This window comes from Enterobacter cloacae complex sp. 677-3DZ2D5B, assembly GCF_004136695.1.
Lineage (GTDB): Bacteria > Pseudomonadota > Gammaproteobacteria > Enterobacterales > Enterobacteriaceae > Enterobacter > Enterobacter hormaechei_C.
Map to the genome: position 1 here is coordinate 461,373 of NZ_QFLS01000005.1, position 57,671 is coordinate 519,043.

General features: G+C 54.9%; 56 protein-coding genes (2 of these 56 cut by a window edge). 12 read left to right on the plus strand and 44 right to left on the minus strand.

The window, feature by feature from the left end:
- On the minus strand, positions 1-48 hold the 5' end (the start) of the coding sequence (locus DD597_RS09440; protein ID WP_129256120.1) for an alpha-2-macroglobulin. It extends 4,905 nt beyond the left edge of the window; the window shows 48 of its 4,953 coding nt (coding positions 1-48); the start codon lies at positions 46-48; its stop codon lies beyond the left edge, outside the window.
- 286 nt (positions 49-334) lie between these two features.
- On the opposite strand from DD597_RS09440, the gene DD597_RS09445 reads away from it, so the two are divergent.
- The 4 genes from DD597_RS09445 (at position 335) to DD597_RS09460 (ending at position 4,964) form a co-directional block, all read left to right on the plus strand.
- On the plus strand, positions 335-1,879 hold the full coding sequence (locus tag DD597_RS09445; protein ID WP_110108607.1) for a PTS transporter subunit EIIC: 1,545 nt from the start codon (positions 335-337) through the stop codon (positions 1,877-1,879).
- A 12-nt stretch (positions 1,880-1,891) separates the two neighbouring features.
- Positions 1,892-3,259 carry a 6-phospho-alpha-glucosidase gene (locus DD597_RS09450; RefSeq protein WP_129256121.1) on the plus strand — a complete coding sequence of 456 codons (1,368 nt, stop codon included), beginning with the start codon at positions 1,892-1,894 and terminating at the stop codon, positions 3,257-3,259.
- Between the two features lie 89 nt (positions 3,260-3,348).
- On the plus strand, positions 3,349-4,194 hold the full coding sequence (gene sseA / locus DD597_RS09455) for a 3-mercaptopyruvate sulfurtransferase (RefSeq protein WP_022651593.1): 846 nt from the start codon (positions 3,349-3,351) through the stop codon (positions 4,192-4,194).
- On the plus strand, positions 4,194-4,964 hold the full coding sequence (locus DD597_RS09460; RefSeq protein ID WP_015572161.1) for a MurR/RpiR family transcriptional regulator: 771 nt from the start codon (positions 4,194-4,196) through the stop codon (positions 4,962-4,964). The genes sseA and DD597_RS09460 overlap by 1 nt, the downstream gene beginning before the upstream one ends.
- Positions 4,965-4,981: 17 nt before the next feature.
- Here DD597_RS09460 and sseB read toward each other — a convergent pair whose 3' ends face one another.
- The 11 genes from sseB to trmJ form a co-directional block, all read right to left on the minus strand.
- Complete coding sequence (gene sseB, locus DD597_RS09465; RefSeq protein ID WP_023325069.1) at positions 4,982-5,758, minus strand: enhanced serine sensitivity protein SseB; 777 nt, start codon at positions 5,756-5,758, stop codon at positions 4,982-4,984.
- A 78-nt stretch (positions 5,759-5,836) separates the two neighbouring features.
- Positions 5,837-7,123, minus strand: coding sequence for an aminopeptidase PepB (gene pepB / locus DD597_RS09470; protein ID WP_129256122.1), 1,287 nt, complete (start codon positions 7,121-7,123; stop codon positions 5,837-5,839).
- 60 nt (positions 7,124-7,183) lie between these two features.
- The gene (gene iscX, locus DD597_RS09475; protein WP_003860650.1) at positions 7,184-7,384 is read right to left on the minus strand and encodes a Fe-S cluster assembly protein IscX; all 201 of its coding nucleotides are present in this window, start codon (positions 7,382-7,384) and stop codon (positions 7,184-7,186) included.
- A gap of 1 nt (position 7,385) precedes the next feature.
- Positions 7,386-7,721, minus strand: coding sequence for an ISC system 2Fe-2S type ferredoxin (fdx, locus tag DD597_RS09480; protein WP_003860652.1), 336 nt, complete (start codon positions 7,719-7,721; stop codon positions 7,386-7,388).
- A gap of 1 nt (position 7,722) precedes the next feature.
- Entirely contained in the window at positions 7,723-9,573 is a 1,851-nt protein-coding gene (gene hscA, locus DD597_RS09485; RefSeq protein ID WP_058663084.1) for a Fe-S protein assembly chaperone HscA, read from the minus strand.
- Positions 9,574-9,587: 14 nt separating this feature from the next.
- The gene (hscB, locus tag DD597_RS09490) at positions 9,588-10,103 is read right to left on the minus strand and encodes a co-chaperone HscB (RefSeq protein WP_003860657.1); all 516 of its coding nucleotides are present in this window, start codon (positions 10,101-10,103) and stop codon (positions 9,588-9,590) included.
- Between the two features lie 76 nt (positions 10,104-10,179).
- Positions 10,180-10,503, minus strand: coding sequence for an iron-sulfur cluster assembly protein IscA (iscA, locus tag DD597_RS09495; RefSeq protein ID WP_003860659.1), 324 nt, complete (start codon positions 10,501-10,503; stop codon positions 10,180-10,182).
- Between the two features lie 13 nt (positions 10,504-10,516).
- Positions 10,517-10,903, minus strand: a complete 387-nt coding sequence (gene iscU, locus DD597_RS09500) for a Fe-S cluster assembly scaffold IscU (RefSeq protein WP_003860661.1) — start codon at positions 10,901-10,903, stop codon at positions 10,517-10,519.
- 24 nt (positions 10,904-10,927) lie between these two features.
- On the minus strand, positions 10,928-12,142 hold the full coding sequence (gene iscS / locus DD597_RS09505; protein ID WP_003860663.1) for a cysteine desulfurase: 1,215 nt from the start codon (positions 12,140-12,142) through the stop codon (positions 10,928-10,930).
- 117 nt (positions 12,143-12,259) lie between these two features.
- Positions 12,260-12,751, minus strand: coding sequence for a Fe-S cluster assembly transcriptional regulator IscR (gene iscR / locus DD597_RS09510; protein WP_003860665.1), 492 nt, complete (start codon positions 12,749-12,751; stop codon positions 12,260-12,262).
- Between the two features lie 216 nt (positions 12,752-12,967).
- Positions 12,968-13,693, minus strand: a complete 726-nt coding sequence (gene trmJ / locus DD597_RS09515; protein ID WP_003860666.1) for a tRNA (cytosine(32)/uridine(32)-2'-O)-methyltransferase TrmJ — start codon at positions 13,691-13,693, stop codon at positions 12,968-12,970.
- Positions 13,694-13,825: 132 nt separating this feature from the next.
- Between trmJ and suhB the strand changes: the two genes are divergently transcribed.
- Positions 13,826-14,629, plus strand: coding sequence for an inositol-1-monophosphatase (suhB, locus tag DD597_RS09520; RefSeq protein ID WP_003860668.1), 804 nt, complete (start codon positions 13,826-13,828; stop codon positions 14,627-14,629).
- Between the two features lie 61 nt (positions 14,630-14,690).
- On the opposite strand, the gene DD597_RS09525 is transcribed toward suhB, so the two are convergent.
- Positions 14,691-15,671: a nickel/cobalt transporter gene (locus tag DD597_RS09525; RefSeq protein WP_023314655.1), complete on the minus strand. Its 981-nt coding sequence runs from the start codon at positions 15,669-15,671 to the stop codon at positions 14,691-14,693.
- Positions 15,662-16,300 carry a DUF1007 family protein gene (locus DD597_RS09530; RefSeq protein WP_129256123.1) on the minus strand — a complete coding sequence of 213 codons (639 nt, stop codon included), beginning with the start codon at positions 16,298-16,300 and terminating at the stop codon, positions 15,662-15,664. The genes DD597_RS09525 and DD597_RS09530 overlap by 10 nt, the downstream gene beginning before the upstream one ends.
- A 125-nt stretch (positions 16,301-16,425) precedes the next feature.
- On the opposite strand from DD597_RS09530, the gene csiE reads away from it, so the two are divergent.
- On the plus strand, positions 16,426-17,703 hold the full coding sequence (csiE, locus tag DD597_RS09535) for a stationary phase inducible protein CsiE (protein ID WP_045345467.1): 1,278 nt from the start codon (positions 16,426-16,428) through the stop codon (positions 17,701-17,703).
- Here the strand turns inward: csiE and DD597_RS09540 are convergent, their stop codons facing one another.
- Entirely contained in the window at positions 17,704-18,843 is a 1,140-nt protein-coding gene (locus DD597_RS09540; RefSeq protein ID WP_003860673.1) for a 3-phenylpropionate MFS transporter, read from the minus strand.
- A gap of 172 nt (positions 18,844-19,015) precedes the next feature.
- Between DD597_RS09540 and DD597_RS09545 the strand changes: the two genes are divergently transcribed.
- On the plus strand, positions 19,016-19,438 hold the full coding sequence (locus DD597_RS09545) for a DoxX family protein (protein WP_003860675.1): 423 nt from the start codon (positions 19,016-19,018) through the stop codon (positions 19,436-19,438).
- A 53-nt stretch (positions 19,439-19,491) separates the two neighbouring features.
- On the opposite strand, the gene glyA is transcribed toward DD597_RS09545, so the two are convergent.
- Positions 19,492-20,745 (minus strand): serine hydroxymethyltransferase, encoded by a 1,254-nt coding sequence (glyA, locus tag DD597_RS09550; protein WP_003860678.1) that lies wholly within the window; start codon positions 20,743-20,745, stop codon positions 19,492-19,494.
- A gap of 304 nt (positions 20,746-21,049) precedes the next feature.
- On the opposite strand from glyA, the gene hmpA reads away from it, so the two are divergent.
- Positions 21,050-22,240, plus strand: a complete 1,191-nt coding sequence (gene hmpA / locus DD597_RS09555) for an NO-inducible flavohemoprotein (RefSeq protein ID WP_023325074.1) — start codon at positions 21,050-21,052, stop codon at positions 22,238-22,240.
- Between the two features lie 76 nt (positions 22,241-22,316).
- Here hmpA and glnB read toward each other — a convergent pair whose 3' ends face one another.
- The 5 genes from glnB to purL all read right to left on the minus strand — a co-directional run bounded on the left by glnB (position 22,317) and on the right by purL (position 30,672).
- Positions 22,317-22,655, minus strand: coding sequence for a nitrogen regulatory protein P-II (gene glnB / locus DD597_RS09560; RefSeq protein ID WP_003860685.1), 339 nt, complete (start codon positions 22,653-22,655; stop codon positions 22,317-22,319).
- 80 nt (positions 22,656-22,735) lie between these two features.
- A complete protein-coding gene (glrR, locus tag DD597_RS09565) occupies positions 22,736-24,073 on the minus strand; it encodes a two-component system response regulator GlrR (protein WP_003860687.1) in 1,338 nt (445 codons plus the stop codon).
- Positions 24,070-24,822, minus strand: coding sequence for a two-component system QseEF-associated lipoprotein QseG (gene qseG / locus DD597_RS09570; RefSeq protein ID WP_129256124.1), 753 nt, complete (start codon positions 24,820-24,822; stop codon positions 24,070-24,072). Before qseG ends, glrR begins: the two co-directional genes overlap by 4 nt.
- Positions 24,819-26,252, minus strand: coding sequence for a two component system sensor histidine kinase QseE/GlrK (gene qseE, locus DD597_RS09575; RefSeq protein ID WP_032610263.1), 1,434 nt, complete (start codon positions 26,250-26,252; stop codon positions 24,819-24,821). The genes qseG and qseE overlap by 4 nt, the downstream gene beginning before the upstream one ends.
- Before the next feature lie 532 nt (positions 26,253-26,784).
- Entirely contained in the window at positions 26,785-30,672 is a 3,888-nt protein-coding gene (purL, locus tag DD597_RS09580; protein ID WP_058659561.1) for a phosphoribosylformylglycinamidine synthase, read from the minus strand.
- Between the two features lie 267 nt (positions 30,673-30,939).
- On the opposite strand from purL, the gene mltF reads away from it, so the two are divergent.
- Positions 30,940-32,490 carry a membrane-bound lytic murein transglycosylase MltF gene (gene mltF, locus DD597_RS09585; protein WP_003860694.1) on the plus strand — a complete coding sequence of 517 codons (1,551 nt, stop codon included), beginning with the start codon at positions 30,940-30,942 and terminating at the stop codon, positions 32,488-32,490.
- On the opposite strand, the gene tadA is transcribed toward mltF, so the two are convergent.
- The 4 genes from tadA to murQ are packed head-to-tail and all read right to left on the minus strand — an operon-like array spanning position 32,378 to position 35,851.
- Entirely contained in the window at positions 32,378-32,917 is a 540-nt protein-coding gene (gene tadA, locus DD597_RS09590) for a tRNA adenosine(34) deaminase TadA (protein ID WP_022651606.1), read from the minus strand. The two genes, mltF and tadA, sit on opposite strands and share 113 nt — an antisense overlap.
- A 24-nt stretch (positions 32,918-32,941) precedes the next feature.
- Positions 32,942-33,577, minus strand: coding sequence for a phosphatidylglycerophosphatase C (gene yfhb, locus DD597_RS09595; RefSeq protein ID WP_003860696.1), 636 nt, complete (start codon positions 33,575-33,577; stop codon positions 32,942-32,944).
- A 3-nt stretch (positions 33,578-33,580) separates the two neighbouring features.
- The gene (locus DD597_RS09600) at positions 33,581-34,945 is read right to left on the minus strand and encodes a PTS transporter subunit EIIC (RefSeq protein ID WP_129256125.1); all 1,365 of its coding nucleotides are present in this window, start codon (positions 34,943-34,945) and stop codon (positions 33,581-33,583) included.
- A gap of 9 nt (positions 34,946-34,954) precedes the next feature.
- Positions 34,955-35,851: an N-acetylmuramic acid 6-phosphate etherase gene (murQ, locus tag DD597_RS09605; RefSeq protein ID WP_003860700.1), complete on the minus strand. Its 897-nt coding sequence runs from the start codon at positions 35,849-35,851 to the stop codon at positions 34,955-34,957.
- A gap of 118 nt (positions 35,852-35,969) precedes the next feature.
- On the opposite strand from murQ, the gene DD597_RS09610 reads away from it, so the two are divergent.
- Together DD597_RS09610 and DD597_RS09615 are read left to right on the plus strand one after the other, a co-directional pair.
- Complete coding sequence (locus DD597_RS09610; protein WP_003860702.1) at positions 35,970-36,818, plus strand: MurR/RpiR family transcriptional regulator; 849 nt, start codon at positions 35,970-35,972, stop codon at positions 36,816-36,818.
- 56 nt (positions 36,819-36,874) lie between these two features.
- Positions 36,875-37,135, plus strand: a complete 261-nt coding sequence (locus DD597_RS09615; RefSeq protein WP_003860704.1) for a YfhL family 4Fe-4S dicluster ferredoxin — start codon at positions 36,875-36,877, stop codon at positions 37,133-37,135.
- On the opposite strand, the gene acpS is transcribed toward DD597_RS09615, so the two are convergent.
- The 12 genes from acpS to DD597_RS09670 form a co-directional block, all read right to left on the minus strand.
- The gene (gene acpS, locus DD597_RS09620) at positions 37,132-37,512 is read right to left on the minus strand and encodes a holo-ACP synthase (protein WP_003860706.1); all 381 of its coding nucleotides are present in this window, start codon (positions 37,510-37,512) and stop codon (positions 37,132-37,134) included. The genes DD597_RS09615 and acpS overlap by 4 nt on opposite strands.
- Complete coding sequence (pdxJ, locus tag DD597_RS09625; protein ID WP_003860707.1) at positions 37,512-38,243, minus strand: pyridoxine 5'-phosphate synthase; 732 nt, start codon at positions 38,241-38,243, stop codon at positions 37,512-37,514. The genes acpS and pdxJ overlap by 1 nt, the downstream gene beginning before the upstream one ends.
- A 75-nt stretch (positions 38,244-38,318) precedes the next feature.
- Positions 38,319-39,026, minus strand: a complete 708-nt coding sequence (gene recO / locus DD597_RS09630; protein WP_003860708.1) for a DNA repair protein RecO — start codon at positions 39,024-39,026, stop codon at positions 38,319-38,321.
- 17 nt (positions 39,027-39,043) lie between these two features.
- Complete coding sequence (era, locus tag DD597_RS09635) at positions 39,044-39,949, minus strand: GTPase Era (RefSeq protein ID WP_003860709.1); 906 nt, start codon at positions 39,947-39,949, stop codon at positions 39,044-39,046.
- Positions 39,946-40,626: a ribonuclease III gene (rnc, locus tag DD597_RS09640; protein WP_003860711.1), complete on the minus strand. Its 681-nt coding sequence runs from the start codon at positions 40,624-40,626 to the stop codon at positions 39,946-39,948. The genes era and rnc overlap by 4 nt, the downstream gene beginning before the upstream one ends.
- Positions 40,627-40,849: 223 nt before the next feature.
- Complete coding sequence (gene lepB / locus DD597_RS09645) at positions 40,850-41,824, minus strand: signal peptidase I (RefSeq protein ID WP_003860712.1); 975 nt, start codon at positions 41,822-41,824, stop codon at positions 40,850-40,852.
- A 15-nt stretch (positions 41,825-41,839) separates the two neighbouring features.
- The gene (lepA, locus tag DD597_RS09650) at positions 41,840-43,645 is read right to left on the minus strand and encodes a translation elongation factor 4 (protein ID WP_003860714.1); all 1,806 of its coding nucleotides are present in this window, start codon (positions 43,643-43,645) and stop codon (positions 41,840-41,842) included.
- Positions 43,646-43,882: 237 nt separating this feature from the next.
- A complete protein-coding gene (locus tag DD597_RS24845) occupies positions 43,883-44,023 on the minus strand; it encodes a hypothetical protein (protein WP_164474130.1) in 141 nt (46 codons plus the stop codon).
- 595 nt (positions 44,024-44,618) lie between these two features.
- Complete coding sequence (locus DD597_RS09655; RefSeq protein WP_129256126.1) at positions 44,619-45,551, minus strand: RNA-guided endonuclease TnpB family protein; 933 nt, start codon at positions 45,549-45,551, stop codon at positions 44,619-44,621.
- A gap of 145 nt (positions 45,552-45,696) precedes the next feature.
- Positions 45,697-47,421 (minus strand): FliC/FljB family flagellin, encoded by a 1,725-nt coding sequence (locus DD597_RS09660; RefSeq protein WP_129256127.1) that lies wholly within the window; start codon positions 47,419-47,421, stop codon positions 45,697-45,699.
- A gap of 758 nt (positions 47,422-48,179) precedes the next feature.
- On the minus strand, positions 48,180-48,602 hold the full coding sequence (locus DD597_RS09665) for a hypothetical protein (protein WP_006811569.1): 423 nt from the start codon (positions 48,600-48,602) through the stop codon (positions 48,180-48,182).
- Positions 48,603-48,718: 116 nt separating this feature from the next.
- Positions 48,719-49,267 carry a recombinase family protein gene (locus tag DD597_RS09670; RefSeq protein WP_032655680.1) on the minus strand — a complete coding sequence of 183 codons (549 nt, stop codon included), beginning with the start codon at positions 49,265-49,267 and terminating at the stop codon, positions 48,719-48,721.
- Between the two features lie 34 nt (positions 49,268-49,301).
- On the opposite strand from DD597_RS09670, the gene DD597_RS25115 reads away from it, so the two are divergent.
- The gene (locus tag DD597_RS25115; RefSeq protein ID WP_234863320.1) at positions 49,302-50,174 is read left to right on the plus strand and encodes a hypothetical protein; all 873 of its coding nucleotides are present in this window, start codon (positions 49,302-49,304) and stop codon (positions 50,172-50,174) included.
- Here the strand turns inward: DD597_RS25115 and DD597_RS09680 are convergent.
- The 7 genes from DD597_RS09680 to DD597_RS09710 all read right to left on the minus strand — a co-directional run.
- Positions 50,140-51,456 carry a hypothetical protein gene (locus tag DD597_RS09680; protein ID WP_032654520.1) on the minus strand — a complete coding sequence of 439 codons (1,317 nt, stop codon included), beginning with the start codon at positions 51,454-51,456 and terminating at the stop codon, positions 50,140-50,142. The two genes, DD597_RS25115 and DD597_RS09680, sit on opposite strands and share 35 nt — an antisense overlap.
- 59 nt (positions 51,457-51,515) lie before the next feature.
- Positions 51,516-51,749 (minus strand): hypothetical protein, encoded by a 234-nt coding sequence (locus DD597_RS09685; RefSeq protein ID WP_032654522.1) that lies wholly within the window; start codon positions 51,747-51,749, stop codon positions 51,516-51,518.
- A gap of 107 nt (positions 51,750-51,856) precedes the next feature.
- Positions 51,857-52,528, minus strand: coding sequence for a hypothetical protein (locus DD597_RS09690; protein ID WP_022651030.1), 672 nt, complete (start codon positions 52,526-52,528; stop codon positions 51,857-51,859).
- On the minus strand, positions 52,529-52,843 hold the full coding sequence (locus tag DD597_RS09695) for a hypothetical protein (RefSeq protein ID WP_017382568.1): 315 nt from the start codon (positions 52,841-52,843) through the stop codon (positions 52,529-52,531). It lies immediately after the preceding gene.
- Between the two features lie 43 nt (positions 52,844-52,886).
- Entirely contained in the window at positions 52,887-56,432 is a 3,546-nt protein-coding gene (locus tag DD597_RS09700; protein WP_129256128.1) for a host specificity protein J, read from the minus strand.
- A 52-nt stretch (positions 56,433-56,484) separates the two neighbouring features.
- Positions 56,485-57,114 (minus strand): tail assembly protein, encoded by a 630-nt coding sequence (locus tag DD597_RS09705; RefSeq protein WP_129256129.1) that lies wholly within the window; start codon positions 57,112-57,114, stop codon positions 56,485-56,487.
- 78 nt (positions 57,115-57,192) lie between these two features.
- Positions 57,193-57,671: the 3' portion of a type II toxin-antitoxin system death-on-curing family toxin gene (locus tag DD597_RS09710; RefSeq protein ID WP_069595784.1), read on the minus strand. 19 nt of this gene lie beyond the right edge of the window; 479 of the gene's 498 nt are visible here — the last part of the coding sequence; its start codon lies beyond the right edge, outside the window — the gene reads right to left on this strand; its stop codon occupies positions 57,193-57,195.

Here is a 57,671-nt window from a genome sequence, read left to right on the forward strand (position 1 = left end):
GGTGGTGAGCAGCGCGAGAGAGATCGCAGCTAAGCGAAACGGTTTCATCCTGTGTCCCTGGCCTGAGGGGCCTGTTGGTCATCGTCCGGATAAGTATTATCCGCAAGTTTCGTTAATACAAAAAGTCCAATTTTATAATCGGGAAAGCACCTCGCAGAATGGCATCACGCCGCTACGCCGTGATGGAACCGCGATCACAGCGCATAACGTTACATGTTACCTTTCACGTCATTTGTTTTTAAAACAAGAAGATAGCTGGATAAGCTCGCATCAGGCCTGCTAGTTTTATGACCATGACGCACCCTGAGTGCGCGGTTCAATAAGAGAGAAAGCCATGAAACGAGCCGTGAACGCCCTACAAAATTTCGGAAAATCACTTTACGGACCTGTACTTATCTTACCCATCGTCGGCCTGTTTATCGCCTTTGGGAATGTGCTGGGTAACGGCAATCTGGCCGAGTACCTGCCGTTTCTCGGCCACCCGCTGATCCAGAGTGTCGGCCAGCTGATCGCCAAGTCTGCCGTGTCGGTGCTGGTCAACCTGGCGCTGGTGTTTGCCGTTGGGATCCCCATTGGACTGGCAACCCGAGACAAAGGCTACGCGGCGCTGATTGGGCTGGTAACTTTTATCGTGTTTATCAATGCCATGAACGTGACGTTACAGCTTCAGGGGGAACTGGCCCCTGCGGAACAGATGAAAGCCGCCGGACAAAGCATGGTGCTGGGCGTCCAGGTGCTGGAAATGGGCGTTTTCGCCGGGATCCTGACCGGGGCGCTCTCCGGTTATCTGTACAACAAATATTCCGGTGTCCAGTTTAACGGCGCGATGGCGATTTACTCCGGCCACTGCTTTGTCGCGATTGTAATGCTGCCTGTCTCTATGCTGCTCGGCGTGGTCATGAGCGAACTCTGGCCGTACGCACAGCATGGAATAAGCGATCTGGCGCTGGTGATCAAAGGGTCCGGTCCGTTTGGCGTGGCGATCTACGGTTTCCTTGAACGCATTCTGGTGCCGACGGGCCTGCATCATCTGGTCTATACGCCGTTCCTGTATACCGAACTGGGCGGTACGCAGGAGGTGTGCGGTACGGCTTACCAGGGCGCGCGCAATATCTACTTCGCCGAGATGGCCTGCCCGGACGTGAAGCAGCTCAGCAGTACCGTGGTGTGGGATGCGCGCGGCATCAGCAAGATGTTCGGCCTTCCTGCCGCCGCGCTGGCGATGTACATGACCGCGAAGCCAGAGCGTAAAGCGATTGCGAAAGCGATTCTGATCCCGGCGGCGCTGACCTCGCTGCTGGTCGGCGTAACCGAGCCGATTGAGTTCTCCTTCCTGTTTGTCGCCCCGCTGCTGTTCGTGGTGCATGCGGTGCTGACCGGTATCGGCATGATGCTGTTCTCGCTGTTTGGCGTTCACGCCATCGGCGCCAACGGGATTATCGATTTCATCCTCTACAACCTGCCGCTCGGCACGGAGAAGTCCAACTGGCCCATGTACATCGTGGTCGGGCTGATCATGTTCGCCCTTTATTTTGTGGTGTTCCGCTTCCTTATCCTGCGCTTCAACATGAAAACGCCGGGGCGTGAAGATGAGGACCAGGAGACACGCCTTTACAGCAAGCAGGAGTACCAGGCGAAGGGCAATAACGACGGGCTGGGCGAATCGATCGTTGTGGGTCTGGGCGGTCGGGAAAATATAGAGGTAGTGGATAACTGCTACACCCGCTTACGCGTCACGGTGAAGGACGTCGCCATCATCGACGAACCGCGCCTGAAAGCGACCGGCGCGAAAGGGATTATCAAACAAGGTAACAACGTTCAGGTGGTCTACGGGCTGCATGTCAAAAAAATGCGAGAAGCCGTTGAGACGTTTCTCTGAAAGGAGCTAAAGATGTTTACACCCCCATTTATTCTGTCGATTGCCGGCGGCGGCAGCACCTACACGCCGGGCATTGTGAAAAGCCTGATGGTGCGCCTGCAGGATTTCCCGCTGGCCGAAATTCGCCTGTACGATATCGACGAGGCGCGCCAGAACACCATTGCGCCGGTCGTCGAGAAGGTCATTCGCGACCACAGTCAGTGCATCACATTTACCGTCACCAGTGACCCGGAAGTGGCCTTTAGCGGCGCGCATTTTGTCTTCGCCCAGATGCGCGTCGGGCAGTACAAGATGCGCGAGCAGGATGAAAAAATTCCGCTGCGCCACGGGGTGGTCGGCCAGGAGACCTGCGGGCCCGGCGGGCTGGCCTACGGCCTGCGCACGATCCTGCCGATGGTGGAGCTTATCGATCTGGTCGATCGCTACGCGCACGAGAAAGCCTGGATCGTGAACTACTCCAACCCGGCGGCGATTGTCGCTGAGGGCGTGCGTCGCCTGCGCCCCAACGCACGCGTGCTGAACATCTGCGATATGCCGGTTGCCGCGATGCGCAATATGGGTGCCATTCTGGACGTGGATCGTCATAAACTGGAAGTGGATTACTTCGGCCTGAACCACTTCGGCTGGTTTACCCGCGTGCTGGTGGACGGCGAAGACAAGCTCCCGGCGCTGCGTAAGCATATCGCGAAGTTTGGCCTGCTGACGGAAGATGCCGCAAAAACCGACCCGCAGCACTCGGATCCGTCATGGGTGAAAACCTGGCGCAACATCAAGCCGATTATGGATAACTTCCCGGAGTACCTGCCGAACCCGTATCTACAGTACTACCTGATGCCGAACCAGATTGTGGAGCATCAAAACCCGGACTATACCCGCGCCAACGAAGTGATGAACGGGCGCGAGAAAAAGCTGTTCGCCGCCGCCGAAGAATATCAACGCACCGGAATTTTACCGGATGCCTTCCACGTGGGCGTCCACGGTGAATTTATCGTTGACGTCGCCTGTTCGCTGGCGTTCAACCTGCGAAGCCGCCATCTGGTGATGGTGGAAAACCGCGGGGCGATTACCAACCTGCCGTACGATGCGGTGGTGGAAGTGCCTGCCTATATCACCTCCGAAGGGCCGGAGCCCGTCCGCGTGGGTCAGGTGCCGCTGTTCCACCAGACGCTCCTGCAACAGCAGCTGGCCTCTGAACAGCTGCTGGTTGAGGCAACCATCGAAGGCAGCTACGAGAAAGCGTTGCAGGCGTTCACTCTGAACCGCACCGTGCCAACCATGGAGCACGCGAAAGCGATTCTGGATGAGATGATCGAAGCCAACCGCGACTACTGGCCTGCGCTGCAAAAGGCCTGGCAGGACGGTGAAGCGGTGAAAAAATAGGGGCTTGCTCGCGAGTTGAACATGGTGAGCTTGTCGGTGTCAGAAAAAACACCGACAATCCTTTTTTACGGAAAAGAATGGAGGCAACCATGTCCACCTCATATTTTGTCGCTGCCGACTGGCTGATTGAGCACGGCGACGACCCGGAAGTTCAGATTATCGACGCGCGCATGGCCCCTCCGGGCCAGGAGCATCGTGACGTTCCCGCTGAATACCGGGCAGGGCACCTGCCTGGCGCGGTATTTTTTGATATCGAAGCCCTCTCCGATCACACCTCTTCCCTGCCGCACATGCTGCCTCGCCCGGAAGCGTTTTCCGTGGCGATGCGCGAGCTGGGCATCAGCAAAGATAAACATCTTGTTGTTTACGATGAAGGTAATCTGTTTTCCGCGCCGCGAGCGTGGTGGATGCTGAAAAACTTCGGCGTGGAAAAGGTATCGATTCTGGCGGGCGGACTTGCAGGCTGGAAGCGCGACGAACTACCGCTTCAGCAGGGTGACGTCACGCTGCCGGAAGGGGAATTTGATGCCACGTTTGACGCTAACGTGGTCAAGCGCCTGACCGACGTGCTGGTCGTGAGCCACGAAAACACGGCGCAAATCGTCGATGCGCGTCCCGCTCCACGTTTCAACGCAGAAGCGGACGAGCCGCGACCGGGACTGAAACGAGGACATATCCCGGGGGCGCTGAACGTGCCGTGGGGCGATCTGGTGTTTGAAGGCGAGCTGAAAACCACCGATGAATTGCGTGCCATTTTTGAACGTCAGGGCGTGGATTTGCATCGTCCGGTTATTGCAAGCTGCGGCTCCGGCGTAACGGCCTGCGTGGTGATCCTGGCGCTGGCAACCCTTGGCGCAAATGACGTGACTTTGTACGACGGCGCCTGGAGTGAATGGGGTGCACGGGACGATCTGCCGGTTGAACCGGCGAAATAATGGATAACCGCCTGGCAACGCTGTTAACGCGCGGGTCGTCGCTGACCCGCGCGGAGTATCGCGTCCTCGCCCACCTCACTGAGCATCCATTGCTGGTGGGCAACATCACGGTGCGCGAGCTGGCGCAGGCGACATTTGTCTCTACCGCGACGATTATGCGGCTGTGCCAGAAGCTGGGGTTTAGCGGCTTTAGCGAGTTTATCTGGCACTGCAAGCAGTTGCTTTCTGACACGCCGCATATCACCGTACAGCCTGAGCAACATGCGGAAATGCCCGCGCTTTTTACCCGGTTCGTTGCCAACTATCAGCAGACCTTCCAGTGGGTCACTCAGGACAAACGCCAGCAGTTTGCCAGCCTGCTGCGCCAGAAAGAGAGCTTCTTTCTCTACGGTGCCGGGTTTTCGTACCTTTTTGCCGAGTACCTGACCAAGAAGTTGCAGGTGCTGGGAAAAACGGCCTTCATCTCCGGGCCGGGAGACAGCCGGAATATTTTTCTCAGCAACGCCGCGCGCTATCAGGTGTTTATTGCCGTTTCACGCAGCGGCGAAACGGAGCAGGTACTGGATAAAGCGCGGATCGCCAAAAACGTCGGCATGACGATCGTCGCGTTTACCCGCGCGTCGGCCAATACGCTGGCGGGTATGGCGGACGTGCATTTTGCTCTCTATGACGAAGCGGTACATTTCGCCGCCGAAGCCGCAGGTGTGACGTCGTTTGAGTCGAATCTGGTGCTGCTGATGGATTTACTGCTGCTGGAAGCAACGGGGTGAAGATCACCCCGCTGTGATCAGATAATGCGGTTGGTCTTGAGATCGCGCAGGAAGCCACCCCAGCGACGCTCGTAGAACGGAGTGATGTGCTCGGTAATAAAGTGGCTGATCCCCTTCTCACCTTTCTTCACCTGACAGATATCAATCGGCTCATCGCCCGGCAGGGTGTCGGTCGCCACGCTTCCCGCCGCCTGGATGATCTCGTCGATATCGCCGTCGGCCTCAATCCCTATCAGCAGAACAGGCTTTTCGTCAGCGCTCTCTTTGATGGAGCAGAGAAACGCGCGTTTCACCGGCTTGATGGTTTTAAACAGCGTGGTCAGGGAGTCAATCATCTGCGCGGGCGGCTCGGCCACTTCAGACAGCAGCAGCGTTTCGCCCCCTTCCAGCACCTCCTGAGTGCTGAGCGGGTTGCCCTCGTCACCAATCAGGTGGCTGATTTCGCGCGGAGTAAACTCTTTCCCGGTCGGCAGTTTGGCGTTGAGGAACAGCGTCTGCCCCAGGGTCATTTCGAACAACGTGCGCACCGGCATCACCACGAACGCCTGTTCGTCTTCTACCGCTTCCTGCAAGGCCTCGAGCGAAGTAAAGAACGGGATCACCGACGTGCCGTCGTCTTTCTCCCAGTGCAGCAGATCCAGCGCGCTGTCTTCGACAACCTGCTCCCCTTCCGCTGCGGTGCCCGGCACCCAGACGGTGGATTCCAGCAGCGTGCGGAAAAAGGCCGGACGGTGGGCGGGCTCGGTCGCCGCCTGCTCCAACAGGGTTTCTAATTCGTTTTTGGTTTCTGACATAACAATTCCAGATGTCGAATTTCCCCCTCACCCCTGCCCTCTCCCATGGGGAGAGGGTTAGGGTGAGGGCAAAGAGCATTACTCAGCCGTCAGCAGGTTCGCTACGGTACGCACGCCCAGACCGGTCGCACCCGCAGACCACTGCTCAACCGCCGCTTTACGGTAGGTTGCGGAGCAGTCAATGTGCAGCCAGCCTTCATGGTAGTTCTCAACGAAGTGAGACAGGAAGCCTGCTGCGGTGCTTGCCCCCGCCGGGTACGCTGCGCTCGCGGTGTTGTTCAGCTCGGCGAAGTTAGACGGCAGCTGGCTGCGGTGGAACTCGGCCAGCGGCAGACGCCAGAACGGTTCGTTTTCCGCCGCCGCGCTGGCCAGCAGGCGAGCGGCCAGCTTGTCGTCGAAGCTGAACAGGGCGTGATAGTCGTTACCCAGGGCAGTTTTCGCCGCGCCGGTCAGGGTCGCCATGTCGATAATCAGCTCCGGCTTCTGCGCAGAGGCGTCGATCAGGCCATCGGCCAGCACCAGACGGCCTTCGGCGTCGGTGTTCATCACCTCAACGTTTTTACCGTTGCGGTAGCGAATGATGTCACCCAGCTTGAAGGCGTTGCCGCTCACCATGTTATCCGCGCAGCACAGGTAGAGCTTCACGCGCTTGTTCAGGCCGCGGGTGATAGCGAAGGCCAGCGCGCCGGTAATGGTCGCCGCGCCGCCCATGTCGGACTTCATGGAGTCCATGAATGCGCTCTGCTTCAGGCTGTAGCCGCCGGTGTCGAAGGTGATGCCTTTCCCGACCAGACAGGCAAAGACCGGCGCTTCTTTGTCGCCGGTTGGGTTGTAGTCCAGCGCCAGCAGGACCGGAGGACGCTCTGAGCCACGGCCCACGGTGTGGATACCCATGTAGTTCTGCTCGCGCAGGTCTTCCCCTTTAGTGATGCGGTAGGACATCTTTTCGCCCGCCACACCGCACAGCAGGTCAACGGCGCGCTGCGCCAGCTGTTCCGGCCCCAGCTCTTCCGCCGGTGCGTTAATGGTGTCGCGCACCCAGTCGATAATGTTCAGGCGGCTTTCCAGCTCTTTCTGACCGGCTTCGTCGAGGTTCGCCCACTCAATTTTACGGGTGCCTTTCGGCCCTTTGTAGCCTGTCCAGAACGCCCAGCTGCGGTCGGTGTCCCACCCTTCCCCTTCCAGCGACACATGCTTAATGCCAAGGCCGTCAATCTTACGCGCGGCGCGCTGGATCAGGCCCAAATCATCGTTGCCCGTCAGGTGCAGGGTAATGCCGTCGTTATTAATGCTGTAGGTGGCTTTCTCGCCCCAGCGCGCGTCGGCAGGCTGATTCGAGAGCGTAATCTTCATCGCTTCGGTCATTTTATTTTTCCTTATTAGCAACTAGCAAACGGGCCGCCTGAAGGCAGCCCGTTTTGTTATTTATTCTGCTTCATCTAACCAGACTAACAGAATCGCCTCCAGAATTTTTTCATTGGATGCGTTTGGATCATCGTCGAAATCCTCTAAATCGCAGATCCACTGATGCATGTCGGTGAATCGTACGGTCTTCGGATCGAGATCCGGGTTCGCGTCGTAGAGCGCTTCGCCGATTTCACGGCTGTCTGTCCACTTCAGTCCCATATTAGTGCTCGCGTGCGTGGTTGATGGTGTAGCGTGGGAACTCCACGACCAGATCTTCATCGGTCACCGCAGCCTGGCAGCTTAAGCGGCTGTCTGGCTCCAGACCCCATGCTTTATCCAGCATGTCGTCTTCGTCTTCGGTGCTCTCGGCAAGAGAGTCAAAACCTTCACGCACGATGCAGTGGCAGGTTGTGCAGGCACAGGATTTTTCACAGGCGTGTTCCACTTCGATACCTGCACGCAGGGCTACATCGAGAATGGTTTCACCGGTCTTCGCTTCCAGAACAGCGCCATCCGGACAGAGGTCCGCATGAGGCAAAATTACAATCTTTGGCATATTAAACCTCGTCCACGGACTGGCCTTTCAGCGCGACGCGGACAGATTTGTCCATGCGGCGAGCAGCGAAGTCCTGGGTTTGTTTATCAACGTTTTTAATGGCTTCTTCTATCGCGTCAGCGTCATTGCCTTCGGCCACGGCGCTTAAGCGCGCGGCAGCGTCGTCAATCACCTGGCGCTCAGCGGCGCTTAACAGCGCGGCGTCGGCAGCAAGCGCGCCGTTCAGACTTTCCAGCACGCGTGCGGCTTCCACTTTTTGTTCAGCCAGCATACGCGCCTTCACATCCTGCTCGGCGTAGCTCATTGAATCCTGGATCATGGAGGCGATTTCGCCATCGGTCAGGCCGTAGGACGGCTTCACCTGGATGGATGATTCCACGCCGGTGGATTTTTCCATCGCCGTCACGCTCAGCAGGCCATCCGCATCAACCTGGAAGGTGACGCGAATATGCGCCCCGCCAGCTGGCAGCGCCGGGATGCCGCGCAGCGCAAAGCGCGCCAGGGAGCGGCAGTCCTGCACCAGTTCGCGCTCGCCCTGCATCACGTGGATGGACATCGCGGTCTGGCCGTCTTTAAAGGTGGTGAACTCCTGCGCACGCGCCACCGGAATGGTGGTGTTACGCGGGATCACTTTCTCCACCAGGCCGCCCATGGTTTCTAAACCGAGAGACAGCGGGATGACGTCCAGCAGCAGCATTTCGCTGTCCGGCTTGTTGCCGACCAGAATATCGGCCTGGATAGCGGCGCCGACGGCAACCACTTTGTCCGGGTCGATAGAGGTCAACGGCGTGCGGCCAAAGAATTCCCCCACGCGCTCGCGTACCAGCGGCACGCGGGTTGAGCCGCCAACCATGACCACTTCCAGCACCTCGTTAGCCTCAACGCCTGCATCCTTCAATGCGCGACGGCAGGCAAGCAGGGTACGCTTAACCAGAGGCGCAATCAGTTCGCTGAACCGATCGCGGGTAATCTCACCCTGCCAGCCTGCGACGTTCACGCTGACGGACTGTGCATCGCTCAGGGCGATTTTGGCGTCGATGGCCGCATCCAGCAGTTCACGCTGCACGTGCGCATCGCTGCGATCGCTGATGCCCGCCTGCTCGCGGATGTAATCTGCCAGCAGATGGTCGAAGTCATCGCCGCCGAGCGCGGAATCTCCGCCGGTCGCCAGCACTTCGAACACGCCGCGGCTCAGGCGCAGGATTGAGATATCGAACGTCCCGCCGCCGAGATCGTAAACCGCGATCACCCCTTCCTGACCGGAGTCGAGGCCGTAGGCAATCGCCGCCGCCGTCGGTTCGTTCAGCAGACGCAGCACGTGCAGGCCCGCCAGACGCGCGGCGTCTTTGGTGCCCTGACGCTGTGCATCGTCGAAATAGGCCGGAACGGTGATCACCACGCCGTCCAGATCGCCGCCGAGCGTCGCTGTGGCGCGTGCCGCCAGCGCTTTAAGGATGTCAGCAGAAACGCGAATCGGGTTCAGCAAACCGGCTGACGTCGCGATCATCGGCAGGCCGTTTTCGCTGGCCTGTAGCTGATACGGCAGATGCGGGTAACGGGTCTGGATATCAGCCAGCGAGCGGCCCATCATGCGCTTAACCGAGCTGATGGTATTGGCCGGATCGCGCGCGGCGTTAGCGCGGGCATCAACCCCGACCGCGTGACCCTGCTGTTGGTAGTGGACTACAGAAGGCAGCAGATGGCGCCCCTGCTCGTCAGCCAGCGTTTCCGCCTGGCCGCTGCGCACGGTCGCCACGAGGGAATTGGTGGTGCCCAGGTCAATACCGACCGCCAGACGACGCTGGTGCGGTGCGGCACTTAAGCCAGGCTCACTAATTTGTAATAAGGCCATAATTGCTTCCGAAATTAAAAATCGAGCAGCTTTTCTTCGAGTTGTTCAGCACTGCTTCGCAGTTTATCGAGAAAACGGAGTTTGCGCACAGTGTCTGCCGCCACGTCCCAGGTCTCGTTGTTCAGTTGCTCCACCATCTGCTGATGGCGGGTATCGAACATACCCTTTACGCGCGTGATAAAGCTTTCCAGGCGCGCTTCGTCTTTAGCCTGTTCAATTTCATCCAGCTCTTCGCGCAGCTCCAGTTGTTCCATCAGAAAGGCGGTGTCGCGCACGGTATGCTGTTCGCTCGCCAGATCGAAACCGTGAAGCGAGAGCAGATATTCTGCACGCGCCAGCGGATGACGCAGCGTTTGCCAGGCCTGGTTGATGGTGGCGGAGTGTGATACCGCAGCCAGTTGCTCTGCCTGCGTCCCGCTGGCGAATTTATCCGGATGGTACTGACGCTGGAGATCCTGAAAACGGACCGTCAGCGCCTGGAGATCGATCGGGTATTGAGCGGGTAGTCCGAAGAGAGTGAAGTAATCCATAACAATCTCAGGGGTAGCCTGTTAGAACAAACCCCACGCGTAGCAAAGCCACGGTGGGGTTTCGGATGACGCGCGGTTAAACGTGGAAGCTTTCGCCGCAACCACACTCGTCTTTGACGTTCGGGTTCGTGAATTTGAACCCTTCGTTCAGGCCTTCTTTTACGAAGTCCAGCTGAGTGCCGTTGAGGAATTGCAGGCTTTTGCCATCGACCACCACCTTCACGCCCTTGTCTTCAAACACGGTGTCATCAGACGCCGGTTCGTCAACAAACTCCAGTACGTAAGCCATACCAGAACAGCCGGAGGTACGTACGCCCAGTCGCAGGCCAAAGCCTTTACCACGGTTCGCCAGAAAAGAGCTTACTCGCGCGGCAGCGCTGTCGCTAAGGGTAATCGACATACTCAAACCTCAATTATTTTGCTTCACGTTTGCTTTTGTAATCCGCAATGGCGGCTTTGATCGCGTCTTCTGCCAGAATTGAGCAGTGAATTTTCACCGGCGGCAGTTCGAGTTCTTCAGCAATATCCGTGTTCTTGATTGCCTGTGCTTCGTCCAGAGACTTGCCCTTCACCCATTCGGTGACCAGGGAGCTGGACGCGATAGCAGAACCGCAGCCGTAGGTCTTGAAGCGCGCGTCTTCAATGATACCTTCATTGTTGACTTTGATCTGCAACTTCATCACGTCGCCACATGCTGGTGCACCGACCATGCCGCTACCAACAGATTCGTCGCTGTTGTCAAAAGAGCCAACGTTGCGCGGGTTTTCGTAATGATCGATGACTTTTTCGCTGTATGCCATGATTGAATTCTCCTTATGTACCGATTAGTGATGTGACCATTCAATGCTGTTCAGATCCACGCCCTGCTTGAACATTTCCCACAGTGGAGAAAGGTCGCGCAGACGGCCGATGGAGTTACGAACCAGCTTGATGGTGTAGTCAATCTCTTCTTCGGTAGTAAAACGACCTAAAGAGAAACGGATAGAGCTGTGTGCCAGCTCGTCAGTCATACCCAGCGCGCGCAGCACGTAGGATGGCTCCAGGCTTGCAGAGGTACAGGCAGAGCCGGAAGAAACGGCCAGGTCTTTCAGCGCCATGATCAGCGACTCGCCTTCAACATAGTTGAAGCTGACGTTGAGGATGTTCGGCGCGCCCTGCTCGAGATCGCCGTTCAGATACACTTCTTCCATATCTTTCACGCCGTCCCACAGACGGTTACGCAGCGTGCGCAGGCGTGCCATCTCGGTTTCCATCTCTTCTTTTGCAATGCGGTAGGCTTCGCCCATGCCCACGATCTGGTGAACAGGCAGCGTACCGGAACGCATGCCGCGCTCGTGACCGCCGCCGTGCATCTGTGCTTCGATGCGGATACGTGGCTTACGACGAACGTACAGCGCGCCGATACCTTTCGGACCATAGATTTTGTGACCGGAGAAGGACATCAGGTCCACTTTCAGCTGGCTCAGGTCGATAGGCAGTTTGCCCACGCTCTGGGTCGCGTCCACGTGGTAGATGATACCGCGCGCGCGGCACATTTCGCCGATGGTCGCGATGTCTTGTACCACGCCGATTTCGTTGTTGACGTGCATGATGGAGACCAGAATGGTGTCATCACGCATCGCCGCTTCGAGCTCTTTCAGATCGATAATGCCGTTGCTCTGTGGCGCCAGATAGGTGACTTCGAACCCTTCACGCTCCAGCTGACGGCAGGTGTCCAGCACGGCTTTGTGTTCGGTTTTGCTGGTGATGATGTGCTTGCCTTTTTTCTGATAAAAGTTGGCTGCACCCTTAATCGCCAGGTTGTCGGATTCGGTCGCACCGGAGGTGAAAACAATTTCACGCGGGTCGGCACCGACCAGGTCAGCAATCTGATTACGGGCGATATCAACCGCCTCTTCAGCATGCCAGCCAAAACGGTGTGAACGGGAAGCTGGGTTACCAAAGTTTCCGTCCAGGGTCAGACACTGCATCATTTTCTCGGCAACACGCGGGTCCACCGGCGTGGTTGCGGAGTAATCGAGATAAATCGGTAATTTCATTGCTCTATAAACTCCGTACATCGCTTCAATGCAAGGAATCAGGCAACCGGCTGGATGTACGACCGAGTACGCGGGGTGTGACCACCCCGGCCTGATTCTGAATACTTATCTTTTTAATTACGCGCGCAGTTTAACGTCGATGGCGTCCTGCGTGCGGGTGCTGCGCTGTGAATCCTGACTATGCTGACGCCCAGAGACATCCAGAACTTCCTGGTTATTCACCAGCTCACCGAGGGTGATGTTGTTCAGGAAGCCGGTCAGACGGTCGCTCAGATCGCGCCACAGCGCGTGGGTCAGGCATTTATCGCCGCCCTGACAGCCGCCTTTACCCTGGCAACGGGTCGCGTCAACGGATTCGTCAACCGCGCTAATCACTTCGCCAACCGCAATACTGCCCGCGTCTTTACCCAGCAGATAACCGCCGCCCGGGCCACGAACGCTGGACACCAGTCCATTTTTACGCAGTCTGGAGAACAGCTGTTCCAGGTAAGAGAGGGAGATCCCTTGTCGTTCAGAAATATCAGCCAACGGAACCGGGCCCGCTTCGGAGTTGAGCGCAACGTCCAGCATCGCGGTCACGGCATAACGCCCTTTAGATGTCAGTCTCATGTCTTACTTAACCTCAAACTCGCCCCTGCCCGGGGTTTTTTATTGTAAAATGGGGGTATTGCATAGCAGGGCCAAGTCTGACATTCCTGACTAAATTGGTCAACTATTTACTTGACTGTTTTAGTCAGGTATTTAACCTTCTGTGCCTTCATAATATAGGTGCGGCCTGATGCCCTCACCCCAGCCCTCTCCCACGGGGAGAGGGGGAAATCGACACTACGCTTTGTTCTTCTGCTCAATCGACGCCAGAATCCCGCGCAGAATGTTCAGCTCCTGGCTTTCCGGGCGGGCGCGGGTGAACATACGGCGCAGCTTGTTCATCACCTGGCCCGGGTGGCCTTCACGGATAAAGCCGGTTGAGAGCAGCGTCTGCTCCAGATGACCGTAGAAGCGCTCCAGATCGTCCACCAGCGGGTAGGCCGTCTCTTCTTTAGGTTCGACCGGTTTCTCCTGCGTCGCCAGCCATGCCATGCGCACTTCGTAGGCAATGACCTGCACCGCCATCGCCAGATTCAGCGAGCTGTATTCCGGATTGGCGGCAATCGCTACGTGGTAGTGACACTTCTGTAGTTCCTCGTTGGTCAGGCCAACGCGTTCACGACCAAACACCAGCGCAACCGGCGCCTGTTCCGCTTCTGAGATACTTTTCAGGCCGCATTCGCGCGGGTCCAGCATCGGCCAGGGCAGCGTACGGGAGCGCGCGCTGGTCCCCACCACCAGACTGCAACCGGCCAGGGCTTCGTCCAGGGTGTCCACGATCTGCGCATTCCCGATCACGTCGCTGGCGCCGGCCGCCAGAGCAATAGCCTGAGAGTCTGGTTTCACCAGCGGATTAACCAGCCACAGGTTCGTTAAGCCCATGGTTTTCATAGCGCGGGCCACAGAGCCCATGTTGCCGGTGTGCGATGTTTCGACCAGCACGATTCGAATGTTTTGCAGCATAATTTTTAGATGTCTGGATTCAGTGTCTGAAGAATATTCGGGCATATTATCATAAACGAGAGACATAATCCGATCCCGCTGCTATACTCTGCGCCGATTTTCCTGTTCTTTAACATCCAGTGAGAGAGACCGATGCATCCGATGCTGACCATCGCCGTGCGCGCAGCGCGCAAGGCGGGTAATGTAATTGCCAAACACTACGAAACCCCAGACTCCGTAGAAACCAGCCAGAAAGGCAGCAATGATTTCGTGACTAACGTCGATAAAGCCGCAGAAGCGATTATTATCGAAACGATCCGCAAATCTTACCCGCAGCACACCATCATCACCGAAGAAAGCGGTGAACATGAAGGTACCGATCAGGATGTTCAATGGGTTATCGATCCACTGGATGGCACCACCAACTTCGTTAAACGCCTGCCACACTTCTCTGTGTCTATTGCAGTACGCATCAAAGGCCGTACTGAAGTCGCTGTTGTTTACGATCCAATGCGTAACGAACTGTTCACCGCAACCCGCGGTCAGGGCGCGCAGCTGAACGGCTACCGTCTGCGTTGCAGCAATGCACGCGATCTGGACGGCACGATTCTGGCGACTGGCTTCCCGTTCAAGGCGAAGCAGCACGCAACCACCTATATGAATATCCTGGGCAAGCTGTTCACCGAATGCGCGGACTTCCGTCGCACTGGCTCTGCTGCACTGGATCTGGCCTACGTGGCGACCGGCCGCGTTGACGGTTACTTTGAGCTGTCACTGAAGCCGTGGGACTTCGCGGCGGGCGAGCTGATCGCACGTGAAGCTGGCGCGATTGTTTGCGACTTCACCGGCGGCCATAACTATATGTCTACCGGCAACATCGTTGCAGGTAACCCGCGCGTTGTTAAAGCCATGCTGGCAAACATGCGTGATGAACTGAGCGATGCGCTGAAGCGTTAATTCAGTCTGTTAAGCCCGGTGGCGCTACGCTTACCGGGCCTACAACACGCCTCAGATACGGCTAGAAAGGCCGCAACCCCCTTCCCACCGGCACCGCGCTCATCCACATCGTGACCGCAGCCACCAGCAGAATCACCCCGCCCGCCAACGCAAGCGTCGTCCAGCCAACCTGTCGCCACAATACCGGCGTTTTATTGCCGCTGAGTTTTACCGCCAGCTGACGGAAGCTGTGCACCAGCAAGGCTAACGAAGAGATCGTCAGAGACGTTCCCGCCGCCATCGCCAGCGCCGAGAGCATGCCCCAGCCAAATACGCCTGTCACTTTGCTGAACAACAGCACCATGATTGCGCCCGAGCACGGACGCATCCCCATTGAGAGCACAATCATCAGACGCGCACGCCAGTCGTCACCATTCTGTAATTGTTCCTGCGTCGGCAGATGCTGATGCCCGCACCCGCAGTTTTCATGGTGAACGTGATGCGGCGTAAAGGCTTTGAATTTTGGTTTTTGCAGCAACGCGCGCAATTTTTTCAGCGCCCGCCAGCAGAGGATCAACCCCAGCACGCCTACCAGCGCGTAACTCCCCTTCTCCAGCCAGAAGCTGCTCATATGCAGCTGGCGAGCCGGCAGCTGTAGCAGCGAGAGGACGACCACGACCAGCGCAATCGCCACACCGCCCTGAAGTAAAGAAGAAGCCAGCGTCAGGCCGATACTCGATTTCAGCTTCGACGGATGCGTGGCAAGCCAGGTCGTGATGACAATTTTGCCGTGCCCCGGCCCCAGGGCATGCAGCACGCCATAGATAAAGCTGAACGCCAGAAGAGCGCCGCCCGCTTTGGTCGGATTTTCCGCCACGGCTTTCAGCAGCACGCTCATCTGCTGATTAACTTCCCGCTGCCAGAGGACGCTTTTCACCATCACCTGCGGCCATGCCTGCCACAGCCAGAGCGCGCCGCCAACCGCTAACAACAAAAAGAGCGCCAGAGGCCAGAGGTGCAGCCAGCGACGCGGCTTACTGACGGGAGAGGAGATCACTGACATTGTAACGTCACCTCCTGCGCGAACTGTTTACCCAGCTCCATGTCCTCAGGCGGGGCATCTGCTTTATCCAGCGAGATCGCAAAGTTCAGCGTCTCTTCGCTGGGTTTAGGGGTGTGCACGCCAATTTTGCAGCTTTTTTGCAGCGCGTCCGGCAGCCGTACGTCGCTGTCTTTGTCATAGCGCATATCGACATAGTAGGTAGGGTCAAAAGTGGAAAAGCGGTACGTTTGCCCGGCCAGCGGCTGAGGATGCGCCAGCGGAAGCACGAACGTAAGCACCGCCTGATGACCTTCGCGGGTCATGCCGTACTCCGTGGGACGGTTAAGAAATTTCACCTTTTGTCCGTTGTGCCAGAACTCGGTGAAGTAGTGCTGACCCAGCACGTTGGCCATCACCTCCGCCGCCAGCTTTTTCCAGATCTCATCGCCGGGCTTTGCGTTTCCGGCATCGTACAGCAGGTCGGCGGAGGTGATTTCATCCATCGTCCAGTGCATCTTCAGGCCACTGAGCTTTGTGCCGTCCGTCACCAGTTCGGTTTTCAGGCTGATAAAACTGTGAGGATGTGCGCCGGCGGCGAAAGTGAAAACCGCCAAAAATAACGCTACCGCGCTTTGTTTAACTATTTGCATCTGTTCCTCACGTCAAAAATTCTGTGATGTTCGCCAGCAATCCTGAGTGAAAGGCCTGCCGGTGCGCTTTTCAGCGCCCATCCTTTAGCTATTCTTATCAAACATTCACACTGGATACCCGACAGATGATGACGACGCTTGAAATTCCATCTGTGCTTTCCAGTTCGCAGCGCCGCTGCCAGGTGCTTTTGATGCTTTACCTGCCCGATGCTGCCGTCACCGCACAGAGCATAATCGCTGCCAACGGCGTGGACGACGTCATGGCACGGCAAGATATAGCCGAGACGCGCGATGAAATCCAGCGCTATCATCGGCTTGATATCGTCACGCACCATGATGGCTGCTACCGAATTGAGGGTACCGCCCTGAATCAACGTTTGTGCCTGCTGCACTGGCTGCGCAGGGCGCTTCGGCTGTGTCCACATTTTGTCGCCCAACAGTTTACTCCTGCCTTAAAAACCGCGCTCAAACAGCACGGCATTGCCCGCCCGCTTTATGACGATGCGAACCTTCGGGCGCTTATCAACTTTTGTGCGCGCAAGCTTCAGCGCCAGTTTGAGTCCCGCGACGTACAATTTTTACAGCTCTATCTGCAATATTGTCTGATTCAGCATCATCTGGGCAATACGCCGGAGTTTTCGCCCGTTCAGCGCAGCTGGACGCAGTCCCGAGGGGAATACTTTACGGCGCAGGAAATTGTCCGCCACTGGAAACGGCGCGTCCCGCAGGGAACGCACAGCGATGAACAGCTGTTCCTGGCGCTGCTGTTTATGATGCTTCGCACACCCGACCCGGTGATGGATAAACACCAGCAGGATCAGCGCCTGCGTCGCGCCATCGTGCGTATGATTGCCCGCTTCCGGGCACAAACCGGGATGAACTTCAGCGATGAGCAAGGTCTGACCGATCAGCTTTATATCCATCTGGCTCAGGCGCTGGACCGCTCCTTATTTGACATCGGCATCGACAACAGTCTGCCGGAAGAGATCCACCGTTTATACCCCCGGCTGCTGCGCACCACTAAAGAGGCGCTGTCTGAGCTGGAAGCCGAATTTGGTCTGAGATTCTCCGGTGAAGAGATGGCTCTGGTGGCGGTGATTTTTGGTGCCTGGCTGATGCAGGAGACCGATCTGCATGAAAAACAGGTGGTCCTGTTAACGGGGGAAGATAAAGCCTGTGAAGAGTTAATTGAGCAGCAGCTTCGCGAGCTGACGCTGCTGCCGCTCAATATTCGTTATCTTAGCCTGGAGGCGTTTAAGAAGGAGGGCGCGCCCCGCGAGGCGGCGCTGGTTATTACGCCTTATCCAACCGCCCTGCCGCTGTTCTCGCCGCCGCTCATTCATGCCGTTGAGACCCTGAACACGCAGCAGCAGGAACACATTCGCGTAATGCTCGAATCGTAGTTACGTGCGAGCAGCGACTTTAGGGCGAATAACGATGGCCGGTAAAGCGACCAGCGCCATCACCCAGAACACACCGTGCCCCAGGTGCTGATAGAGGAAACCGGCAAATACGGTCATCACCGCAATACTGCCGCCCATCGCCACCGCTGAATAGACCGCCTGAAGACGAATAACGTCCCCACCCTCTCGCGCCGCGATGTAGCGCATCGCCGCCAGATGGCAGACGGTGAAGGTTCCGCAGTGCAGAATTTGCGCCACAATCAGCCACGGCAGCTCCGTCGTCCAGCCCATGATGCCCCAGCGCGCCACGCCGCACACGGCGGAAAGCAGCAGCAGGTCACGCGCCCCGAAACGACGGAACAGTTTTTGGCTCAGCGCGAAGATAATAACCTCCGCCACCACGCCGAGCGACCACAGGTAGCCTACCGCAGAAGCCGAGTAACCCGCCCCCTGCCAGTAGATGGCGCTGAAGCCATAATAGGCCGCATGCGCCCCCTGAAGCAGACAGACGCAGGCCAGGAAACGCCAGCTTTGCGCCACCAGCGAGCGCCAGGCGGGCCAGCCGGCGCTCTCCTGATGGCGGCTTTCGCCCTGCGGCATCACCGACGGACGCAGCAACATACCGAGCAGCATTGAGGCGATGCCGAGCGTTAGCAGCGCCAGAATGGCACGATAGTCATAGAGGCTGACCAGTTTCCCGACCAGCGCAGAGCCGATCACGAAGGCAATCGATCCCCACAGGCGCACGCGGCCATAGTCCATGGTGATCTGCTTTTGCCAGGTGTTCGCCAGGGCATCCGTCAGCGGCACCAGCGGGGAGAAGAACAGATTAAAGCCAACCATTACCACCATCAGCCAGGCAAACTGGTGGCTAACCCAGAAGCAGGCGGCAAAGACCAGCGTCAGCAGGGCCAGAATTCGCACCGCTTTAATCAGTAAGGAGGGATCGCTGACGCGGGGCGCAATCAGCAGACTACCCAGGAAACGTGCCACCAGCCCCGCGCCCAGCAGGATGCCAATGGTCTCAGGCGTCAGACCAATTCCCTTGAGCCAGACGCTCCAGAAAGGCAGAAAAATACCGTAACTAAAGAAATAGGTGAAATAGCTGAGCGCCAGCCAGCGCGTGGAATGCAAGACCATGAATCCCTCCCGAAATGGAGGCGATAGTCTGGCGTTAATCCCTGACTTTAGCAAGTCGTTAGCGCGCTATAAATTAACTAAAAATTAACATCATCACCAGCCGGACAGCGTATGGCGAGAGCGGTAAAACTGTATTACGTTTATAAGACATCGCCTGAAGAGGTCGTTTGCCATGAACAGCTTACGTTATTTCGATTTCGGCTCCTCTCGTTCTCTCCTGCTTTTAATTGCCCGCATTGCTATCGTGGTCCTGTTTATTATTTTCGGTTATCCCAAGCTGACGGGGTTTAGCGGCACCGTTCAGTATATGACGTCGCTCGGCGCCCCCATGCCCATGCTGGCCGCGATTATTGCGGTGGTGATGGAAGTCCCCGCCGCGATTCTAATCGTGCTGGGCTTTTTCACCCGCCCTCTCGCGGTGATCTTTGTCTTCTATACGCTGGGAACGGCGGTGATTGGTCACCACTACTGGGATATGACGGGCGATGCGGTCCTGCCAAATATGATTAACTTCTACAAAAATGTGAGTATCGCTGGCGCATTTATTTTGCTGGCGATTACCGGGCCGGGGGCCATCTCCCTCGATCGACGTTAGCCCATAAAAAAAGGCCGCATGAGCGGCCTTTTTCAGTTCTGCAACGCAGAGAATTATGCGTACACCGGGAAGCGTGCGCAGATGTCCAGCACTTTACCTTTAACGCGCTCGATAACCGCGTCGTCATTGATGTTGTCCAGAACGTCACACATCCAGCCCGCCAGCTCTTTTACTTCCGCTTCTTTAAAGCCACGACGAGTTACGGCCGGAGAACCGATACGGATACCGGAGGTCACGAACGGGCTCTTCGGATCGTTTGGCACGCTGTTTTTGTTCACGGTGATGTTGGCGCGGCCGAGGGCTGCGTCAGCTTCTTTACCGGTCAGGTTCTTATCAACCAGGTCCAGCAGGAACAGGTGGTTTTCAGTCCCGCCAGAGACCACTTTGTAGCCACGATTCAGGAACACTTCCACCATCGCTTTGGCGTTTTTAGCAACCTGCTGCTGATAAACCTTGAACTCTGGCTCCATCGCTTCTTTCAGCGCGACGGCTTTCGCGGCGATAACGTGCATCAGCGGGCCGCCCTGGGCGCTTGGGAATACGGCGGAGTTCAGCTTTTTGTACAGCTCTTCGTCACCGCCTTTCGCCAGGATCAGCCCACCGCGTGGACCCGCCAGGGTTTTGTGGGTGGTGGTGGTCACAACGTGCGCATGTGGAACCGGGTTCGGGTAAACGCCAGCGGCAATCAGACCGGCAACGTGCGCCATGTCGACGAACAGGTACGCGCCGATGCTGTCAGCGATTTCACGCATTTTTGCCCAGTCAACGATGCCGGAGTAAGCAGAGAAGCCACCGATGATCATCTTCGGCTTGTGCTCTTTGGCCTGCTTCGCCATGTCTTCGTAGTCAATTTTACCGGACTCATCAATACCGTAAGGGATGATGTTGTACAGTTTGCCAGAGAAGTTAACCGGGGAGCCGTGAGTCAGGTGGCCGCCCTGCGCCAGGTTCATACCCAGAACGGTATCGCCCGGCTGCAACAGCGCGGTATAAACAGCGAAGTTAGCCTGAGAGCCAGAGTGCGGCTGGACGTTCGCGTAGTCAGCGCCAAAGAGTTCTTTCGCACGGTCAATAGCCAGCTGCTCAACGATATCAACGTATTCGCAACCGCCGTAGTAGCGCTTGCCCGGATAACCTTCAGCATATTTGTTGGTCAGCTGAGAACCCTGCGCCTGCATCACGCGCGGGCTGGTGTAGTTTTCGGAGGCGATCAGTTCGATGTGCTCTTCCTGACGTACTTTTTCCTGCTCCATAGCCTGCCACAGTTCGGCATCATAATCGGCAATGTTCATTTCACGCTTTAACATCCGCATCTCCTGACTCAGCTAACAAGTAAATTTTTGGCCTGAAAAGGCAGTCCTGTTGGACGACGGGCAACAGTATAACTGAATAGTTCTGCGATAACAGGTCTTGACAAACGATTTTACGCAAACGTTTACCTCCACGCCACGCAAGGGTTTGAGCAATAAAGCTCTCACCATTTCCAACGGATTTCTTTTCAGCTTTGTGATGCATATTTTTCACGATGCAAAGAACCATTTACATTGCAGGGGTATTTTTATAAGATGCATCTAAAATACATCATTAAAGTAACATCAGAAGGAAGCTGCTATGCTCGACGCCCAAACCATCGCTACCGTGAAAGCCACAATCCCCCTGCTGGTTGAAACGGGTCCTAAACTGACCGCCCATTTCTACGATCGCATGTTCGCGCATAACCCGGAGCTCAAAGAGATTTTCAACATGAGCAACCAGCGTAACGGCGATCAGCGCGAAGCGCTGTTTAACGCTATTGCCGCCTATGCCAGCAACATCGAAAACCTGCCGGCTCTGCTGCCTGCGGTGGAAAAAATCGCGCAGAAGCACACCAGCTTCCAGATCAAACCTGAGCAGTACAACATCGTCGGCAGTCACCTGCTGGCGACCCTGGACGAAATGTTCAGCCCGGGCCAGGAAGTACTGGATGCCTGGGGGAAGGCCTATGGCGTACTTGCAAACGTATTCATCAACCGTGAAGCACAGATCTACAGCGAAAACGCCAGCAAGAATGGCGGCTGGGAAGGCACGCGCGCCTTCCGCATCGTTGAGAAAACCCCGCGCAGCGCACTGATCACCAGCTTTGAGTTTGAGCCAGTTGACGGTCAGCCAGTTGCCGATTACCAGCCGGGCCAGTATCTGGGCGTCTGGCTGAAGCCTGAAGGCTTCCCGCATCAGGAGATTCGCCAGTACTCCCTGACCCGCAAGCCAGACGGCAAAGGCTATCGCATTGCGGTTAAACGTGAGGAAGGCGGTCAGGTATCCAACTGGCTGCATAACGAAGCCAGCGTGGGCGACGTGGTCCATCTGGCGGCACCGGCGGGCGATTTCTTTATGGCCGTTGAAACGAATACCCCGGTGACGCTGATCTCCGCAGGCGTGGGTCAGACGCCAATGCTGGCGATGCTGGATACGCTGGCGAAAGCAAACCACAGCGCGCAGGTTAACTGGTTCCACGCGGCGGAGAACGGTGATGTTCACGCCTTTGCGGACGAAGTGAAAGCGCTGGGAGCGGGTCTGCCACACTTTACCGCGCATACCTGGTATCGTTTACCCACGGAAGCCGACCGCGCAGCGGCTCGTTTCGACAGCGAAGGCCTGATGAATTTAGGGCAGCATGAAGGGGCGTTTAGCGCACCGGGGATGCAGTTCTACGTTTGTGGGCCGGTAGCGTTTATGCAGTATGCCGCGAAGCAGCTGGTCGACCTGGGCGTGAATAAAGACAACATTCATTACGAATGTTTCGGCCCGCATAAAGTGCTGTAATGCAAAAAGCCCCTCAACGAGGGGCTTTTTTTTCGCCGGGTGGCAGCTGCGCCTTACCCGGCCTACCAAATCTTTTTTAAATCGCCGCGTCGTCTTCTTCGCCGGTACGGATACGGATCACGCGCGCCACGTCAAAGACGAAGATTTTCCCGTCGCCAATTTTACCGGTCTGCGCCGTGCGGATGATGGTATCCACACAGGTATCGACGATATCATCGCTCACCACGATCTCGATTTTCACTTTCGGCAGAAAGTCCACCATGTACTCTGCGCCACGGTATAGCTCGGTGTGGCCCTTCTGACGACCAAAACCTTTCACTTCAGTTACGGTCATCCCGGTGATGCCTACTTCTGCCAGCGCTTCACGTACATCATCCAGTTTGAAAGGTTTAATAATCGCATCAATCTTTTTCATGGTGGGTCCTTAAACTCTTGCCAGTAAGCAGCCTCGTAATCGGTTGCTCACAGTATCATATTCAGGCGAATTTTGCGGTATTACTCTTTAAAATCGTTCGCTTCCAGCTCGTGGCGTGAAAGCAATTTATAAAACTCGGTACGGTTACGCCCGGCCATGCGCGCCGCATGGGTTACGTTGCCTTTGGTGATTTGCAGCAGCTTGCGCAGATAGTTCAGCTCGAACTGGTTTCGCGCTTCCGCAAACGTCGGTAAGGCCGTGTTTTCCCCCTCGAGCGCCTGCTCCACCAGCGCATCGCTGATCACCGGCGATGACGTCAGCGCCACGCACTGCTCAATCACGTTCACCAGCTGGCGTACGTTGCCCGGCCAGCTTGCTGTCATCAGGCGTTTCATCGCATCGGTGGAGAACGCGCGCACGAATGGTTTGTGGCGGTCAGCGGCCTGGCGCAAAAGGTGATTTGCCAGCAGCGGGATATCTTCCGCACGCTCGGCCAGCGCCGGGATTTTCAGGTTGACGACATTCAGTCGATAGTAGAGATCTTCGCGGAACTCGTTGCGCGCCATCACCTTGGGCAAATCGCGATGGGTAGCGGAAATAATGCGCACGTTGATATCGATATCGCGGTTGCTGCCAAGCGGACGCACTTTCCGCTCCTGCAACACGCGCAGCAGTTTGACCTGCAACGGCGCGGGCATATCGCCAATTTCATCAAGGAACAGCGTGCCCCCCTCAGCCGCCTGGAACAGCCCTTCACGGCTGCTCACCGCGCCGGTAAAGGCGCCGCGGGCATGGCCGAAGAGCTCAGACTCAAGCAGTTGTTCCGGCAGCGCGCCACAGTTGATGGCAATAAAGGCATTTTTACTGCGTGGGCTGGCGTTGTGGATCGCCTGGGCCAGGATCTCTTTCCCGGTCCCGCTCTGGCCGTTGATCAGCACGCTAACGTCGGATTGCGCCACCATCCGCGCCTGTTCCAGCAGGCGCAGCATCACAGGGCTACGCGTCACGATGGATTCACGCCAGCCGTCGTCGCCGGATGGCGCCGCGTGCTCAAGAGCGCTGTCGATCGCTTTATAGAGGGCGTCTTTATCCACCGGTTTGGTGAGGAAGCTGAATACCCCCTGCTGCGTCGCGGCCACCGCATCAGGAATAGATCCGTGAGCGGTGAGGATAATCACCGGCATCCCGGGCTGCTGCTTCTGGATCTCCGTGAACAGTTGCAGGCCATCCATTTCATCCATGCGCAAATCGCTGATCACCAGATCGATTTTCTCGCGGCTGAGCACTTTCAGCCCCTCCTGCCCGCTTTCAGCGGTGACCACGCTGTAGCCTTCGCTGACCAGACGCATCCCCAGCAGCTTTAACAGCCCGGGATCGTCATCCACCAGTAACAGATGGGCAGGTTTACGGCTTGTCATGGCTTCACATCCTCTTGTTTCGGCGTCTCACTGTCTGGCGTCGTGGCAGAGTTGCCTTTCGACCCATCGGGCAGATAGCTGCCTGCCGGCTTACGCGTCGAGAGCTGTCTTTCGATATCGGTCAGATTTTCAAGCTTGCGGGTGGTGGTTTCCAGCTGCTCGCGCAGCGACTCCTGCTGCTGGCGAAGCGCATCAAGCTCGCTGTCGCTCGACTGCTGCAATTTGCTGTAGCGGAAACGCTCTTCGGACAGCTGTAATTGCAGGGTTTGTCCGTCCCGCCAGAGCTGATAGACCGGGCGCACCTGGGGGGGAATATTGATCACGTAAGTATCCAGCCGCGTCACGTTGGCGCGGCGTTCGACAGGCGTGATTCTGGCATCCGCCATCACGATCCCGCGTTTAAACGCGTCCTGCCAGGTATCATCCATCAGCATCGCCGCCTGGGCACGGGCCTCGGCGGGTGCCAGTCGCTGGCCGCAGTCTATTCCGCGCAGCCAGAACAGCGGATTGGATTCAACATCACGCCCCGACAGGCTCCAGATATCATCGCAACGTGTTGAAAGGAAATCGGCCAGCTGTTTTTGCGGCCATTTATCTTCCTGTTTGTGGCTAATCGCACTTTTTGGTGCATGGGTTACACAGCCGGCCAGCAGTAAGCAGGGCAGGCTGAGGCGCACATTTTTGCTGGAAAACACCGCGCGCAGTGCGCGGTAAAAGACGTGTGACATACTCACCAGGTTGTTATTCATTTCATTGATTTTTCCGGCTCAAGAGGCAGTTCGATACGAAAACAGACATCGGCGCGTTCATCACTCACGATGTTAAGCTCACCCTGCATGCGTCGTATGCAGTCGCGGGCAATACTCAGCCCCAGACCACTTCCTTTTACCGCACCTTTTCGCTGATGACTCCCCTGGAAGAAGGGCTCAAAGATCATCGTTTTTTCATCATCCGGAATCGGGCTTCCCGTATTCGCTACGTCAATAAATACCCGCGAACCGTTGTTATTGCTTCTGATATAAATGGTACCGGATTCAGTACCATAGTGCACCGCATTGGAATAAAGATTATCCAGTACGCTCATTAGGAGCATCGGCTCTGCCAGGCAGGATGGCGCATTGAGATCCACCTGGGTATGCATCATTTTAGCTCTTGCTGGCAGGCTATGGGCGGAGATCACCATGTCCACCAGCGGTTCAATCTCAACGCTTTCAAGCACCACAGCACCATCCGCCAGCTTGCGGTTATAGTCCAGCAGTTGTTCAATAAGTTTTTGTAAATTGCGGCTACTGGCATCCAGAATCGCCACGATCTCTTTTTGCTCAGGGGATAACGGCCCCGCCACTTCGTCTGCCAGCAGCTCCGTGCCTTCACGCATACTGGCCAGCGGTGTTTTGAGTTCGTGTGAGATATGGCGCAGGAACTGGTGACGCTGCGATTCCAGCCACGCCAGGCGTTCAGAAAGCCAGATGATGCGCTGACCGACCGAGCGCAGCTCGCGCGGGCCTTTAAAAACAACCGTATCCCCGAGAGATTTGCCCTCCCCCAGGCGGTTAATCATCCGCTGGATCCCCTTTACCGGGCCGATGATCATGCGGGTAAAGAGCAGTACCAGCCCCAGGCTGACGAGGAACAGCACCAGCGCCTGCCAGCCGAAGAACTGGCCGCGCTCGGCAATCTCCTGCTGGAGTTGTTGACCACGGGAAAAGATAACCGTACGGGTGGACTGCACCATCTCCGTATTGGCGTTCGCGAAGGCTTCAAGTCGGGCGGCGGCGGCGGCATCAGGACCGCTGTTTTTGCACTGGAGCTGCGCCAGATCGTTCAGATCCTGACGCAGCGCCTGATAGAGTTTGTCATCCGGCAAGACCCCGGCATGGGCATCCAGCATTTCGCTGTAGCGTTTACGCTGGTTCTGATAGACCCTCTCCAGCGTACGGTCGTCCAGCACGCAGTACTGGCGATAGCTACGCTCCATCTCCAGCGCGGCGTTGGTCATTGCCTCGCTACGGCGGGCATCAATAAGCGTGGTGCGGTTAGTCAGGGCCGCCTGGGCACTTAACGCATTCAGGCTTTGCCATGCCTGCCACGCCAGAACCAGCAAAGGTAGCAGGATCAGCAGGAAGGCCATCATAACGAGCTGTCGCAGGGAGCGAGGGAAAGCGGGCCAGCGTTTCAACACATTACTCTCATCATCCGGGTTTGAGGAGAGCGTAACTGAGTCTGCCCTTCAGATACAACAAAGCCGGGTAAAAACCCGGCTTTGTCATGGAATAAGGCGGTGCCTAACTCGACGTTTCGCCCTGGCCTGATAAAGCATTGCAATAATCAGTAGTTGGACGGCAGGCACCTTTTTGTGCGTCATTCGAAGTTTATGTAGCACGTCCCGAAGGGGCTGACATAAGAAGGTGAATGAGCCACTGGCTACTATTATGCAACATGCGTGCCAGATTGCAAACTTTGATACTATCCTTATGATTAATAATTGTTTTATTATTAAAATGCATTGATTGTCAGGTGAATGATTTCCAGGCTAAGTGTCGCTATTAAGCAACACCTTAATGGAAACCTGTCCTGCCATAGATAAATCAACAATTTATATGTCTCTTATTGGAGACACTCAATCCAGAGGATTGTCGCAATTTTGCGACAGGTACAAAAAAGCCCGGTGGCGCTCGCGCTTACCGGGCCTACAGTCAGGGCGTTGAAACTTAACCCAGTTGTTTACGCGCGTTGCGGAAAATGCGCATCCACGGGCTGTCCTCGCCCCAGTTTTCCGGGTGCCAGGAGTTGCTCACGGTGCGGAAGACACGCTCCGGGTGCGGCATCATGATGGTCACCCGACCGCTTTCGCTGGTGACCGCGGTAATGCCATTTGCCGAACCGTTTGGGTTAGCCGGATAGGTTTCGGTGACCTTGCCGAAGTTATCAACAAAGCGCAGCGCTACCAGTCCTTTGCTTTCAAGCTGAGCCAGGTGCGCCGCATCACGCATTTCAACCTGACCTTCGCCGTGCGAAACCGCGATTGGCATCTGCGAACCCACCATTCCCTGCAACAGCAGAGACGGGCTTTGGGTTACTTCTACCAGGCTGAAGCGCGCTTCGAAGCGGTCAGACTGGTTACGCACAAAGCGCGGCCAGGCTTCGCTGCCCGGGATCAACTCGCGCAGGTTAGACATCATCTGACAGCCGTTACACACACCCAGCGCCAGCGTCTGCGGACGATGGAAGAAGGTTTCGAACTCGTCACGCACGCGGCTGTTGAACAGAATAGACTTCGCCCAGCCTTCGCCCGCGCCCAGCACGTCACCGTAGGAGAACCCTCCGCAGGCAACCAGCGCCTGGAAATCATCCAGCCCGGTACGCCCGGCCAGCAGGTCGCTCATGTGGACGTCGATGGCGTCAAAGCCCGCCCGGTGGAAGGCCGCCGCCATCTCAACGTGGGAGTTAACGCCCTGCTCGCGCAGCACGGCCACTTTCGGACGCGCACCGGTCGCAATGTACGGCGCGGCAATGTCTTCGTTTATGTCGAAGCTGAGCTTCACGTTCAGGCCAGGATCGTTGTCGTTCGCCTTCGCGTTGTGTTCCTGATCGGCGCATTCCGGGTTGTCACGCAGGCGCTGCATCTGCCAGGTGGTTTCCGCCCACCACATACGCAGCGTGGTGCGGCTTTCGCTGAACACCGCGTGGCCGTCGGCTTCAATCACGAAACGGTCGCCCTGCACCGCTTTACCGAGATAGTGTACGCAGTCTGCCAGACCGTGCTGCGCCAGAATCGCTTCTACCGCGTCGCGATCTGCGGCGCGTACCTGAATGACCGCGCCAAGCTCTTCGTTAAACAGCGCCGCCAGGCGGTCTTCGCCAAGCGTAGCAATGTTTGCTTCAACGCCGCAGTGACCGGTGAAGGCCATCTCTGCCAGCGTCACCAGCAGGCCACCATCGGAACGGTCGTGGTAGGCCAGCAGCTTACGCTGCGCAACCAGCGCCTGAATTGCGTCGTAAAAGCCTTTCAGCTGGGCGACGTCGCGCACGTCGGCTGGCTTATCGCCGAGCTGGCGGTAAACCTGCGCCAGCGCGGTGGCGCCAAGGGCGTTATGGCCTTTGCCGAGGTCAATCAACAGCAGGGCGTTATCTTCAGTGGAAAGCTGCGGCGTAACGGTATGACGTACGTCTTCCACGCGCGCAAACGCGGTGATCACCAGCGACAGCGGAGAGGTCATCTCGCGCTGCTCGTTACCTTCCTGCCAGCGGGTTTTCATCGACATGGAGTCTTTACCCACCGGAATGGTCAGGCCGAGCGCAGGACACAGTTCCTCACCCACCGCTTTCACGGCTTCATACAGGCCGGCGTCTTCACCAGGGTGACCGGCGGCGGCCATCCAGTTCGCGGAAAGTTTGATACGTTTGATGTCGCCAATCTGCGTCGCCGCGATGTTGGTCAGCGCTTCACCAACCGCCAGTCGTGCAGAGGCGGCGAAGTCCAGCAGCGCCACTGGGGTGCGTTCGCCCAGCGCCATCGCTTCGCCGTAGTAGCTGTCGAGGCTCGCGGTGGTCACGGCGCAGTTAGCGACCGGGATCTGCCACGGGCCAACCATCTGATCGCGGGATACCATACCGGTCACGGTGCGGTCGCCGATGGTCACCAGGAAGGTTTTCTCTGCCACAGCAGGCAGGTGCAGCACGCGGTTAACCGCTTCTGCCACGGTGATGCCCTGGCGATCCAGCGCTTTGCCCGCCGCTTTGCGAGTCTGCACGTCGCGGGTCATCTTCGGCGTTTTGCCGAGCAGCACGTCCAGCGGCAGATCGATCGGCTGGTTGTCAAAGTGGGTGTCGCTTAAGGAAAGGTGCTGCTCTTCGGTCGCTTCACCGATGACCGCATACGGCGCGCGCTCGCGGCGGCACAGCTCGTCAAACAGCGGCAGCTGATCGGCGGCAACCGCCAGCACGTAGCGCTCCTGGGATTCGTTACACCAGATTTCCAGCGGGCTCATACCCGGCTCATCGCTCAGGATATCGCGCAGGTTGAAGCGTCCGCCGCGACCGCCGTCGCTCACCAGCTCAGGCATAGCGTTGGACAGGCCGCCCGCTCCCACGTCGTGGATAAAGAGAATCGGGTTAGCATCGCCCAGCTGCCAGCAGCGGTCGATCACTTCCTGGCAGCGACGCTCCATCTCAGGGTTGTCACGCTGCACGGAGGCGAAATCGAGATCCGCATCAGACTGGCCGGAGGCCATCGAAGAGGCCGCACCGCCGCCCAGACCGATGTTCATCGCCGGGCCGCCGAGCACGATCAGCTTCGCGCCGACGACGATCTCGCCTTTCTGCACGTGATCGGCACGGATGTTGCCGATCCCGCCCGCCAGCATGATCGGTTTGTGGTAGCCGCGCAGCTCTTCGCCGTTGTGGCTGTCCACTTTCTCTTCATAGGTACGGAAGTAACCGTTCAGCGCCGGACGACCAAATTCGTTGTTAAACGCCGCGCCGCCCAGCGGGCCTTCGGTCATGATATCCAGCGCGGTCACGATGCGCTCTGGCTTGCCGAAATCTTCTTCCCACGGCTGTTCAAAGCCCGGGATACGCAGGTTGGAGACGGAGAAACCGACCAGACCCGCTTTTGGTTTCGCGCCGCGACCGGTCGCCCCTTCGTCACGGATTTCACCGCCGGAGCCGGTCGCCGCACCCGGCCATGGGGAGATCGCCGTCGGGTGGTTGTGGGTTTCCACTTTCATCAGGATATGCGCGGGCTCCTGATGGAAGTCATAGCGCCCTGCTTCGCGATCGGCGAAGAAGCGGCCCACCTCGGAACCTTCCATCACCGCGGCGTTGTCTTTATAGGCAGACAGCACGTGGTCAGGGGTTTGCTCCATGGTGTTTTTGATCATTTTGAACAGCGACTTCGGCTGCTGTTCGCCGTCGATAATCCAGTCGGCGTTGAAAATCTTGTGGCGGCAGTGCTCGGAGTTGGCCTGCGCGAACATATACAGTTCGATGTCGTTCGGGTTGCGATTCAGCTTAACGAATGCATCCTGAAGGTAGTCGATTTCATCCTCTGCGAGTGCCAGACCAAGACGCAGGTTTGCGTCAATCAGCGCCTGACGGCCCTGCCCCAGCAGATCCACGCTCTGTACCGGCGCAGGCTGATGGTGGGAGAACAGTTTCTGCGCATCATCCAGAGAGTCAAACACGCTCTCCATCATGCGGTCGTGCAGTTCAGCCGCAACCGCCTGCCACTGCGCGTCGCTCAGGGTAGAGGCTTCCACGTAGTACGCCACACCGCGCTCCAGACGGTTAATCTGGTTCAGGCCGCAGTTGTGAGCGATGTCTGTTGCTTTGGAAGACCAGGGGGAGATGGTGCCAGGGCGTGGCGTGGCGAGGATTAATTTGCCGGTCGGCGTATGGCTGCTCAGGCTTGGGCCATATTTAAGCAGACGTTCCAGCTGTACGCGCTCCTCTGCATTCAGGGGGGCATTCAGGTCAGCAAAATGGACATACTCAGCGTAAATATTGCTTACCGGAAGGTCGGCCGCCTGAAAACGTGCCAGCAGTTTGGTAATACGGAAGGCAGACAGTGCAGGCGAACCACGCAGAATTTCCATCATAAGTCTCTCGTCTTCGAAGCGCCGGGGCGCTTACAGTGTGCGCAAGGGGGGGAAACGGGCGTCATTATAGAGAATCCTGAGCGCCGACGAAACCGTTTGCGTCGAAATAAAATCAACCTTTATGTTTAACAATAGATGTGACCTGTCTCTCTAATTGGTTGCCAACTGGCGCTACTTTGCGCAAAATGCCGCTCAATCAATGGCAAACTCTACTCTTAACATGACTACAGCACACTGAGGCAACCGGCGTCGCAGAGAATTAACTAATTGAAAAAATTAAAGATTAATTATCTGCTCATCGGCATTGTTACGTTGCTGCTGGCAGTGGCCCTCTGGCCGTCTATCCCCTGGTTCGGCAAGGCCGAAAACCGTATCGCCGCCATTCAGGAGCGGGGGGAGTTGCGCGTCAGTACCCTCTCCTCCCCGCTTATTTACGACGATATCAACGGTAAAACCATCGGTCTTGATTACGAACTGGCACAGCTGTTTGCGGACTATCTGGGCGTGAAGCTGAAAGTTACCGTGCGGCAGAACATCAACCAGCTGTTTGATGATTTGGACCATGACCGTGCCGATATTCTCGCCGCAGGTCTGGTGTACAACAGCGAACGCAGCAAAAACTATCAGCCGGGCCCGACCTACTACTCCGTGTCGCAGCAGGTGGTTTATCGTGTGGGTAGCCTGCGCCCGCGCTCACTGGCCGACATCACCGACCAGCAATTGACCATTGCGCCAGGCCATGTGGTGATTGACGATCTGCGGGCGTTGAAAGAGAAAAAATACCCTAACCTCAGCTGGAGGGTCGATCCTAAACTCGGCACGACCGAATTGCTGGAGCAGGTAAAAGATAAAAAGCTGGCCTATACCATTGCTGATTCGGTGGCGATCAGTCTTTTCCAGCGCGTTCATCCTGAAATCGCCGTGGCGCTGGATGTGACCGACGAACAGCCGGTGACCTGGTTTACCCAGCTGGACGACGATCAAACCGTCTCTGCGGCCATGCTCGATTTCTTTAATTCCATCAATGAAGACGGCACCCTGGCGCGTCTGGAAGAGAAATATCTCGGTCACGGGGACGATTTTGATTACGTTGACACCCGCACCTTCCTGCGCGCGGTGGACAGCGTGCTGCCGGACCTGCAACCGCTGTTTGAGAAGTACGCCCAGGAGATTGACTGGAAGCTGCTGGCGGCAATTTCCTACCAGGAATCGCACTGGGATGCTCAGGCCACCTCCCCCACGGGCGTGCGCGGGTTGATGATGCTCACCAAAAATACCGCCCAGAGCCTCGGCATCAGCGACCGGACCGATGCGGAACAGAGCATCAGCGGCGGCGCGCAGTATTTACAGGATATGATGGCGAAAGTGCCGGAGACGGTCCCGGAAGGGGAGCGGATCTGGTTTGCGCTGGCCGCCTATAACATGGGGTATGCGCATATGCTCGACGCGCGGGCGCTGACGGCGAAAACCAAAGGTAACCCGGACAGTTGGTCAGATGTAAAACAGCGCCTGCCGCTGCTTAGCCAGAAACAGTGGTACCAGAAGCTGACGTATGGCTATGCGCGCGGCCATGAAGCGTATGCCTACGTGGAAAATATTCGTAAGTATCAGATAAGCCTGGTGGGATATCTGCTGGAGAAAGAAAAAGAGGCGGCCGAGGCGCAACAGCTGGCTGAAAGCTATCCGGTGGTCGCACCGGAAGAGCTTAATCACCCTGCGGTTTCAATTCTGCCTTTTGTTGCTTTTTCTGCTGCCGACGCATTCGAAAAAAGTCACTTAACAGACCCGAACATTCTGGTGCAAGTACCCCGCCGATAGTTTTCACCTGGTGGTTCATCCCCGGATGCCCAAGTACGTCCATCAGTGAACCAGCAGCGCCCGTCTTTTCATCCCGCGCGCCAAACACCAGCGTACCGATTCGGCTGTGCACCATCGCCCCGGAGCACATTACGCACGGCTCAAGGGTGACATACAGGGTGGTATCAAGCAGACGATAGTTTTGCAGCACCAGTCCGCCCTGACGCAGCGCCATAATTTCAGCATGCGCGGTAGGATCGTGACGGCCAATCGGACGGTTCCACCCTTCCCCAATCACCTGATTGTTATGGACCAGTACCGCGCCCACGGGCACTTCGCCCTCTTCCCAGGCGCGCTGAGCCAGCGCCAGCGCATGGCGCATCCAGTATTCATGATTGTGTTCAGGGTTGGACAAGGGCTGATACTCCAGTCGAAAAGCGGGCGGCATTATACACAGCCGGTACAGATAAGACTATTCGAGTTGCTGAAGTTCGCCCAGAGGCGTGACGCGCCAGCGGTGCTGACAAAAATAGAGCAGCGGGTTGTCCTGCTTGCTGTCGCTGTAGCCGCTGTACAGACGCAGCGGCGTACCGATGCGTTTCTCCAGCTGCACCACTTTTTCATGTCCGAGGCAGCGCAGGGTGAGCACCCAGCCGCCGTAGCCGCGCGCGATCTGCGTGGCGATAAGATTTACGCGCGGCAACCAGGGCGTATCAAAATAGACTTGCTCCACCAGCGTCTGCGGGGAGCCAGTAATCAGCCAGATATCGGCATCATTGGCGTCGAGATAGCTGGTCAGGCGCGCCTGTACCACGGGAAACGCGGCGACGTGCCCGCGAAACCAGTGCGCAAAATCCTGTTCGAGCTGCTTGAGGCGCGCTTCGCTATGACCAAACGTGCATCCCCAGAGCAGCAGGCTCATCGGCCAGCGCGCTGCACGGCCTTTCACCAGCAGCGCGATGCCAATAACGGGTAACAGGGGTAATACCAGCAACGCGTTAAGGGGCTGGCGCCGCAGCAGGTAGCGCATAAAGGTGCCGAACATATCCTGCTGATGCAGCGTTCCATCCAGATCAAAAAAGACAACGCGACGCTCGTGACTGGCCAAACCTTACTCCTCTGGGTCGTTGAATCCTAACAGCCAGGTAAACAGGAACCCGGCGATCACCGCTACCAGATAGCCTAACAGATAGAGCATCACTTTTCCGGTCACGATGGTTAATGCCAGCGGTAACCCGGAGATCCCGAAGGTAATGACGGTCGCCACTTTCCAGTAGCTGATTAACGCCCCGCCCACTGCGCCACCGAGACAGGCGGCCAGGAACGGCTTACCCAGCGGCAAGGTCACGCCGAAAATCAGCGGCTCGCCGATACCGAGCAACCCGACCGGCAGCGCCCCTTTAATGACCTTTTTTAAACGCGCGTTGCGGGTTTTCATCAGCACCGCGATGGCCGCGCCGACCTGCCCAACGCCCGCCATCGACAGGATCGGCAGCAGGGCGTTATAGCCGTGCGCCTGTACCAGTTCGACGTGAATCGGCACCAGCCCCTGATGCAGACCGGTCAGCACTAACGGCAGGAAGGTCCCGGACAGCACGGCCCCCAACAGCAGCCCGCCGCGATCGATCGCCAGAGACGCGCCGTGGGCGATGGCTTCAGAGATCGCGCCGCCTAACGGTTGCAGCGCCACAATCGCCACGCTCCCGGTAATCAATGTGGTCAGCAGCGGGTTGAGGATCAGTTCAATCGAGCCTGGCAGCAACGCGCGTAGCTTTTTCTCAATCCAGCACATCAGAATGACCACCAGCAGCACGGCAATCACCCCACCGCGGCCAGGCTGAAGCGCCTCGCCAAACAGCGTAATCTGCGCCAGCTGCGGGCTGGAGAGGATACCCGCCATTACGCCGCCCATCGCCAGCGAGCCGCCGAACACTTTGGCCGTGTTCACCCCCACCAGAATATTCATGATGGCAAACACCGCGCTGCCGAAAATCGCCAGAATACCCAGCAGGTTCGGATACTGGGTGGCGAAATTCCCGACAATATCCGGACGCTTGAGGATATTGATAATCCCGGAGATCAGCCCCGACGCGATAAACGCCGGGATAAGAGGAATAAAGACGTTTGCCAGCTGGCGCAGCGCATCGCTCATGGGGGCTTTGTATTTGGCTTTCGCCTGCGCTTTGGTGCGTTCCGCGTCGTCAAAGGTGGGAGCCGTTTCACTGCCCGTCATCAGGGCGCGCATGGCATCAACCACCTGCGCCGCTTTGCCCGGACCGACAATCAGCTGGTGCTGTTGCCCCTGTTTAACGTACCCGCTCACGCCGGGGAGCTGCTTCAGGCGCGTTAAATCAAGCTTTTCGTCGTTGTACACCTCGACGCGTACACGCGTCATGCAGTTTTCCAGACGCTGAATATTTTTTTCCCCACCGATCCCAAGCAGGATGTCGCTGGCGAGCGCTGCTGTTTTGTCCATAAACGCCTCTTATTGATGTTCTAATGCCGCCCGTAAAAACCCGTGATGGGCTTCAAGCCTGGCTCTGGCCGCGGCTGCATCCAGCCCGGTTAATATCATCAGAATGGCGGGTTTTACATCGTGATCGGTCTGCTGAAGCACCTTTTCCGCCTCTTCACGACTGGCGCCTGTCGCTTCCATCACCATGCGGCAGGCTCTGTCCACCAGCTTGACGTTGGTGGCCTGCATATCCACCATCAGGTTTTGGTAGACCTTGCCAAATTTCACCATCGCGCCGGTGGAGATCATATTGAGCACCAGCTTCTGTGCGGTTCCGGATTTCAGGCGCGTGGAGCCGGTGAGCGCTTCCGGCCCGACGACCGGAGAGATGGCAATGGCGGCCACCTGCGCAATCGGCGAACCCGGGTTACAGGAGATGGCCACCGTGGTACATCCCGTCTGTCTGGCGTATTCCAGCCCACCAATGACGTACGGCGTACGACCAGAAGCCGCCAGCCCGACGACCAGATCCTGCGCGGTCAGGTTCAGCGCCCTGAGATCGTCTTCCCCAAGCTGTTTATTGTCTTCTGCCCCTTCCACCGCTTTCAGCAGCGCGCCGGGGCCACCGGCAATCAGGCCAACGACCAGACCGTGCGGAACGCCAAATGTCGGGGGACATTCTGAGGCATCCAGCACACCGAGGCGCCCACTGGTACCCGCCCCCATATAAATAATGCGTCCTCCTGCTTTCAGAGCGTCGGCAGCGGCGTCTACGGCTTTCGCCACCTCGGGCAATGTCTCTTTGACTGCCAGCGCGACGAGGGTATCCTGTTGATTAAAGCGGTTTACCAGCTCCAGCGTGGACAGTGCATCAAGATCCATGGTTTGCGGGTTACGCGTTTCAGAAACAAGAGAGCCTAGATTCATGTTATTTACCTCTGGAATTTTTAATTCATAATAAACGCACTATAATGGAATATAAAATTCATTCAGGCGAGCATAATTCGTATTTGCGCAGGTAATCACATTTTCGCCAGGAGACCGTATGAACTGTTTAATTCGTATTCGCCAGCGCTACGCAGGGTTTGCCCAGAGTGACAAAAAGCTGGCGGATTATTTACTTTCCCAGCCCGATCGCGCGCGACACCTCAGCTCCCAGCAGCTGGCAGGTGAAGCCGGGGTGAGCCAGTCGAGCGTGGTGAAATTTGCCCAGAAGATAGGCTATAAAGGCTTTCCGGCGCTAAAACTGGCGATCAGTGAAGCACTGGTAAGCAACCCTAATCCGCAGTCAATGCCGGTGCATAACCAGATCCGCGGCGACGATCCGATGCGTCTGGTCGGCGAAAAGCTGATCAAGGAGAACGTGGCGGCAATGCATGCCACGCTGGATGTGAACACGGAAGAGAAGCTGCTGGAAAGCGTAGCCATGCTTCGCGACGCGCGGCGTATTGTATTGACCGGGATCGGTGCCTCCGGACTGGTTGCGCGTAACTTTGGCTGGAAGCTGACAAAAATCGGCTATAACGCCATCGTTGAACAGGATATGCACGCGCTGCTGGCGACCGTGCAGGCCATGGATCCTGACGATTTACTGCTGGCCATCTCCTATTCCGGCGAGCGCCGTGAAATTAATATGGCTACCGACGAAGCCCTGCGCGTAGGAGGAAAAATTCTGGCCATTACTGGCTTCAGCCCGAATGCGCTCCAGCAGCGGGCCACCCGCTGTCTGTATACCATCGCCGAGGAACAGGCCACTCGCAGCGCGGCGATTTCGTCGACGAGTGCGCAGATGATGCTGACGGACCTGCTGTTTATGGCGCTGGTTCAGCAGGATCTGGAGCGTGCGCCAGAGCGTATTCGTCACAGCGAAGAGCTGGTAAAAAAACTGGTTTGAACAACGAATGAGCGTATAATGCCCGCCCTGTTTGTGATGTTTCTGAGAATTTCCTGATGGCGCTGTTAATCACCAAAAAATGCATCAACTGCGATATGTGCGAACCCGAATGCCCGAACGAGGCGATTTCGATGGGCGACAGCATTTATGAGATTAACAGCGACCGCTGCACCGAGTGCATTGGCCACTATGAGACGCCGACCTGCCAGAAGGTGTGCCCCATTCCCAATACGATCTTAAAAGATCCGGCACATGTCGAGAACGAAGAACAGCTGTGGGATAAGTTTGTCCTGATGCACCATGCGGACAAAATTTAACCTTCGATAATCACCGTCGCACAGGCGTAGTGGCGTTCATCTGCAAGCGTTACGTGCATGTGCGCCACGCCCAGCTTTTCCGCCAGCTTAAGCGCCTCGCCCCATAAACGCAGACGTGGCTTACCCAGCTCATCGTTAAACACTTCAAACTGGTTAAACGCCAGGCCGTTACGAATGCCCGTGCCGAACGCTTTCGCCGCCGCCTCTTTTACCGCGAAACGCTTTGCCAGAAAGCGCACCGGCTGCTGATGCGCCTCCCAGATAGCCCATTCGTTATCGCTCAGCACGCGTCTTGCGAGGCGATCGCCGCTCCGGGCGATCACCGCTTCGATGCGGGCTATTTCAACGATGTCGGTGCCTAAGCCCAGAATAGCCATTACTGACGCGCTTCCAGCATCAGGCGCTTCATCTCGGAAACCGCTTCTTTCAGGCCGCTCATCACCGCACGACCAATAATGGCGTGGCCGATGTTCAGCTCGTGCATTTCCGGCAGGGCAGCGATGGCTTTTACGTTGTGATAGGTCAGGCCGTGACCGGCGTTAACCTTCAGTCCCAGGCTCGCGGCGTAGGTTGCCGCTTTGGCGATCCGCTCCAGCTCTTTCGCCTGCGCTGCGTCGTTTTCAGCATCGGCATAGCAGCCGGTGTGAATTTCAATATACGGCGCGCCCACGTCGGCAGCGGCTTTAATCTGGGTGAAATCGGCGTCGATAAACAGTGAAACCAGGATACCGGCATCCGCCAGGCGTTTGCAGGCATCGCGCATTTTGTCGAGCTGCCCGGCCACATCCAGACCGCCTTCGGTGGTCACTTCCTGTCGTTTTTCCGGCACCAGGCAGCAGAAATGCGGCTTCGTATCGCAGGCAATCGTCAGCATCTCTTCCGTTACTGCCATCTCCAGATTCATGCGGGTATCCAGCGTCTGGCGCAGGATACGCACGTCGCGATCGGTGATGTGGCGACGGTCTTCACGCAGATGGACGGTAATGCCGTCCGCCCCAGCCTGCTCGGCGATAAACGCCGCCTGAACCGGATCCGGATACGCCGTGCCGCGCGCGTTGCGCAGGGTGGCAATGTGGTCGATGTTGACGCCTAACAGTAATTCAGCCATGACAATCCTCGGTATTTTTGTTCATTTACCTTCTCCCTCTCCCTCCGGGAGAGGGCTGGGGTGAGGGGTAAAACATTAGCGTTTCGGCATAAACTGCCTGAATAATTCGCGGCTCTTTAAAGGTTTGCCCCCAAGATACGGCTTGAGCGCAATTCGGGTAAAGCGTTTTGCCGCACGCAGGGTGTCGGCGTCCGGGAACTCGCGTTCATACAGTGCTCTGAGCTGGCGCCCGGTAAAGGTGCTGTTATCGACGACGACACTGGCAATAAAGCCCTTTTCCTCACGATAGCGATAGGTCATGGTATCTTCTACCTCGTCCCCACTCCCCGCGCAGTGCAGAAAATCAACACCGTATCCAAGGTGACCGAGCAGCGCCAGCTCGAAACGACGCAGCACAGGCTCAGGAGTGCCGGTTGCGCCAGCGAGCGACTGGATACAGTGCAGGTAATCAAAGAAAAGTTCAGAGAAGCGGGTCTCATGTTCAAGCACCCGTGAGATGAGTTCGTTGACGTACAAACCGCTGTAGAGCGTGATACCAGAAAGAGGAAGCGCGAGGGAAACGGCTTCAGCACTGCGCAGGGTTTTGACTTCCCCTCGCCCGCCAAAGCGGACCAGCAGTGGGGTGAAAGGCTGCAAGGCACCTTTGAGATTAGAACGTCTGGATCGTGCGCCTTTGGCAACAAGGCGCACGCGACCGGACTCTTCCGTGAAGACGTCCAGCATCAGGCTGGTTTCGCTCCAGGGACGACTATGCAGGACAAAGGCGCGCTGCCATCCATCCATATGCTCGTCGTCTTAGGTTACTGATCTTCGCCGTAACCGAGGCTGCGCAGCGCACGCTCATCATCGGCCCAGCCAGATTTCACTTTCACCCACAGTTCCAGGTGAACCGGTGCTTCAAACATGTCCTGCATGTCTTTACGGGCTTCGATTCCGATAGTTTTGATCTTGGCGCCTTTATTACCGATCACCATCTTCTTCTGCCCTTCACGCTCAACGAGGATCAGACCGTTAATATCGTAACCGCCGCGCTCGTTGCTCTGGAAACGCTCGATCTCCACCGTCACAGAGTACGGCAGTTCAGCGCCCAGGAAACGCATCAGCTTCTCACGGATGATTTCAGACGCCATAAAACGCTGAGAGCGATCGGTGATGTAGTCTTCAGGGAAGTGATGAGTCGCTTCCGGCAGATGCTTGCGCACGATGCCCGCGATGGTATCAACGTTCAGACCCGTCTCCGCAGACAGCGGGACGATGTCCAGGAAGTTCATCTGGCTGCCCAGCCATTGCAGGTGCGGCAGCAGATCGGCTTTTTCCTGCACATTGTCCACTTTATTGACCGCAAGGATCACCGGCGTTTTGCCGTCGCGCAGCTTGTTCAGGACCATTTCGTCGTCCGGCGTCCAGCGGGTGCCTTCCACAACGAAAATCACCAGCTCTACGTCGCCAATGGAGCTGCTCGCCGCCTTGTTCATCAGACGGTTGATGGCGCGCTTCTCTTCCATGTGCAGGCCCGGGGTATCGACGTAAATCGCCTGATACGCGCCTTCAGTATGGATACCGACGATGCGGTGACGCGTGGTCTGCGCCTTACGCGAGGTGATAGAAATCTTCTGCCCAAGCAGATTATTCAGCAGGGTGGATTTGCCAACGTTCGGACGTCCGACGATGGCAATAAATCCGCAATAGGTTTTGTCGATGCTCATTCCAGCTCCAGCATTTTTAACGCCTGTTCGGCGGCAGCCTGTTCAGCCTTACGACGACTTGAACCCGTGCCGACCACCGGTTCACTCAGGCCACTGACCTGGCAATGGATGGTAAATTCCTGATCGTGCGCTTCGCCACGTACCTGCACCACCAGATAGGATGGCAGCGGCAGATGACGACCCTGCAAATATTCTTGCAGACGCGTTTTAGGATCTTTTTGTTTATCGCCCGGGCTGATTTCGTCCAGGCGGGTCTGATACCAGTTCAGGATCAGCTTTTCTACGGTCTGTATATCGCTGTCCAGGAACACGCCACCGATCAATGCCTCGACCGTATCGGCAAGGATGGATTCACGACGGAAACCACCACTTTTCAGCTCACCTGGCCCCAGACGCAGACATTCACCCAGCTCAAACTCGCGTGCGATTTCAGCGAGGGTATTGCCGCGCACCAGCGTGGCGCGCATGCGGCTCATATCACCTTCGTCCACACGCGGAAAACGATGATAAAGCGCATTTGCAATCACGAAACTTAAAATAGAGTCGCCTAAAAACTCAAGACGCTCATTATGTTTGCTGCTGGCACTGCGATGGGTTAATGCCTGTTGCAACAACTCCTGATGATGAAAAGTGTAGCCCAGCTTCCGTTGAAGCCGATTAATTACGATGGGGTTCATGCGATACCAATAAATGAATGCGTCAAAAATGCAGCACACGAAACCGACCTGAGAAAACCAACGCGGTTTCGTGTGCCGTGGCACCTTTGCAGGGCCAACCTTAAACTTCGGGGGAATATTCTATACACAACGACAGGGGATGTCGTTAGTTCAAAGAGATTTATCGCTGAAATAATTCACGTAGCGGCGAATAAAAGCCGCTACGTGTTATTTTTGACGAAAATTAATGAATTCCGCCAATACGATTCAGGCGAACGCCGGTCGGCCACTCGCCTTCCTGCTTCTCAAAACTCATCCAGATAGCGGTTGCTTTACCGACCAGATTCGCTTCCGGCACAAAGCCCCAGTAACGGCTGTCCGCAGAGTTATCGCGGTTGTCACCCATCATGAAGTAATGTCCCGGCGGCACAATCCAGGTCGCCAGCTGTTGGCCTGGCTGCTGGTAGTACATTGCCAGTTGATCCTGTGCGATTGGCACGGTCAGAATGCGGTGAGTGACATCGCCCAGCGTCTCTTTCCGTTCAACCAGACGAATACCGTTCTCTTTGGTTTCACCTTTTGGCACCTGGAAGAATCCGCTGGTCGCTTCACCGCCGTTACGGCGGGCAAAGGTCTGCACAAAATCACTTGGCTCAACGTTGGAGTAAGTGACTGGCAGCGCATTTTCACATGCAGTTCCAGAGCTACAGCCTGGCTGAATGGTCACCTCTTTCGCCACCGGATCGTAGGTCACTTTATCGCCCGGCAGACCTACCGCGCGTTTAATATAATCCAGCCGTGGATCTTCCGGATATTTAAACACCACGATGTCGCCACGTTTCGGATGACCCGTTTCGATCAGCGTTTTCTGGTAGATCGGATCTTTGATGCCATAGGCAAACTTCTCAACCAGAATGAAATCACCGATCAGCAGCGTTGGCATCATCGATCCTGACGGGATCTGGAACGGTTCATAGATAAAAGAACGCACCACCAGCACAATCGCCAGCACCGGGAATACCGATGCCCCTGTTTCCAGCCAGCCCGGTTTTGGGCCGACTTTTTTCAGGGTTTTCGCGTCCAGCGCATCGCCCGTGGCTGCCTGCGCGGCAGCCTGACGTTCACGGCGTTTTGGGGCGAAGATAAACTTATCCAGGCACCACAACAGACCTGTCACCAGGGTAGCGATGACCAGGATCAGGGCAAACATGTTCGCCATGCCAACTCCTTAAGGTTATTTACCGTTACCGTCTTTACCAACATGAAGGATGGCAAGGAATGCTTCCTGCGGCAGCTCAACGTTACCGACCTGCTTCATACGCTTCTTACCTTCTTTCTGCTTCTGCAACAGCTTTTTCTTACGGCTGACGTCGCCGCCATAGCACTTAGCCAGAACGTTTTTACGCAGCTGCTTCACGGTTGAACGGGCAATGATGTGGTTACCAATGGCCGCCTGAATCGCAATGTCAAACTGCTGACGCGGGATGAGATCTTTCATCTTCTCAACCAGCTCACGACCACGGTACGGTGCGTTATCGTTGTGGGTGATCAGCGCCAGGGCATCAACACGCTCGCCGTTGATCAGTACATCCACGCGAACCATGTTCGAGGCCTGGAAGCGTTTGAAGTTGTAGTCCAGCGACGCATAGCCACGGGAGGTAGACTTCAGACGGTCGAAGAAGTCGAGCACTACTTCCGCCATCGGAATTTCATAGGTCAGCGCCACCTGGTTACCGTGGTAAACCATGTTGGTCTGCACGCCACGCTTCTCAATACACAGGGTGATCACGTTGCCGAGGAACTCCTGCGGCAGCAGCATGTGACACTCTGCGATAGGCTCGCGCAGTTCCTGAATATTATTCAGCGGCGGGAGCTTGGACGGGCTGTCGACGTAGATCACCTCTTTCGACGTGGTTTCTACTTCGTAGACAACCGTCGGGGCGGTGGTGATCAGATCCAGATCGTATTCACGCTCCAGACGTTCCTGAATGATCTCCATGTGCAGCAGACCGAGGAAGCCACAGCGGAAGCCGAAGCCCAGCGCCGTTGAGCTTTCTGGCTCGTAGAACAGGGAGGCATCGTTGAGGCTCAGCTTTCCGAGCGCATCGCGGAAGTTTTCGTAATCGTCAGAGCTGACCGGGAACAGACCCGCATAAACCTGCGGTTTCACCTTTTTGAAGCCTGGCAGCGCTTTATCTGCCGGGTTACGTGCACCGGTCAGGGTATCACCCACCGGCGCGCCGAGGATGTCTTTAATGGCACAGACCAGCCAGCCCACTTCGCCGCATTTCAGCTCGGTACGGTCAACCTGTTTTGGCGTGAAGATGCCCAGACGGTCAGCGTTGTAGACCTGGCCGGTGCTCATGACCTTGATTTTGTCGCCTTTACGCATGGTGCCGTTTTTAATACGCACCAGCGAAACAACGCCGAGGTAGTTATCAAACCAGGAGTCGATGATCAGCGCCTGTAGCGGCGCATCCGGGTCACCTTCCGGCGGCGGAATATCACGCACCAGACGTTCCAGTACATCCGGAACGCCGACGCCGGTTTTCGCCGAGCAGCGCACTGCATCGGTCGCATCAATACCGACGATGTCTTCAATCTCTTCCGCTACGCGCTCAGGATCGGCGGCTGGCAGGTCGATTTTATTCAGAACCGGCACCACTTCGAGATCCATTTCCATGGCGGTGTAGCAGTTTGCCAGCGTCTGGGCCTCTACGCCCTGTCCGGCATCCACCACCAGCAGCGCGCCTTCGCAGGCCGCCAGCGAGCGTGACACTTCATAAGAGAAGTCAACGTGCCCTGGGGTGTCGATAAAGTTCAGCTGATAGGTTTCACCATCGGAAGCTTTATAGTCGAGCGTCACGCTCTGCGCTTTGATGGTAATACCGCGTTCGCGTTCCAGGTCCATGGAGTCCAGAACCTGGGCTGCCATTTCACGATCAGACAGGCCACCGCAAATCTGGATAATACGGTCAGACAGCGTCGACTTACCGTGGTCAATGTGAGCAATGATGGAGAAATTTCTTATGTTCTTCATATGTATGGATTTATTTACTCGCTATGCGGATTAAATCTTCTTGATGGACACAGCGGTGGACACTCCACAGTAACTACCCCATCAACGACTGGCATGCATATTACACTGTAGCGCCCAAATCGTCAGCATACGATCTCCTGTTCATTGAGTGATAACGAGTGCCTACAGTTAAGCAATGTAAATTAAATTGTTGGGCAGTCATCATCACCCAGCGCGCGGTTGATGAAGAACGTCACTCTACCAAGCCCTCCCCCCTTCCAGAGCAGCACCTTCGATCGCTTCGCCATCATCTGTCATGAGTGACAGCCCCATCAGATTGGCAAACTGTGTGTGGCAGTCGCACAGAATCAACAACACATCACCTGGCGTCTTCTTCATTACAGGTTCGATTACCGCAAAGCCTTTATCAGTTTCGAAGCTCGCTCTGCAACTCTTACTATCGCCCCATCACCGGCCAGTCGCCGCCCGTTTTGCATACGACAGGCGGAAGTTTACTTTACTCGTTCTATTAAGAATATTGCGTGTATTACTCAGCTTTTTTATCTTCTTTTTCTGCCTCATAAATTGCTCCTATACTTCAATTTCCACTCATTGTTCCGTAGACAGCCAATAGAGCAGTCAAGTAATCCTATTTTGTAAACAAGCTTGGTAACCTGAGTCTGTCGCTGACCCAGTAAGTTTAAGCCTATTTTCAAGAATCACTGAGGGGCGGTACTAGTTGAGATACCGAGTAGTTAATAAATTACGTTTTGAGTTAGCTTTTAACTTCCACAACTGAAAACTCGCAAATCCATTTCAACATACTTATATACTTCTACTTGTAAAGTATTGGACCAGACGTTGACATTCTCAATAACAATCAAGAGATTCTTGCTTCAACGGAAGTTGAATTAACCTTCCTCCACAAGCAGAAACGACATGCCCTGCCGCTTAAAATTCATCACATAGTACAACATCATCACGGAAAAAACCGTTACAAGAGTTTACTCTCCCGGCGAATAATTTCACCACCCAGCCACTCTTGTTTGTATATCAACTGCCTGACAAATTCGTATCTCATACTCAGAGTGTTATCGTTCTTGGCAGATACAGAATCCATCAAGTTCACAACCTCAACAACTGCGTGATTTTTACAAATTGCCGTGGTTGCTTTATGGATATTATCAAGTCTTATCCTTGCTGCCTTTGATCTCACTCGATCAATTTTACCTTTGGTTTTTAGCCAATTTTTGCTGTATTTCTTTCTTCTCGTCAGTGTCTTATTGAGACGGATTAACTTTTTCTTTTCTTCCGCTTGGTAAGTGTTATCACCGCCAACCCCAGATGACAGATGAACGCTATTCACATTATTAAGTACAATTGTAGTTTTGATATCAGAGGGGTGTATTGGATCAGGAACTGTTTGCTCTGTATTAAAACTGATATACCATTTTCCCTGATTAAAGGAAATAGTTGCATTTTTTAAATCACCAATGATTTCACGGCTCTTGCGATACTTTACCCAGCCGACTTTAGGGAGAGATACCAGTTTTTTTTCTTGATCTACTCTAACCCTTTGGCATGGTATACGGAAAGAATCATGCCGACCTTTCTTTTTAAACTTTGGATATTGTGATTTGCCGGTGAAAAAGTTTCTGAATGCTCTGTCTAAATCTCTTAATGATTGCTGTAAACACTGAGATGGAGCTTCTTTCAACCAAGAAAGGCTCTCTTCATTCTTCCATTCCACTAATTCAGAAGCCAGCTGATTGTAGCCTATGAATTTTTTACCCGAACGGTAATTCTCATTAAGAAGAGCAAGGCCTTTGTTGTAAACAAAACGACAGGAACCAGCAAAGGCCAAAAAGTCAGATAACTGACCTTTGTTTGGTTCAAGCAAAAATTTGAATGCCTGTTTTTTAATCACAACTGGACCTGTGTAAACGGAGCGAAACTGGTGAAATGCTAAATCATCGTGCGAGCTTTGATTAAAGGATTTGACTACTTTTAACGACCTTATTCAGCCAATAAAAAAGCCCCACATATATGGGGCTTTGACACTTAATATGAAATTAGCCTTGCAGCAGAGACAGAACCTGCTGAGGAACCTGGTTAGCTTTGGACAGCACGGAGTTACCAGCCTGCTGAATGATCTGCGCTTTGGACATATTCGACACTTCAGTCGCATAGTCGGCATCCTGAATACGGGACTGCGCTTCAGACAGGTTAGTGGTAGTGTTGTTAAGGTTGGTCACAGCAGAGCTCAGACGGTTCTGTACTGCACCCAGAGAAGAACGGAACTTATCGATAGAGGCAATAGCATCGTCCAGCGCTTTCAGTGGGTCAGCAGTGGTTGCTGCTTTAGTTGCTGCATCTGTGGTGAATTTCCCATCTTCCTGTACATATACAGCCTTACCGGAATTGTTAGTAATGGAGCCGTCTTTCTGCAGGAAAATCTCAGTTTCATTCTTGGCAGCTAACGTACCGTCAGTCTGAGTGTAAGCTTGATTACCACCAATTGTAACTTTGCCAGTATTAGCTGCTACTGTCGTTGTGCCAGTTGTGAAACCAGTCGTTTTGGTAGCAGACTGCATAGCTTCAGCGCTGATTCGGGCACCAGTAACTACAATTGCACCACTCTGACCAGCAACAGTTGCACCCGCTAATTTGATTTCAGTCTTATCTTCGGTCGTAATGGTGACTGGAACTGCCGCCGCAGGAGTAGTTGTGTTTTGAGTAAGAGCATCAAGAGTTGCAGGCTTAATACCAGCACCAGCACTGTTCTGAGTCAGGTTGCCATCAATACCAATGAAAAGCTTGGAACCATCTTTCGCAGTGATTTTACCATCGCTTGACAGAACAACATCTACAGATGTTGCACCAATCTTAACGTTCAGATTAGCGGTATCACCTGCTTTAGGAGTCAGGATAGATTGTAACTTGGCGCTATTACTTGGAGTTGTTGCGTCACCAGCTGCAATAGTAGCATTGAATGTAAAATCATTAGTATCTTTATGATACGTATAGTTATTACCAGTAACAGCGTCGAAACCACTGGTAATATTAGCATTAACTACGGCAGTATCACCTAAGCCAGCAAACACGTCAGCTACGGTAGATTCGTTCAATCCCGCGCTTACTGTATACTTAGTTACGCCATTAGCATCTGCAGCAGGAGCAGCGATAGAACCGCCAGCAGCTGTTGTAGTGAGCTGAGCAGCTGTCAAATCAGCTTTAGTTGCTGCCTTATTAGCTACTGAACCTTCACCATTAACGTTAAAGCCAGTCAGGTTCAGAGTAGACGAGTCAATTTTTTTCAGGTCGATAGTGATGGTCTGGCCATCGTTCGCGCCAACCTGAATTTTCATGGAGCCGTCTTTAGCCAGCACGTTCACACCGTTGAACTGAGTCTGACCGGAAACGCGGTCAATTTCGTCCAGACGGGATTTGATTTCGTCCTGGATGGAGTCCAGATCAGACTGGGAGTTAGTACCTGTAGAAGACTGAACGGTAAGTTCACGGATACGCTGTAAGTTGTTGTTGATTTCAGACAGTGCGCCTTCAGTGGTCTGCGCAACGGAGATACCGTCGTTGGCGTTACGCGCAGCCTGAGTCAGACCTTTAATGTTAGAGGTGAAGCGGTTGGCAATCGCCTGGCCAGCAGCGTCATCTTTTGCACTATTGATACGCAGGCCGGATGACAGACGCTCAATGGCTGTTGACATCGCAGACTGGTTCTTGTTGATGTTGTTCTGAGTGATCAGCGAGAGGCTGTTGGTATTGATGACTTGTGCCATGATAGTAATTCCTATTTGACTGAACTTAAATTAAGTTTACGGCTTCCACCATTTGGCTCCTGCGCCGCTATGTTCACTATCGGCAAAGTATTCTGGACCTTTAGAAGAAAAAGTGAAAACCGTCCCCATCTGCTTTCAGGCCCCAAGCGAAACAGAACTGTATGCTTGTGATAATTTCGTTTTAACGCCCTTCAACCCGCCATAATAAAGCCATATAATTCAATATGTTGAGCATCGTAAATAAACTATCTCGTTTGACAAACTGGCTACCTCTTATAAACCTCTAATCTCTTCATTTCTCAGCACTCAACAAGCGAGCATAACCCGATGCTCCGATGGTAAGACCTATCCAAGGCGCAAATGCTTAGCTATCTCATCGGATGGCACCTTGTTTTATCTGTCTTTTTTAGTAGGTGTATGTAAGATGGTTTTACATTACAGTCATTCTCTGTCTAATACATGATCAGGAGATTTGTTCAGTGGATGTTTCCGCCCGTTTTGTTATACTATTAAATCTTGCATGCGCTGCTTTATTATTTACTCTACTCAATGCCAGGTTTGATTTATTCTGATCAGGATCTCATTTTACTTACTCGAAATCCCTCCTAAGATTCATGCATGTACATATCTTACATCCAATCGAGTAGTAAATCGAAAATCATCAGGGAGAATAATGACTTGATAAAGGACGTGATCATTGACCATCGTCCTAACTTTCCATAAACAGGTGGGTATTTAGTGTATGAACCCTCGTCCAACTAGTTCCTTCCGATTACCCTTAAAGCACTTTTCATGGTGATGTTTTTTCTTGTTACATATTTGGATGCTTGTTTTAAGGCATTATTCATTGCTATTACAGTCACAGGCCTAGCTAACCCTTTAACTCGATTTGATCTACTCTGGAAAACATAAATATCAGAAGGATTGCAATCCTTTCTGTACGCAATTAACTTAGAAAGCAATAAATTTAATCTAATTGTTCGTGGCTCAAATTTTGGAGTTCCAGCCAAGTGCAGCATGTCATCTTCGATATCGGAATATCTAATAGTAATCACCCTGCTGCCTTCAGCACGGAGAGAAAACAATGTTAACCATAAGTCTGCCCATGTTGATGATATTTTAGACAATTCAAAGTGAATAGCCCTAAACTCTTCAGGTGTAATAGAATCTGTTTTTGCCATGAATACCCCCAAAGCTCAACCCAACCGCTTACCAAAATTTCAACAACTTTATTACATTATTTCAATACTTTATTACGAAAATTGGATTAAATGTTCAATATTTTTTTCCTCTCCCCCTACCGCGCCGGAAATTTTTTATACAAGGTGCACACCGCAACGTCGTAAATAATCGCCACCTGCTTTCTGTCCATTCCGTTTGCGATCAGCCTGCCAGCCTGCGCCCATTGCTCAGGGGTTAACTTCGGCCTTCTGCCGCCTATGCGCCCTTTCTCCCGGGCTGCCGCCAGTCCTGCCCGGGTGCGTTCCACGATTAACTCCCTCTCCATCTCGGCCAGGGCTGACATGATGTGGAAGATGAAACGACCCATTGGGCTGGAAGTGTCGATGCTGTCCGTAAGGCTTTTGAAGTGGATGCCGCGCTGCCGTAGTTCGTCCACCAGCAATACTAGGTTCCGCATGCTTCGCCCGAGGCGATCCAGCTTCCAAACAACCAGCGTATCTCCCTCATTCAGCGTTCGTAGAAGCTTTTTAAGCGCTGGCCGGTTCGCTACCGTCCCGCTCATTTTTTCCTCAAAAACCTGTTCACATCCTGCACGTTCGAGAGCTTGTCGCTGGAGATCCGTTTTTTGGTCATTTGTTGACACCCTTACGTAGCCAATTTGCATATTTTTCACCCAATATTTTCTGCAAAAAAATCCGGTGAACTTATCGGCATGGCTGCCGCAGGGCAATCTATATAACGTCGGTTTGGTAGACAGCAATGGTGTCATCCCATTAGAACTGGGAGGAACAGGTGCAAAGACTGCCAGTTCTGCACTCTCAAACCTTGGCGCGCTAGGCTTGAGCGGAGGTACATTAACGAATGCTCTGAATATCGCAGGTATCGCTGGCAACCCTTACGCTTTTACCGTTGAAGGACTTTCAACGGTGGGTAGTGTATGGGCTCATACGGTGATGGTTAACGGTACTCCTCGCTTCAGGGCAGGTGTTGCAGGCATTGGTGGTGCCGTCTCTTACCAAATCGCAGGAAGAAATAATGGCACCGATGCATTCTCAACAATGCTGTCTGTGAAGCCAGGCTCAGTTGTTTACACTTCTGAAAATACCACTAAATCCTCCGATGGCACGCTGAAAGCAGCTTCGCCGGTGGCCAGAATCGTGAAATCTCAGAACGAGAATCAGCGCACCGATATTGATGAAAATGATTTTATCTGGTGCGGCTGCGGTACGGCTAACACAGAGGCAGAGGGCGTATCCATTTCTCGGCTCGACACAGGGGTTTACGAACTCACTGGTTCGGCTGGCCTGGCGTCTGAAGGATGGCAGTTACTACCGCCAATGGACCCAGGTGGCATGGGAGAGCTTGGGATTGTTGAAGCAGAGCAGACAGTAAGCGGTGGGCTGACTATCCGCCTGTTCAAGCGAAAATACATGCTGAGTGATGACGGAGAGATTGTCAAAACGAAAGGGGAACCGATGGACGTGCCGGTGAACAGTTGGATCGATGTACGCCTGGATATGCCCACTGATTCACACTTTAACCGGCGGATGAATCAGGAGCCTCAGGAATAGCGGCACGCTGATTCCAGATGCTGCTCTGCGGCATTTCCACACGGACGGACACAAACTGATCGCCGGGAATGTCGACAGGATCACCATCACTTACGCCGTCTATTTCGTTCCTGGAAAATGCTGGCGCATCAGGGTGTGTGCGGTGATAGGTTTTTACCAGCACCGAGCCATCCGCGTTAACCTCATAATCCAGCCAGATAAGCGGCTGCCTGTTGCGATCGGTTGGGATGTCAAAACCACCATCGATGCCGCCCCATGCTGCGTCTGAGTTCAGCCCCTGGCAACCTTCAACCAGATATTGGCCTGTGGCCAGACGCGTTACAGTGCAGCCCTCAGATTCATCGTTAGTCTGGTATGTTCCATCTGAAAATACTTTGATCACCGGTGATGCAACTTTAAGCGTTCCATCACTGGCTTTCGTGGCGTTCTGCGTCGAATAAAGGGTGTGCGTCGTTGAGAACCCGACGTTAGTATTGCCCTGAATTGTACCGTTGCCCTGACGATACTTCAGTCCCTGAGAGGTTGACGCAAGCTGCCACGACACATAGCCACCACCTGACGGATCATGCCACCCACGTAGCGTTAGCATACCCGTGTATGTATCTACTCCGCTTCCTCCTCCCCACGCATTACCACCGGACTGAATCCCGAAGGTCATGCCGAGAGGATATTGGGCTATAGAGTCATAAGAGGCGAGACTGCGGTAATCCCGATGAACCTGGGTCATGACAGCAGCTCCGTTCAGATACGCGGAACCTGGGGAAAACTGACTTTCAACGTCTCGTGTAGCGCTGTTTCCCAAACCGAGGTTTGTGCGAGCGTCAGCGGCATTCGTTGCTCCGGTCCCGCCGTCAGAAACTCCAACCGCCCCATTGCTGCCTTTCTGAGCCAGTTTACCGATGCCTGGGATGGTTACGGCGGTGCCGTTGATGGTAACGGTGATGTTCTGGTTTGCTGAGGTGGTGGCGAACGTCTCCCACGCGCCGATGTTCTCGTCATACTCTTTGATGAGCTGAGACATGCTCTGCGCCAGGCCGTCGACCGAGAGACTATCAGTAACCAGAATGCCGTACTTCTGGCCGCTCAACGCCGGAGACGCGGCGGGTGTAATCGTCAGTGACGTCGCACTGTTGATGGCCGTGATCTGAAACATCTGTACCGGGTTAGAAAGAACAAACAACGTCTGGCCAATCCGAATCTGGCTGCCCGGTGCCGTCCAGTTCGTGCCGGTGCCGGTTGCGGTGTTTCCGTTAATGGCGATGGTGCCAGTGTTATAAAGCATATTTTCTCCAGGCAATAAAAAACCCCGCCGGAGCGGGGTTTGTTTTGAGACAGAATGAGTTATTGGCAGGTGGTGCTGATGAATGTGTTGGCGCTCACCCAGGTCCAGTTAAAGGGATAACCGGCGCGGTACTGTGTCTGATTGTTTTGTTTACGGACTCCGTAGATCTGGACGCTGCTTTCCTGTCCGCCGACCAGGGCTGTTCCGGTGCATACGGGTTGCTGCTTCTCAATAACGCCAGCGCAACCGGAGAGCAATACCGCTACCGCCAGGCAAAGAATCATATTTTTCATAGTGGTTATATCCCAGGGCATTCATGAAGCTACACAATAACAATATGAATCAATGGGATATAATTGATTTGGTAGATCAATTATTCGAAATTGATCGTTCAAAACGATCAATCATAGTTGGCGCAGTTGATGGCCATAATCACATTCCTCAGATTCGAATACGTAACGTTCTGAAGGTTACCGCCGGGGGTTGTCTGCGGCCTGGCGAATATCCGCGTATTGCTTCCCTCAAGTTTTGCCATGCTCTTGTATATGGCCGAGTAGGGCTGCGGTTGACCGCCAGCCGATACAACCCCGGTAATTAGTCCCAGCATGGCAGGCATGCAGGCCCACTTCCCCGCCAGAGTTGTATTGATGTTGTATCCTGAGCTGGCATCCACCCCGGCGGTACCGAGGGTGACAACATCGCTCAGCGTGCGCGTTTCGTTTGTTAAAATCAGCGTCCCTGATGCATCCCACACAGCCAGCCCGTAGTCTGGCTTTGTCTGCGGGAAAATAGAGAAAAAATAAACGTACGCTGTGCCGGTTGCATTCGGTCTGAGAAAATCAATCGTGATGGTGTTCCCGCTTATCGTCTGAGTTATTTCGACCTCAACCGTGCAATGAACGAAGGCGACAACAGGCTGACCTGCGGGGAATGTGTGCGTCACTTTGGTATTGAACCCCGATGTTCCCTGAAGTGCCGCTGTCTTTCGCGCCTGAAGAGCGATTGGCGAGCTGTTAGCGGTCACCCATACTTCCCCGCTCGTGGTCGTCAGTAAAACGCCATACTCCGCCATTTATGCCCTCTCGATCTGGAAAATGAGATAAGCCGCTGCCGCAGGCTCAGTCCCTGCTGAGTAGTCGGTATCGCCTGCTGCTGACACTGTTGCTGTTCCCCCCGAAATGGTGATCTTCCTCCGACTCGTACCAAACTGATCGCCGTTCATGCTCTGAAAATAGGTCAGCCTACAACCCGGTGGAAGCGCTACGGTGTAAGAGCCTGTTTTCTGGTTCTGGGCCAGCTGGAGATAGCCACAAACGCTGACAGGCTTAACGCCATAGTTGTTTACCTTGCCTGAGGCGTCCCATGTCTGAACTCCATATTCCGCCATCCAGTCCTCCTGAAAAAAAAGAGGCCCCGTAAGAGGCCTCCCGTTACCATGTTCCCGTGATTCTCCCGATCTGCACCCTCAACACATTCCTGGAGTCCCGCACGCTGATTGTCTGGTTTGTCTGTTTCATGGCCCCCTCACCAGCTGTCGAACCGTAGTTCTCAAACGTACCGCCCTTATCCAGCCTCCACCCGACTGAGCCAGCAACATAGTTATTGGACTGGATGTAGTTGCCGATCTTGGCGTTGCTGATGGTGCCATCACCTATCAGCGCGTCTCTGATGAACACCTGCCCGTTCTGAATAACGAACGGAAGCGTAACGGTCGCTCCGGCCTGGTGAGTAACAGCGAAGCGGTCAGCCAGGAAGATAACCTGCGACTGCATGCCGGACGGCGTATTCTCTACACCGATCCCCATCCCTGCGGCGTAGTACTGGCCATTGCTGGATAACCCGACCTTGATGCTGTACATCGCCTTCAGATCCCCGTTAACGTTCGCGATGGCCTGAGCGTTAGTGGTAATGGCTGACGTATGCCCGTTGATGGTCGCTGTGATGCCGTTTATCTGCGTGGCCGTGGCCTGCTGGTAATCGGAAAACGTCTGGTTCAGGCTGTTGATGGATGCCTTGTTGCCGTTCACGTCAGTTTGCAAACTCAGCAGCGAACGCGCCGTTGCCTCCTTCTCGTTGACGATCACCTCATCAATGCGGTCCAGCTGCGCGCTGTTACCGGCGACCGATGCCGACAGCGTTTTGCGCGCGGCCACCTGCGCCAGATTGCCCTGAATAATCGCGATGGCGGAGTTCTTCACTCCCCCCGCCATGCCGTCCACAGACACGTTGATGCTATCGATACGCTGACCCAGTGCGGTATCGGCCGTCGCCACTGTCTGCTCAAGCTCGTTCAGAGAAGAAGACACATCTCCGACCTTGCTCGACAGGTTTGTAACGTTGGTCTGAACCTTTCCGATATCCTGGGCATTTTGGGCAATTTTCTGCGCCTGTTGCTCCAGTTCGTCGTTGGCCTGTTTGATGTCGTTAGCCATGCCAGCAATTTTTTCATTGCTGTCCACCGCGTTCTCGATCAGGTCTTTGAACGTATCGGAGCCTTTCATGTCCTCCAGGATTGCATCGGTGATGTCGGATACATCGATGCTGGCCTGCCCGCGCACAAAGTCTGTATACCCTGATTCGTTTCCGCTGCGGTCCACCAGCTGCGCGCGGTACCAGAAAATTTGCCCTGCCTTTAGGCCCATCTGCTGATACTTGCGCTGCGGAAAGGGTACGTCTGCCAGCAGCATCACATCGTCTTCCGTCCCGGTCAGGCTGTACTGAATTTCCGTCTTCAGTGTGTCGTCGGTATTCGCGGGGAATCCCCAGCTCAGCTCAATACCGAATACCACGTTTTCAGAAGCGATGAAGCCGACCGGCTTCGGTGGATTGCCCACTTTCCCCGTCAGCGTTTTCTCTTCTGAATAGCCCCATCCGGACGAGATTTCTGCGGCATTGATTGCGCGCACGCGCACCAGGTAGCGCCCTGCATAAATCCCGGGGACGTCGAATGACGTGGTGGAGCTGCGCGGCACGTTAACCCAGTTCCCGTCGTTGCGGCGCCATTGCGCTTCATAGGCGATAGCGTTCTGCGCCTGGTCCCAGCTCACGCGCATCGTTTCGACGCTGATATTTTGCTGTACCACAGAAAACGAGCTGATCACGATGTTCGCAGTCGGCGACTGGTTGCCCGGCGGGATCACGCTCACCGGCCGCTGGTCAATGATGGCTCCCGTATCAATCCGATCGAATTTATCCGGATCGTGATTTGCACCGACGATTGTGAACGTGCCGTCATTATTATCAGTTACCGTAATAACGCGATACTGCTGTGCGTAGAGCTCATCAGACTCAATGACCCATACGGCCTCAGCCACAGGCGTTTCGCTGTAAGCAGTCGTAACGGTTACTTTATTGCCCCTTATCGACTGGATGGTGCGTGACTGCGAAACCCCTGATGGCAGATTGACAATCATCCTGTCGCCCGAAGATGCATCCGGTGCCCTGTCCAGCGTCAAAACACGACCATTCACCGCAGAAACACGGCCGCCAAGGTCACGTCCGGAAAGATTTCGGTCGGCTACAGCAATTACATAGCCAGGCTGTGGAATGTTACCGTCTTCCCCTACATTGAAAGTAACAACGCGATCTTTGTTATTGGTGAGGATCCCCCATCGCCCCTTTCGGTTCGCCTCCGATTGCCGGGTACAACCAATAGCTGTTATCTCAAGTTGATTAAATCCATAACGCGAAACCAGCGCCTGTTCAAAAACAGGTTCCATCGCATCAGAATAGGCGTTATCAGGATCAGACCAGGATACGAGCGCATTGGTATAACGGTTCTTTGTGGTGCTGCTGGAATAGGTAAACCGGCCATCGATAACGTTCGCGTGAGTGTATGTAAAATCAACATCCCTCGGCATGTCCGCCAGCGCAACAATCTGGTCGTCGCCCCAGTAGGTCATCCCGCGGAAGATAGCAGCAAAATCACGCAGGACCGTATAAGCGTCGTTGCGTTCCTGAATGTATACGTTGCAGGTATAACGTGGTTCGGTGCCACTTCCGCCTTTGCCATCCGGCACCATCTGATCGCAATACTGTGCAACCTGGTAAAGTGCCCATTTGTCTATGTTCGCTGTTGTGAGACGATCCCCAAGCCCGAAACGGTCGCTAACCACCAGGTCGTAGAATATCCACGCGGGGTTATCTGTCCAGGCCCATTTGAATGTCCCAAGCCACGTACCGCTATAAGTTCTTGTTTCCGGATCGTAAGTATCCGGTACGCGGATGACACGACCACGTGGTTCACAGGCAATTTGTGGAATAGAGCCATTGAACTGGCTGGAATCAAACTCGATGTACAACAGAGCTGTGTTTGGATAGCGCATTTTGGCATCGATGACCTCTGTATAACTTTGGAGCGTCATCGTGTCGCCAATTTTGGCACTGTTTGCGTCAGCGGTAATTTTGCGCAGTCTGATGGTCCAGGTGCTGCCAGCTTTCGGTAAATCGATGCGATGGCTGCGCTCATAACCGGATGTGGTTTTCCCGGTCACATTAGTATCAAGGACCTTTTGCCAGCTACCACCGTCCGTCTGAAGCTCCACCACATAGTTGATGGAATACCCTACCAAATCCCCATTATCCTGCTGTTTGAAAAGAGATGGCCACTTCAGGCGCAGGCGAACCGCCGAAAGCTGCGTATTGGTGAAGGTATGCGTCCAGGCTGTTTCGCTGGATACTTCGGTACCTACGCTGATTTCATTTTCTGTGCCAGGTATCCCCTGAATGTAATCCTGAGCCTGCGTCCCTGGGCGAAACTCCCACACGACACCGCTGAAGTTCTCGGAACCATCAGCATTTTGTAAAGGTGTGCCGTCAAGATAGATATCCTTCGCGGTCAGTCCACCAGCAAACTCCCCTTCACCGAGAACCATCAGTATTTTCGCTTTCGCAACGGACTGGAGATCATCGGGCTGCTCGACAGGGGTGCGGGAACTCGAACTGCCGCCTTTACGTCCGGTAATTGTTTTAGCCATATCGCGCCCATAAAAAAAGCCACCCGAAGGTGGCCTGATTGTCAAATATTTGTTATTGCTGGTCTTCTACGTAAATCCCGGCAGAGGCAACAGCGCCGCCGATTCGCCGTTTACCATAGAGAATGGGGACAGGGTTTCCCTGAGAGGTTGTGTTCGTCACGCCACCAAATGCATAGCTGGCGCGGTTATCTGCTGATTGCTTGCTGGCTAGCCCGGTAGTCTGGGGAGAAAGCATCTGGACTACGCCGCCGATCGCCATTGATGCCCCAATCCCCGCCACAGCTCCCCATCCACCAGCAAAAGCAGTCCCACCAATCCCGATCGCGGCCCCTCCCGTGACGAACGCAGCAACAGCGACAAGGGCAACCCCGAGGATTGTCTGAAAAACCCCGGCTCGCTTACTGCCGATGATCACCGGCGCGATACGGATTTCCTCTGTGCTCCTGTCCATACTGAGCTCATCGTTTAAGAGGTTTCGTTTCCCGCTGAATACCGCATAAGTTAAACCTCGTTGCTTACTGGTATTCAGGAAACGCTCAAAACCCGGCACGATAACGCTCAGGGCGCGTATAGCCTCTTTTGGTGAAGCTACAGATAAACGATATTCACGCCCGAAGGTGGCGCCAAGAACACCATAAAGCCGGACGGTTCTGAGTGGTTCTTTATCGAGTGAAATTGCCATATTTACTCCATAAAAAAACCCGCCGAAGCGGGTTATATTATTCAGTATTAGTCAGCAAAAAACCGCCTCTCAGCGGATTCATTTGTTCGATATGATTCGGATGTAGTGTGAGGTTGCCACGAGAGCCTGTAGCGAATTTCCGCCAGTTGCACATAACGTTCTGGAATCGTACTCTCGAGACCAGTGACACAACCAATTTTCCAGGTCATCCACTGAATAATCCTTACGAGCCAAACCCTCAGCGATGGTTACGACCTCATCACTGGGTGCTGTAAGCTCATATCCATTCAGCAACAGGAATACGTAACCAGCCATCATGGCAGTGCGTTTGTTTGCATTTGCGAATGGATGATTCTGGATCAGGCTTTCAATTAGAACAGCAGACAGACGAAACATATCGTCTGTCTGCTCATAATATCGAATGGTACTTGGTCGTGACTGTGAAGAACTGAGGTTATTCGGATTCAGGACGCCTATTGGTTCATTTGGCGTCTGAGTCTCGATCAGAGACCTGTTGATGTAAACGATATCGTCAATGGAAAGATAATTGACTCCTT

Bases quoted from the DNA above. Each gene is read 5' to 3' on its own strand.
- trmJ (WP_003860666.1), bottom strand. From the start codon at position 13,693: ATGCTGCAAAACATTCGAATCGTGCTGGTCGAAACATCGCACACCGGC.
- iscU (WP_003860661.1), bottom strand. From the start codon at position 10,903: ATGGCATACAGCGAAAAAGTCATCGATCATTACGAAAACCCGCGCAAC.
- DD597_RS09700 (WP_129256128.1), bottom strand. From the start codon at position 56,432: ATGGCTAAAACAATTACCGGACGTAAAGGCGGCAGTTCGAGTTCCCGC.
- csiE (WP_045345467.1), top strand. From the start codon at position 16,426: ATGATGACGACGCTTGAAATTCCATCTGTGCTTTCCAGTTCGCAGCGC.
- DD597_RS09615 (WP_003860704.1), top strand. From the start codon at position 36,875: ATGGCGCTGTTAATCACCAAAAAATGCATCAACTGCGATATGTGCGAA.
- lepA (WP_003860714.1), bottom strand. From the start codon at position 43,645: ATGAAGAACATAAGAAATTTCTCCATCATTGCTCACATTGACCACGGT.
- DD597_RS09610 (WP_003860702.1), top strand. From the start codon at position 35,970: ATGAACTGTTTAATTCGTATTCGCCAGCGCTACGCAGGGTTTGCCCAG.
- DD597_RS09670 (WP_032655680.1), bottom strand. From the start codon at position 49,267: ATGCAAATTGGCTACGTAAGGGTGTCAACAAATGACCAAAAAACGGAT.
- murQ (WP_003860700.1), bottom strand. From the start codon at position 35,851: ATGAATCTAGGCTCTCTTGTTTCTGAAACGCGTAACCCGCAAACCATG.
- iscX (WP_003860650.1), bottom strand. From the start codon at position 7,384: ATGGGACTGAAGTGGACAGACAGCCGTGAAATCGGCGAAGCGCTCTAC.
- DD597_RS09445 (WP_110108607.1), top strand. From the start codon at position 335: ATGAAACGAGCCGTGAACGCCCTACAAAATTTCGGAAAATCACTTTAC.
- sseB (WP_023325069.1), bottom strand. From the start codon at position 5,758: ATGTCAGAAACCAAAAACGAATTAGAAACCCTGTTGGAGCAGGCGGCG.
- pdxJ (WP_003860707.1), bottom strand. From the start codon at position 38,243: ATGGCTGAATTACTGTTAGGCGTCAACATCGACCACATTGCCACCCTG.
- era (WP_003860709.1), bottom strand. From the start codon at position 39,949: ATGAGCATCGACAAAACCTATTGCGGATTTATTGCCATCGTCGGACGT.
- DD597_RS09450 (WP_129256121.1), top strand. From the start codon at position 1,892: ATGTTTACACCCCCATTTATTCTGTCGATTGCCGGCGGCGGCAGCACC.
- hscB (WP_003860657.1), bottom strand. From the start codon at position 10,103: ATGGATTACTTCACTCTCTTCGGACTACCCGCTCAATACCCGATCGAT.
- acpS (WP_003860706.1), bottom strand. From the start codon at position 37,512: ATGGCTATTCTGGGCTTAGGCACCGACATCGTTGAAATAGCCCGCATC.
- hmpA (WP_023325074.1), top strand. From the start codon at position 21,050: ATGCTCGACGCCCAAACCATCGCTACCGTGAAAGCCACAATCCCCCTG.
- rnc (WP_003860711.1), bottom strand. From the start codon at position 40,626: ATGAACCCCATCGTAATTAATCGGCTTCAACGGAAGCTGGGCTACACT.
- DD597_RS09685 (WP_032654522.1), bottom strand. From the start codon at position 51,749: ATGAAAAATATGATTCTTTGCCTGGCGGTAGCGGTATTGCTCTCCGGT.
- recO (WP_003860708.1), bottom strand. From the start codon at position 39,026: ATGGATGGATGGCAGCGCGCCTTTGTCCTGCATAGTCGTCCCTGGAGC.
- DD597_RS09540 (WP_003860673.1), bottom strand. From the start codon at position 18,843: ATGGTCTTGCATTCCACGCGCTGGCTGGCGCTCAGCTATTTCACCTAT.
- iscA (WP_003860659.1), bottom strand. From the start codon at position 10,503: ATGTCGATTACCCTTAGCGACAGCGCTGCCGCGCGAGTAAGCTCTTTT.
- DD597_RS24845 (WP_164474130.1), bottom strand. From the start codon at position 44,023: ATGAAGAAGACGCCAGGTGATGTGTTGTTGATTCTGTGCGACTGCCAC.
- DD597_RS09660 (WP_129256127.1), bottom strand. From the start codon at position 47,421: ATGGCACAAGTCATCAATACCAACAGCCTCTCGCTGATCACTCAGAAC.
- DD597_RS09460 (WP_015572161.1), top strand. From the start codon at position 4,194: ATGGATAACCGCCTGGCAACGCTGTTAACGCGCGGGTCGTCGCTGACC.
- tadA (WP_022651606.1), bottom strand. From the start codon at position 32,917: ATGCCGCCCGCTTTTCGACTGGAGTATCAGCCCTTGTCCAACCCTGAA.
- sseA (WP_022651593.1), top strand. From the start codon at position 3,349: ATGTCCACCTCATATTTTGTCGCTGCCGACTGGCTGATTGAGCACGGC.
- glyA (WP_003860678.1), bottom strand. From the start codon at position 20,745: ATGTTAAAGCGTGAAATGAACATTGCCGATTATGATGCCGAACTGTGG.
- DD597_RS09695 (WP_017382568.1), bottom strand. From the start codon at position 52,843: ATGGCGGAATATGGAGTTCAGACATGGGACGCCTCAGGCAAGGTAAAC.
- DD597_RS09690 (WP_022651030.1), bottom strand. From the start codon at position 52,528: ATGGCGGAGTATGGCGTTTTACTGACGACCACGAGCGGGGAAGTATGG.
- fdx (WP_003860652.1), bottom strand. From the start codon at position 7,721: ATGCCAAAGATTGTAATTTTGCCTCATGCGGACCTCTGTCCGGATGGC.
- glrR (WP_003860687.1), bottom strand. From the start codon at position 24,073: ATGACAAGCCGTAAACCTGCCCATCTGTTACTGGTGGATGACGATCCC.
- suhB (WP_003860668.1), top strand. From the start codon at position 13,826: ATGCATCCGATGCTGACCATCGCCGTGCGCGCAGCGCGCAAGGCGGGT.
- DD597_RS09545 (WP_003860675.1), top strand. From the start codon at position 19,016: ATGAACAGCTTACGTTATTTCGATTTCGGCTCCTCTCGTTCTCTCCTG.
- hscA (WP_058663084.1), bottom strand. From the start codon at position 9,573: ATGGCCTTATTACAAATTAGTGAGCCTGGCTTAAGTGCCGCACCGCAC.
- DD597_RS09530 (WP_129256123.1), bottom strand. From the start codon at position 16,300: ATGCAAATAGTTAAACAAAGCGCGGTAGCGTTATTTTTGGCGGTTTTC.
- DD597_RS09705 (WP_129256129.1), bottom strand. From the start codon at position 57,114: ATGGCAATTTCACTCGATAAAGAACCACTCAGAACCGTCCGGCTTTAT.
- DD597_RS09665 (WP_006811569.1), bottom strand. From the start codon at position 48,602: ATGGCAAAAACAGATTCTATTACACCTGAAGAGTTTAGGGCTATTCAC.
- purL (WP_058659561.1), bottom strand. From the start codon at position 30,672: ATGATGGAAATTCTGCGTGGTTCGCCTGCACTGTCTGCCTTCCGTATT.
- glnB (WP_003860685.1), bottom strand. From the start codon at position 22,655: ATGAAAAAGATTGATGCGATTATTAAACCTTTCAAACTGGATGATGTA.
- DD597_RS09680 (WP_032654520.1), bottom strand. From the start codon at position 51,456: ATGCTTTATAACACTGGCACCATCGCCATTAACGGAAACACCGCAACC.
- iscS (WP_003860663.1), bottom strand. From the start codon at position 12,142: ATGAAATTACCGATTTATCTCGATTACTCCGCAACCACGCCGGTGGAC.
- DD597_RS09600 (WP_129256125.1), bottom strand. From the start codon at position 34,945: ATGGACAAAACAGCAGCGCTCGCCAGCGACATCCTGCTTGGGATCGGT.
- qseG (WP_129256124.1), bottom strand. From the start codon at position 24,822: ATGAATAACAACCTGGTGAGTATGTCACACGTCTTTTACCGCGCACTG.
- iscR (WP_003860665.1), bottom strand. From the start codon at position 12,751: ATGAGACTGACATCTAAAGGGCGTTATGCCGTGACCGCGATGCTGGAC.
- DD597_RS09525 (WP_023314655.1), bottom strand. From the start codon at position 15,671: ATGTCAGTGATCTCCTCTCCCGTCAGTAAGCCGCGTCGCTGGCTGCAC.
- lepB (WP_003860712.1), bottom strand. From the start codon at position 41,824: ATGGCGAACATGTTTGCCCTGATCCTGGTCATCGCTACCCTGGTGACA.
- pepB (WP_129256122.1), bottom strand. From the start codon at position 7,123: ATGACCGAAGCGATGAAGATTACGCTCTCGAATCAGCCTGCCGACGCG.